Origin of the sequence: Natronococcus amylolyticus DSM 10524, assembly GCF_000337675.1 — an archaeon.
Taxonomy (GTDB): Archaea; Halobacteriota; Halobacteria; order Halobacteriales; family Natrialbaceae; genus Natronococcus; species Natronococcus amylolyticus.
On the sequence record NZ_AOIB01000014.1, the window covers coordinates 151030 to 207167 of the forward strand.

50 protein-coding genes, 6 tRNA genes, 1 other RNA gene and 2 pseudogenes (1 of these 59 running past the window's edge) are annotated in these 56138 nt (G+C 65.5%); 25 read left to right on the forward strand and 34 right to left on the reverse strand.

The features are described 5' to 3' along the window. Positions 1-58: 58 nt before the first annotated feature. Positions 59-1054, reverse strand: coding sequence for a VOC family protein (locus tag C491_RS05500; protein ID WP_005554397.1), 996 nt, complete (start codon positions 1052-1054; stop codon positions 59-61). Between the two features lie 134 nt (positions 1055-1188). Between C491_RS05500 and C491_RS05505 the strand changes: the two genes are divergently transcribed. Next, complete coding sequence (locus tag C491_RS05505; RefSeq protein ID WP_005554399.1) at positions 1189-1590, forward strand: ribbon-helix-helix protein, CopG family; 402 nt, start codon at positions 1189-1191, stop codon at positions 1588-1590. Between the two features lie 80 nt (positions 1591-1670). On the opposite strand, the gene C491_RS05510 is transcribed toward C491_RS05505, so the two are convergent. Beyond that, complete coding sequence (locus tag C491_RS05510) at positions 1671-2126, reverse strand: DUF5814 domain-containing protein (protein WP_005554401.1); 456 nt, start codon at positions 2124-2126, stop codon at positions 1671-1673. A 287-nt stretch (positions 2127-2413) separates the two neighbouring features. On the opposite strand from C491_RS05510, the gene C491_RS05515 reads away from it, so the two are divergent. After that, a tRNA-His gene (locus tag C491_RS05515) sits at positions 2414-2485 on the forward strand. Positions 2486-2930: 445 nt separating this feature from the next. Here C491_RS05515 and C491_RS05520 read toward each other — a convergent pair. The 5 genes from C491_RS05520 to C491_RS05540 form a co-directional block, all read right to left on the reverse strand. Then, entirely contained in the window at positions 2931-3269 is a 339-nt protein-coding gene (locus tag C491_RS05520) for a cupin domain-containing protein (RefSeq protein ID WP_005554402.1), read from the reverse strand. A gap of 42 nt (positions 3270-3311) precedes the next feature. Continuing rightward, the gene (locus C491_RS05525) at positions 3312-4160 is read right to left on the reverse strand and encodes an aldo/keto reductase (RefSeq protein ID WP_005554403.1); all 849 of its coding nucleotides are present in this window, start codon (positions 4158-4160) and stop codon (positions 3312-3314) included. Positions 4161-4231: 71 nt separating this feature from the next. Further along, positions 4232-5131 (reverse strand): hypothetical protein, encoded by a 900-nt coding sequence (locus tag C491_RS05530; RefSeq protein ID WP_005554404.1) that lies wholly within the window; start codon positions 5129-5131, stop codon positions 4232-4234. Between the two features lie 269 nt (positions 5132-5400). Beyond that, entirely contained in the window at positions 5401-5793 is a 393-nt protein-coding gene (locus C491_RS05535; RefSeq protein ID WP_005554405.1) for a cupin domain-containing protein, read from the reverse strand. A 171-nt stretch (positions 5794-5964) separates the two neighbouring features. After that, positions 5965-6354, reverse strand: a complete 390-nt coding sequence (locus C491_RS05540) for a hypothetical protein (RefSeq protein WP_049891517.1) — start codon at positions 6352-6354, stop codon at positions 5965-5967. Between the two features lie 121 nt (positions 6355-6475). Here C491_RS05540 and C491_RS23145 point away from each other — a divergent pair, with 121 nt between their 5' ends. The 3 genes from C491_RS23145 (at position 6476) to nthA (ending at position 8557) form a co-directional block, all read left to right on the forward strand. Next, the gene (locus tag C491_RS23145; RefSeq protein WP_005554407.1) at positions 6476-6643 is read left to right on the forward strand and encodes an SIR2 family protein; all 168 of its coding nucleotides are present in this window, start codon (positions 6476-6478) and stop codon (positions 6641-6643) included. Between the two features lie 209 nt (positions 6644-6852). Then, positions 6853-7548 (forward strand): nitrile hydratase subunit beta, encoded by a 696-nt coding sequence (gene nthB / locus C491_RS05545; RefSeq protein ID WP_049891494.1) that lies wholly within the window; start codon positions 6853-6855, stop codon positions 7546-7548. Continuing rightward, positions 7541-8557, forward strand: coding sequence for a nitrile hydratase subunit alpha (gene nthA / locus C491_RS23480; protein WP_005554409.1), 1017 nt, complete (start codon positions 7541-7543; stop codon positions 8555-8557). The genes nthB and nthA overlap by 8 nt, the downstream gene beginning before the upstream one ends. Positions 8558-8699: 142 nt before the next feature. On the opposite strand, the gene C491_RS05555 is transcribed toward nthA, so the two are convergent. Both C491_RS05555 and C491_RS05560 read right to left on the reverse strand, forming a co-directional pair. Continuing rightward, positions 8700-9803: a baeRF10 domain-containing protein gene (locus tag C491_RS05555; RefSeq protein WP_005554410.1), complete on the reverse strand. Its 1104-nt coding sequence runs from the start codon at positions 9801-9803 to the stop codon at positions 8700-8702. Positions 9804-10108: 305 nt separating this feature from the next. After that, positions 10109-10182, reverse strand: a tRNA-Phe gene (locus C491_RS05560). 211 nt (positions 10183-10393) lie between these two features. Between C491_RS05560 and C491_RS05565 the strand changes: the two genes are divergently transcribed. Beyond that, the gene (locus C491_RS05565; RefSeq protein ID WP_005554411.1) at positions 10394-10840 is read left to right on the forward strand and encodes a DUF7344 domain-containing protein; all 447 of its coding nucleotides are present in this window, start codon (positions 10394-10396) and stop codon (positions 10838-10840) included. A 379-nt stretch (positions 10841-11219) separates the two neighbouring features. Here C491_RS05565 and C491_RS05570 read toward each other — a convergent pair. Next, positions 11220-11293, reverse strand: a tRNA-Val gene (locus C491_RS05570). A gap of 60 nt (positions 11294-11353) precedes the next feature. Between C491_RS05570 and C491_RS05575 the strand changes: the two genes are divergently transcribed. Both C491_RS05575 and C491_RS05580 read left to right on the forward strand, forming a co-directional pair. Next, a complete protein-coding gene (locus tag C491_RS05575; RefSeq protein WP_005554412.1) occupies positions 11354-11848 on the forward strand; it encodes a DUF192 domain-containing protein in 495 nt (164 codons plus the stop codon). A 57-nt stretch (positions 11849-11905) separates the two neighbouring features. After that, positions 11906-13852 (forward strand): ABC transporter ATP-binding protein, encoded by a 1947-nt coding sequence (locus C491_RS05580; RefSeq protein ID WP_005554413.1) that lies wholly within the window; start codon positions 11906-11908, stop codon positions 13850-13852. Here C491_RS05580 and C491_RS05585 read toward each other — a convergent pair. After that, the gene (locus C491_RS05585) at positions 13849-14193 is read right to left on the reverse strand and encodes a DUF5789 family protein (protein WP_005554414.1); all 345 of its coding nucleotides are present in this window, start codon (positions 14191-14193) and stop codon (positions 13849-13851) included. The two genes, C491_RS05580 and C491_RS05585, sit on opposite strands and share 4 nt — an antisense overlap. A gap of 140 nt (positions 14194-14333) precedes the next feature. On the opposite strand from C491_RS05585, the gene C491_RS05590 reads away from it, so the two are divergent. Further along, positions 14334-15071 carry a creatininase family protein gene (locus C491_RS05590; RefSeq protein ID WP_005554415.1) on the forward strand — a complete coding sequence of 246 codons (738 nt, stop codon included), beginning with the start codon at positions 14334-14336 and terminating at the stop codon, positions 15069-15071. Positions 15072-15092: 21 nt separating this feature from the next. Here the strand turns inward: C491_RS05590 and C491_RS05595 are convergent, their stop codons facing one another. Beyond that, the gene (locus C491_RS05595) at positions 15093-15590 is read right to left on the reverse strand and encodes a DUF5790 family protein (RefSeq protein WP_049891496.1); all 498 of its coding nucleotides are present in this window, start codon (positions 15588-15590) and stop codon (positions 15093-15095) included. A gap of 129 nt (positions 15591-15719) precedes the next feature. Continuing rightward, positions 15720-16082, reverse strand: a complete 363-nt coding sequence (locus C491_RS05600) for a dihydroneopterin aldolase family protein (protein WP_005554418.1) — start codon at positions 16080-16082, stop codon at positions 15720-15722. Positions 16083-16183: 101 nt separating this feature from the next. Here C491_RS05600 and azf point away from each other — a divergent pair, with 101 nt between their 5' ends. Further along, positions 16184-16942, forward strand: coding sequence for an NAD-dependent glucose-6-phosphate dehydrogenase Azf (azf, locus tag C491_RS05605; RefSeq protein WP_005554420.1), 759 nt, complete (start codon positions 16184-16186; stop codon positions 16940-16942). On the opposite strand, the gene C491_RS05610 is transcribed toward azf, so the two are convergent. The 3 genes from C491_RS05610 to C491_RS05620 form a co-directional block, all read right to left on the reverse strand. Then, entirely contained in the window at positions 16943-17560 is a 618-nt protein-coding gene (locus C491_RS05610; protein ID WP_005554421.1) for a DUF309 domain-containing protein, read from the reverse strand. Between the two features lie 282 nt (positions 17561-17842). Further along, the gene (locus C491_RS05615) at positions 17843-18934 is read right to left on the reverse strand and encodes an aminopeptidase (RefSeq protein ID WP_005554424.1); all 1092 of its coding nucleotides are present in this window, start codon (positions 18932-18934) and stop codon (positions 17843-17845) included. A 47-nt stretch (positions 18935-18981) separates the two neighbouring features. Continuing rightward, positions 18982-19701, reverse strand: a complete 720-nt coding sequence (locus C491_RS05620; protein WP_005554425.1) for a queuosine precursor transporter — start codon at positions 19699-19701, stop codon at positions 18982-18984. Between the two features lie 408 nt (positions 19702-20109). Here C491_RS05620 and C491_RS05625 point away from each other — a divergent pair, with 408 nt between their 5' ends. Continuing rightward, positions 20110-20385 (forward strand): PadR family transcriptional regulator, encoded by a 276-nt coding sequence (locus C491_RS05625; RefSeq protein ID WP_005554427.1) that lies wholly within the window; start codon positions 20110-20112, stop codon positions 20383-20385. A gap of 506 nt (positions 20386-20891) precedes the next feature. On the opposite strand, the gene C491_RS05630 is transcribed toward C491_RS05625, so the two are convergent. From C491_RS05630 to C491_RS05650, 6 genes are all read right to left on the reverse strand, one after another. Then, positions 20892-21329: a type IV pilin gene (locus C491_RS05630; protein WP_005554429.1), complete on the reverse strand. Its 438-nt coding sequence runs from the start codon at positions 21327-21329 to the stop codon at positions 20892-20894. A gap of 330 nt (positions 21330-21659) precedes the next feature. Next, positions 21660-21734: transfer RNA gene (locus tag C491_RS05635), tRNA-Ile, on the reverse strand. Between the two features lie 72 nt (positions 21735-21806). After that, positions 21807-21935, reverse strand: a complete 129-nt coding sequence (locus tag C491_RS23955; RefSeq protein WP_275040006.1) for a hypothetical protein — start codon at positions 21933-21935, stop codon at positions 21807-21809. A gap of 100 nt (positions 21936-22035) precedes the next feature. Continuing rightward, on the reverse strand, positions 22036-22623 hold the full coding sequence (locus C491_RS05640) for a MogA/MoaB family molybdenum cofactor biosynthesis protein (protein ID WP_005554432.1): 588 nt from the start codon (positions 22621-22623) through the stop codon (positions 22036-22038). 52 nt (positions 22624-22675) lie between these two features. Beyond that, positions 22676-23971, reverse strand: coding sequence for a CobW family GTP-binding protein (locus C491_RS05645; RefSeq protein ID WP_005554434.1), 1296 nt, complete (start codon positions 23969-23971; stop codon positions 22676-22678). Beyond that, a complete protein-coding gene (locus tag C491_RS05650; RefSeq protein ID WP_005554435.1) occupies positions 23971-25176 on the reverse strand; it encodes a GTP-binding protein in 1206 nt (401 codons plus the stop codon). The genes C491_RS05645 and C491_RS05650 overlap by 1 nt, the downstream gene beginning before the upstream one ends. A 104-nt stretch (positions 25177-25280) precedes the next feature. Here C491_RS05650 and C491_RS05655 point away from each other — a divergent pair, with 104 nt between their 5' ends. Together C491_RS05655 and C491_RS22895 are read left to right on the forward strand one after the other, a co-directional pair. Continuing rightward, on the forward strand, positions 25281-25703 hold the full coding sequence (locus C491_RS05655) for a CopG family ribbon-helix-helix protein (protein ID WP_005554436.1): 423 nt from the start codon (positions 25281-25283) through the stop codon (positions 25701-25703). Positions 25704-25840: 137 nt separating this feature from the next. Further along, on the forward strand, positions 25841-26011 hold the full coding sequence (locus C491_RS22895; RefSeq protein WP_160167142.1) for a DUF7331 family protein: 171 nt from the start codon (positions 25841-25843) through the stop codon (positions 26009-26011). Between the two features lie 80 nt (positions 26012-26091). On the opposite strand, the gene C491_RS05660 is transcribed toward C491_RS22895, so the two are convergent. The 4 genes from C491_RS05660 to C491_RS05675 all read right to left on the reverse strand — a co-directional run bounded on the left by C491_RS05660 (position 26092) and on the right by C491_RS05675 (position 32193). Further along, positions 26092-26421, reverse strand: coding sequence for a hypothetical protein (locus C491_RS05660; protein WP_005554437.1), 330 nt, complete (start codon positions 26419-26421; stop codon positions 26092-26094). 174 nt (positions 26422-26595) lie between these two features. Beyond that, positions 26596-29007, reverse strand: a complete 2412-nt coding sequence (locus tag C491_RS05665; RefSeq protein ID WP_005554438.1) for a S8 family serine peptidase — start codon at positions 29005-29007, stop codon at positions 26596-26598. Positions 29008-29643: 636 nt separating this feature from the next. Next, positions 29644-30993, reverse strand: a complete 1350-nt coding sequence (locus C491_RS05670; protein ID WP_005554441.1) for a Cdc6/Cdc18 family protein — start codon at positions 30991-30993, stop codon at positions 29644-29646. Positions 30994-31722: 729 nt separating this feature from the next. Then, the gene (locus C491_RS05675; protein WP_005554442.1) at positions 31723-32193 is read right to left on the reverse strand and encodes a hypothetical protein; all 471 of its coding nucleotides are present in this window, start codon (positions 32191-32193) and stop codon (positions 31723-31725) included. 465 nt (positions 32194-32658) lie between these two features. On the opposite strand from C491_RS05675, the gene C491_RS05680 reads away from it, so the two are divergent. Together C491_RS05680 and C491_RS05685 are read left to right on the forward strand one after the other, a co-directional pair. Then, on the forward strand, positions 32659-35619 hold the full coding sequence (locus C491_RS05680; RefSeq protein WP_241431291.1) for a bacterio-opsin activator domain-containing protein: 2961 nt from the start codon (positions 32659-32661) through the stop codon (positions 35617-35619). A gap of 263 nt (positions 35620-35882) precedes the next feature. Further along, a complete protein-coding gene (locus C491_RS05685) occupies positions 35883-36065 on the forward strand; it encodes a hypothetical protein (protein ID WP_005554448.1) in 183 nt (60 codons plus the stop codon). 41 nt (positions 36066-36106) lie between these two features. Here C491_RS05685 and C491_RS05690 read toward each other — a convergent pair whose 3' ends face one another. After that, positions 36107-37225, reverse strand: a complete 1119-nt coding sequence (locus C491_RS05690; protein ID WP_005554449.1) for a DUF4352 domain-containing protein — start codon at positions 37223-37225, stop codon at positions 36107-36109. Positions 37226-37403: 178 nt separating this feature from the next. Beyond that, the gene (locus tag C491_RS05695; protein WP_005554450.1) at positions 37404-39215 is read right to left on the reverse strand and encodes a hypothetical protein; all 1812 of its coding nucleotides are present in this window, start codon (positions 39213-39215) and stop codon (positions 37404-37406) included. Between the two features lie 341 nt (positions 39216-39556). On the opposite strand from C491_RS05695, the gene C491_RS05700 reads away from it, so the two are divergent. The 4 genes and pseudogenes from C491_RS05700 (at position 39557) to C491_RS23625 (ending at position 41646) form a co-directional block, all read left to right on the forward strand. Continuing rightward, positions 39557-40243, forward strand: coding sequence for an FxLYD domain-containing protein (locus C491_RS05700; RefSeq protein ID WP_005554451.1), 687 nt, complete (start codon positions 39557-39559; stop codon positions 40241-40243). A 327-nt stretch (positions 40244-40570) separates the two neighbouring features. Continuing rightward, positions 40571-40906 (forward strand): annotated as a pseudogene (locus C491_RS23960) (NAD-dependent epimerase/dehydratase family protein); the annotation flags it as partial. A gap of 62 nt (positions 40907-40968) precedes the next feature. Beyond that, a pseudogene (locus C491_RS23965) lies at positions 40969-41247 on the forward strand (SDR family oxidoreductase); the annotation flags it as partial. A gap of 24 nt (positions 41248-41271) precedes the next feature. Beyond that, the gene (locus tag C491_RS23625) at positions 41272-41646 is read left to right on the forward strand and encodes a hypothetical protein (RefSeq protein ID WP_241431294.1); all 375 of its coding nucleotides are present in this window, start codon (positions 41272-41274) and stop codon (positions 41644-41646) included. Positions 41647-41703: 57 nt separating this feature from the next. Here the strand turns inward: C491_RS23625 and C491_RS05710 are convergent, their stop codons facing one another. Beyond that, the gene (locus tag C491_RS05710; protein ID WP_005554458.1) at positions 41704-43584 is read right to left on the reverse strand and encodes a midas domain-containing protein; all 1881 of its coding nucleotides are present in this window, start codon (positions 43582-43584) and stop codon (positions 41704-41706) included. A 258-nt stretch (positions 43585-43842) separates the two neighbouring features. Between C491_RS05710 and C491_RS05715 the strand changes: the two genes are divergently transcribed. Together C491_RS05715 and C491_RS05720 are read left to right on the forward strand one after the other, a co-directional pair. Beyond that, positions 43843-44457: a hypothetical protein gene (locus C491_RS05715; protein WP_005554460.1), complete on the forward strand. Its 615-nt coding sequence runs from the start codon at positions 43843-43845 to the stop codon at positions 44455-44457. A gap of 139 nt (positions 44458-44596) precedes the next feature. Beyond that, complete coding sequence (locus C491_RS05720; protein WP_005554462.1) at positions 44597-47632, forward strand: bacterio-opsin activator domain-containing protein; 3036 nt, start codon at positions 44597-44599, stop codon at positions 47630-47632. Between the two features lie 261 nt (positions 47633-47893). Here C491_RS05720 and C491_RS05725 read toward each other — a convergent pair. Then, positions 47894-47966 (reverse strand) — tRNA-Asn (locus C491_RS05725). A gap of 95 nt (positions 47967-48061) precedes the next feature. On the opposite strand from C491_RS05725, the gene cca reads away from it, so the two are divergent. Beyond that, complete coding sequence (gene cca, locus C491_RS05730; RefSeq protein WP_005554466.1) at positions 48062-49459, forward strand: CCA tRNA nucleotidyltransferase; 1398 nt, start codon at positions 48062-48064, stop codon at positions 49457-49459. Positions 49460-49480: 21 nt separating this feature from the next. Here cca and C491_RS05735 read toward each other — a convergent pair whose 3' ends face one another. The 3 genes from C491_RS05735 to C491_RS05745 form a co-directional block, all read right to left on the reverse strand. Next, positions 49481-50500 (reverse strand): histone deacetylase family protein, encoded by a 1020-nt coding sequence (locus C491_RS05735; RefSeq protein WP_005554467.1) that lies wholly within the window; start codon positions 50498-50500, stop codon positions 49481-49483. Between the two features lies 1 nt (position 50501). Next, positions 50502-50933 carry a histone gene (locus tag C491_RS05740; protein ID WP_005554468.1) on the reverse strand — a complete coding sequence of 144 codons (432 nt, stop codon included), beginning with the start codon at positions 50931-50933 and terminating at the stop codon, positions 50502-50504. 63 nt (positions 50934-50996) lie between these two features. Next, positions 50997-52427 carry a single-stranded DNA binding protein gene (locus tag C491_RS05745; protein WP_005554472.1) on the reverse strand — a complete coding sequence of 477 codons (1431 nt, stop codon included), beginning with the start codon at positions 52425-52427 and terminating at the stop codon, positions 50997-50999. 254 nt (positions 52428-52681) lie between these two features. Here C491_RS05745 and C491_RS05750 point away from each other — a divergent pair. The 3 genes from C491_RS05750 to C491_RS05760 all read left to right on the forward strand — a co-directional run bounded on the left by C491_RS05750 (position 52682) and on the right by C491_RS05760 (position 55401). Beyond that, positions 52682-52754, forward strand: a tRNA-Arg gene (locus tag C491_RS05750). A gap of 481 nt (positions 52755-53235) precedes the next feature. Further along, positions 53236-54435 carry an outer membrane protein assembly factor BamB family protein gene (locus C491_RS05755; protein WP_005554473.1) on the forward strand — a complete coding sequence of 400 codons (1200 nt, stop codon included), beginning with the start codon at positions 53236-53238 and terminating at the stop codon, positions 54433-54435. A 90-nt stretch (positions 54436-54525) separates the two neighbouring features. Beyond that, a complete protein-coding gene (locus C491_RS05760; protein ID WP_005554474.1) occupies positions 54526-55401 on the forward strand; it encodes an esterase/lipase family protein in 876 nt (291 codons plus the stop codon). Positions 55402-55646: 245 nt separating this feature from the next. Here the strand turns inward: C491_RS05760 and rnpB are convergent. After that, positions 55647-56138, reverse strand: an RNA gene (gene rnpB / locus C491_RS05960) — RNase P RNA component (it continues 115 nt past the right edge of the window).

Sequence of the window (56138 nt, forward strand, 5' to 3'; positions counted from 1 at the left end):
CAGCCCGCTCAGAGATGTGTATAAGAGACAGGATCTGATCCGGCGGAGTTCGGGTCCGTCATCGCTCGCTCGAGTCGCGCACGGTCGGTTCCGGTTGGGGCCCTGTCAGCGCCGGCAGCTGGCTCTCGATCAGCTCACGGTCCGGCTCGAACCAGTCGGGCAGGTACAGCGACGGCTCCGGGAGGGAGTCCTCGACGGCGACGCCGTCGGTCTCCGTCGCCAGCTCGAACAGGATCCCGCCCGGCTCGCGGACGTACAGCGAGTGAAAGAGGTGTCTGTCCTTCACCCGGGAGACGTCGTGGTTCCGGTCGGCGAAGAGCTNGAAGAGCTCGCGCCACTCGTGGAGCTGTTCCTCGTCGGGAACTCGAACCGCGACGTGGTGGATCGTTCCCGGTCCCTCGCGGCCGAACGGAGCGTCTCGAGCGAGCACGTCGACGACGGTCGCCCGCGACCCCGACGCGCGATAGCGCACGCGGTCGCCCTCCTCGCCGACGGCGTCGAAGCCGAGCGTCTCGAGCGTGCCCGCCGTCGCGTACGGGTTGACCGACAGGAGCGAGACGCCGTGGAGTTCCCGGATCGAGGCAGCGCGAGGAATCGTCGCCTCGGGTCGCGAGCGCTCGTCGGTCAACGCTATCGCTTCCCGACCGTCGCCGTCGGAGGTGACGGCCAGCTCGAGGCGCGTTCCCGACGGATCCCGAAACTCGAGCGCCCGCTCGCCGAATCGTTCGGACGGCCCCTCGACCGCGACGTCGTAGCTCTCGAGTCGCGCTCGCCAGTACTCGAGGCTACCCTCGGGAACGGCGAACGCGACCGAGGCGACCTGGGGCGTCCCGATCCGTCCCGGGTCGGCGTGGGGGTCGGGGAAGCAGGTGAACACCGTCCCCGGGGAGCCCCGCTCGTCGCCGAAGTAGAGGTGGTGCTGGAGGATATCCTCGAAGTTCACCGTCAGTGCGGAAAGGTCGAGTCCGAGTACCCCGGCGTAGAAGTCGATCGCCGCCTGTCCGTCGCCGACGATTCCGGTCACGTGGTGGAGCCCGGGCGTGTCGGTGAGCATCGCTCGAGGGTTCGGGGGCGGCGCTGATAGCCCTCCCGGTCGTTCGCCCCTGCGTGGCGGTGCGTCGGCAGCACCGGCGAACCGATCGCTCGTCTGACGAATCGTTAAGTATCGCGGCCGACGAGTATGGAGCGATGGGCAACAAGAACAAAACGATCTCGTTTCGCGTGAGCGAGGACGCCTTCGAGTCGCTCCAGGAGATCGCCGAAGAGCGCGACATCTCGTTGTCCGCCGTCTTCCGGGACTACGTCGACCAGCTCGTCGACCACGACGGCCAGGTCGCGGTCGTCCCCGAGGCCGACCTCGAGGCCCGCGCCGAGGGAGACGAGGACCTCGCCTTTCCCCCGACCGTCGAGGTGCCCAAGAGTTTCATCCGCGAACACGAACGCCTCGAGCTCGAGGCCGACCACCTCCGCGAACAGCTAGACGAGTACAAATCCTACGTCACCGAGCTCCAGGACCGCCTCGAAGGCGAGGATGAGGTGCTCCTGCTAGACGATCTGGACGACACCGACGAACCCTCGCAGCTGCGCTAGTACGGCCTACTGTAACTCATGCCGTGCAACCGCGACCGCCCTGCGGTTACATCGGTACAGTGGTACAGCAGACCGTCTGACTACCTCGCGAGATCCCGCTTCGATCGCCGGATCTTCTCCTGGGTTTCCTGCGTTCCCTCGACCTCAGCGAGCCCTTCCGCGGCCTCGAGGGTACGGATACCGCTGTCCAGAAATGAGAGGACGTCGCCGGAGTACGCATAGACCATGTAGTCGTCGGTCATCACGTCGACGATGGCGTCGGGGCCCAGCCCCTGGGCGCGAAGCTCGAGTAGGTAACGGACGAACTTCCGCTCGGGACAGCCACAGTAGGGGTTGTTGTCGCAGCCGCAGTCGAGGAAATCACTCGAGAAGTCGAGCACCCGCTCCTGGGTGGCCTCGTCGAGTTTCTCGAGACCCTCACCCTGAAAGAGGATGTCCAGCGTCGCGCCCTTGAACGCCCCCTTCGGGATGTTCGTCTCGAGCTGGGAGGCGAGCTGGCGGTGGTTCTTGACGTAGATCTTGTCGGTGATAGCCACGGCGTTGCTCGGGGTAGGGGCGGTCGGCCAAAAAGCGTCTCGGTTGCGCAGTTTGAAGCGAGCGTAGCGAGCGAGAACTGCGTACGGCGAGCGGGGAACGAAGTGACCCGCGAGCGTGCGCGGAGAACTGAGAAGACGAAGCCGAACAGGACGAAACCGAACAGGGCGAAGCCGAACCGCAATCGGAGACGTGGCGGTCGAAAACGCACGACATGGAGTCGCACGCTCCCGTCCTCGAGTCGTAACGTATTTCAGGCCAACCGCGTGTAGGAATAGGTGTAAGCGTGTCCGGGTTGGGGTAGTGGTTATCCTTCAGCCTTGTGGAGGCTGAGACGCGGGTTCGATTCTCGCACCCGGACTTTTTTACGACGACCGAAGGGAGGAGTGGAAAAGCCGGAAGGCGAGATCGAACTAGACGAGTCGCGCGCAGCGTAGCGAGCACGTCTCGGCGGAGTTCGATTCTCGCACCCAAATCTTCTGGCAACGAACCGAGCGAGAATCAGACAGGTCCTTGGAGAATCGATCGAAGCTGGTGTCCTCCGTCGAGAGCAGCGGAAAACCACTACAGGCCTCGTGCTTCCGGAAGAATATCGTTCGCTCTCTCCCTCGAGCCGAACACACGGGATCGCCACCCCCTCCCCAGCCGACTCGTTCGTTCGCGGTCTTCAACCGCTCGCTCACTCGCCCCTCACGTGGTTTCGAACCGCAGTTCGCCGTCGGCTCACTGCAGTTCAGCACGCGCCACCGCAATCACCAGCAAAACGGAACTCGTTCAGGGATCGGCCAGGCGGCCGTCTCACGACGTTACAGCGGTGCGCCGGCCAGCACAAGCGTCGCTCGCTTGTCCCCAGCATTGCGGATCTGGCGCGACTCCTCGGGGTCGAGTCGGATCGCGTCCCCGCCCTCGAGCGGGACCGACTCCTCGCCGACGCTCACCTCGACGCTGCCCTCGACGACGTAGTACACTTCCTCCTGGCCAGTCTCGGTCTCGTCGTGTTCCTTGCCCTCGACGCCGGACTCGAGCTCGAGCACCGAGAGGCCGAGTTCCTCGGTTTCGAGCCCCTCTTTCAGAAACCACATTCCGCCGGCGTCCTCGGGGATAATCGACTCGACGTCACTTCGCGAGGCAGTGTCGTAGCCCATAGCTGAACCGTCTCGAGAAGCGACCAAAAGGGTGCCGACGACTCAGTTCTCGAGGTCCGTAATCCGAGCGACCTCGTCGTCGGACAACGAGAGCTGCGACGCCGCGAGGTTCGACTCGAGGTGGTCGGGATCGGAGGTCCCTGGAATCGGGAGGATCACGTCGGATCGCTCGAGCAGCCACGCCAGCGCGACCTGGCGCCGGGTCGCGTCGTGGTCCTCGGCGATCCCGTCGAGGGCCTCGCCGTGACTCCCGAGGTCGTCGCCGTTGATCGGCGCCCACGGAATGAAGCCGATGCCGTACTCCTCGCAGGCCTCGAGGACGTCGACTTCTTCGCGGTCGCCGACGTTGAATCGGTTCTGGACCGTCGCGACGTCGACGTGCTCGCGGGCCGTCTCGAGCTGGTCGACGGAGACGTTGCTCAGTCCGACCTGCTCGACGAGTCCCTCGTCTTTCAGCTCGGCGAACGCCCGTACCGAGTCCTCGAAGGGCGTGTCGGGGTCGGGGCTGTGGAACTGGTAGAGATCGATCGTGTCGGCCCGGAGCCGATCGAGCGAACAGAGGACCTGGTTGCGGATGTAATCGGGGTTGCCGTGGCTGAGCCACTCACCCTCGCGGTTGCGCAGCAGTCCTGCCTTCGAGGCCACGAGGACGTCGTCGGGATCGTCGAGCGCTTCACCGATGAGCCGTTCGCTGACGCCCGGGCCGTAGGAGTCTGCGGTGTCGATGAAGTCGACCCCTTGCTCGACGGCGGTCCGAACCAGCTCGCGGGCGGCATCCTCGTCGTCGGGCGGGCCGATGATCTCCTCGCCGCAGAGGCGCATCGCGCCGAATCCGAGTCGGTGGACGGTTTTCGAGCCGATCTCGAAGGTGTCGCTTTCATTCCGGGTCACGGTAGCAGTACCGGAACGAGGGGGGTTAACAGTTGACCGCTCGCTTGCCGGCTGCGGCCGCACGGGGGTCGTTATCCAGTTTCTTCGACGTCCCCGTCGACCTCGGTTCGAGGACCGAGGGTTACCGTTCGGCCGACGACATCGTCGTCGACGTAGCTTCGGGTGCCGATCTCGACGCTGTCGGTAGCCTCGACGCTGTCGTCGACGTACCCGTCGGCGCCGATCGAGACGTCGCCGCTACCCTCCACGTCGTCGTCGAAGTACGCGTTGTCGCCGACCTCGACGTTTCCGATAACGTCGACGCTGTCCTCGAACGAGACGTCGTCGTCGGCCAGCAACCCCCCAGTCGCTTCGACGCCGCCGACCGTCGATCCCGACCCGATCGAAACGGTCTCGACGGCGTCGACCTCGCCGCCGACCTCGACGACGTCGGCGAGGTCGATGCCGCGGGTCGTCTCCAGGTCACCGTCGACGGCGGTCCCGCGCTCGAGTCGTATCTCGCCGTCGCTCTCGAGGCTATCGTCGACGTATCCGTTGGTTCCGATCTCGAGATCGCCGCCAGCAGCGGCGGAGTCGTCGAAGTAGACGCCGTCGCCGACGGATAGCGCTCCGCCCGCGGAGACATCGTCGTCGAAGGATGCCTCGTCGCCAACGGTCAGATCGCCGTCGACGGAGACGCTGTCGTCGAACGTGACGCTCGAACCGGCGGTTACCGAGTCGGCGGTCAGTTCGCCGTCGATCACGACCGCGGACTCGAGCTCGACCGCACCGGTCGCCTCGAGGTCGCCGTCGACCTCGACACCCCCGCGAACGACGACGTCACCGACGTGGTCGACGTCGTCGTCGGTATCGGTAGCGATCTCGAGCGCGCTCGGATCGTCCGCTGCGACGGAACCAGCGGCAGTTCCGATTCCGACGATGCTCGCTCCGAGTGCCGCCAGCGACTGTCGGCGGGACAGGTCTTGTTCCATAGGATACAACCATTTCTATACATAATCAAAATAGATCGTCCGGAGAGTGCAAGTCGGCCATACGTTGCAATTCGTACGGGTCGAGGGGCCCGGCCGGGGACACTGTTCGGCAGCTGCTCGCCGCGAGAAACGCGTCGAAAAAGCAACGACGTTGTACGAAAGTCGTGCCGAATGTCCGACCCGATTCTGCGCGCTCCGATCACTTCGACTCGTTGCAAAACTGGAGGCCGTTCGATTGCGCGATTGCGCGGATCCGCCGAGGCTCTACGTCACAGTTCGGGAAACTCCCGCTGATACTCCGTACCGTCGAGTCGGTCCTCCCGCAGCGGCCAGAAGGCGAGCAGCGTCGCCGTCTCTCCCTCGAGCGCCCGCGAGGTGTGGGGAATCTCGGGCGGGATCGCCAGCGTGTCGTAGGGCTCGAGTTCGACCCGTTCGCCGTCGACGAGGAAGTCGAGCCGGCCCTCGACGAGCATGTTCATCTGCTCGTAGGGATGGGTGTGTGGCTCGCCGTCGGGCTTCTCGGGGCCGATCTGCGAGAAGCCGATCAGCTGGTCGATGCCGCGAAAGACCACCTGCTGGAAGCCGGGCTCGTCGCGGTAGGGTTCGACGCTCTCGAGGTTGTACACCGACGGAATCTCCGATCGGTCGTAGTCGCGTGGCATGCGAAGGAATCTCGTTCATCCGGAGATAAGCGTATATGTTTCCGATCGAGACGGGCGGTGTCAGATCCCCGAGAAGCTCCGAATACCGTCGCGGTCCGGAGCCCGGAAGTGGCGAGCGCAGACGAAGTCAGATTCCACCGAATCGCGGCGGGCTCGGATCGACGTTTCGGGTCAGAACTCCTCGGCGGTGTCGATACCGACGACGACGCCGCGGTCGTCGTCCGCGAAGCGCTCGTCGACGTCGACGGCGTCGGCGAAGACGAGCTGGGCCTGTTCGGTGTGAGCGGATTCGAGCGCCGTCGCGACCTCGTCGGCGAACTCGAACTCCGCGAGTAGTTCGTCCCAGACGGCCGCCGGAACGCGGTACGCTCGCGTTCCGTCGACGGTAGCATAGTCGTGTTCTCGCTCGAGTTCGGCGTGGCGGCCGATCAGCGTCGAGTGGAGAACGACGAGTCCGTCGGCGATCGCGGTCTCGTCGGCGTCCGAACGGTCCGCGACCCGCTCGAGTACGTCGTCGTCGATGGCCGATTCGCCGGCTTCGGGCGACTGATCGTTGGACACGGGTGCGTCGACGTCCGCAGCGGCCACCAGTGTTGGGCTTGCAACCGTGTCGGTGCTCGGGCACGAACGAGTTAGTCAACGGAAGCAACACCTACCTGAGAGTGGCGCATAGTCGATGTCGATGCCCGGTTCCGACGACAGCCTCGAGTGTTCGAGCTGTACCACCGCGATCGACCGCGAGGACGCGATCCGAACGGAGACGATGGGCGGTCTCGATCCGATGCGGTGGCAGACGCTCTGCTGTCCGAACTGCGGGACTCGTCTGAAGACGGTGTTCGTCGGGGAGTAGCCAGCTACGCCACGGTCGGAGCTCGAACCAGAGTCTACGCGGGACGGTTCTCGAATCGCCGACGTGGGCGATTCATGCGCGTTGCACGTCGATCGCGCAGGCACGGGAACCGCCGGTGGATATGAACCCACTCGTTTGCGTCGAACGATCCTCGAACGGAGAGTCAGCGGGGCAAAGCTACTTGCACGAGTGTTGCTAACACGACTGTCGTGAACGGTATCCACGACATGGGTGGGATGCACGGCTTCGGCCGCGTCCCCGTCGAGGACGACGCCCGGTTTCATGCGGAGTGGGAACGGATCGTCTTCGGGCTGGTTCGGACGGTACGCCCACAAGGTGTGTATAACATCGACGAGAGTCGATACGGGATCGAACGAATGCCTCCGGCGGAGTATCTATCGGCCTCGTACTTCGAGCGGTGGCTGGCCAGTCTCGAGCGCAATCTCGTCGAAGCGGAGGTCCTCACCGAGGCGGAGATCGAAGCTGCTTACGAGCGTGCCCGTGACCTCGAGAAGCCGGGCGACCTCGTCCCCGAGCGCGAGGACCCCAAACTCGCCGCCCGCATCCGCGACGCGTTCGCGCAGCCGGCGTCGTTCGACCGGTCGGGAGGGGAGCCATCGTTTGCCGCGGGAGACCGCGTCCGGGTCCGGAACGCTCACCCGGAGGGGCACACGCGCTGTCCGCGGTACGTTCGGCGTACGTCCGGCGTGGTGCGGGAGGTCCACGGTCGACACGTCTTCCCCGATGCGAGGGTCGAAGGAGAGGACCGCGCCGAACCGCTGTACACCGTCGCGTTCGAGGCGACCGAGCTGTGGGGCCCCGACGCCGAGAACCCCGATGACACGGTCCACGTCGACCTCTGGGAACCGTACCTGCGACCCGTCGGGGGTGGCGTCGATGAGTGACGGTCACGATCACGGCCACGACGACGAAACGGCCACGGACCCGCGTCCTCGTGTCCGGGCCATCCAGTCACTGCTCGTCGAGAAGGGGATCGTCTCGACGGACGCGGTCGACGAAGCCATCTCCGCGTACGAGCGTGATATCGGCCCGCAAAACGGTGCACGCGTCGTCGCCCGGGCCTGGACCGATCCCGAGTTCAAGCGTCGCTTGCTCGCCGATGCGGAGGCCGCACTCGACTCGTTCGACTTCGACGTCGGCATGCAACACATCCAGGTGAAGGAAAACACCGACGACGTACACAATGCGGTCGTCTGTACGCTCTGTTCCTGTTATCCGTGGTCGCTGCTCGGCCTGCCGCCGACGTGGTACAAGACGCCGTCGTACCGATCGCGGATGGTCCGGGAGCCGCGGTCCGTCCTTGACGAGTTCGGGCTCGAGCTCGAGGAGGACGTCACCGTCGACGTCTGGGACTCGAGTTCGGAGATCCGGTACATGGTGCTCCCGCAACGTCCCGACGGGACGGCAGGGTACGACGAGGACGAGCTCACGGACCTCGTCACTCGCGACGCGATGATCGGCGTCGAGCGACTCGACGCGTCCTCGTCGGCGTCCACGGAGCGGGTGACCGACGGCGGCAGCGACGAGAGCGAGGAGCCGTTCGCGGAGCTGCTCGGCCTCGAGACGGAGCCGACGTTCGCCGCTCCGTGGCAGGCACGCGCGTTCGGGGTGACGGTCGCACTGTACGAGAACGGCTCGGGGTTCGACTGGTCGGCGTTCCAGGAGCGATTGATCGACGAGGTCGAGGCGACGCCCGCCGATGCCGACGGCGTCGACTACGGGGACGCCGACGCGACCGAACGGACGTACTACGAGCAGTGGCAGGCAGCACTGGAGCGGCTACTCGTCACCCAGACCGACCTCGACACGGAAACGGTCGACGCGCGAGCGACCGAGTTCGCGTCCGGCGAGCGCACCGCCGAGGAGTTCGTCGGCGGTAGCCGCGTGCACTGAGCGGAAATGAACCGATCGGCCCTTGCTCGCGGCAAAGAGTCTCTCTGGTCTGTGAAACGAAGAAAGCGGTCGTCTCGCTCCGGTTACGGATCGGGGATCGCTCGGTCGTCAGTCGAGGGCACTCGAGCCAGCCGATGGGACGTCACTCGACCGGGAATCGAAGGAGTGCACCGACGCCATCGAAGGCCTCCTGAAGCTGCTCGGCGCGATCGAGTCCCGTCGGGACGATGATCGTACTTGCTCCCTCTTCTTCGGCCCGAGCCTCGAGGGTCTGGGCTTCCTCCGCGGAGAGTGACTCCGCGAGCAACAGCGTTTCGACGGCGCCGTACTCGAGCGCTTCCTCGACGTCTTCGACCCCGCCCGCCGCGGGCTCGTCCTCCTCGTCGAGCGCGTCGAAGAATCGGTCGAGCGCCTCGCGTGCGTCGGTGGCCTCGAGCGCACCCGCCGCCTCGGCCGCGTCCACGAGCTGACGAAGTCCCGTCTCGGCGGCGTACTCTACGTTGAACGGACCGAGAACCTCGTCAGCGAGGGTCTCAGGCAGGTGATCGCCGTCGTGGAACCGTTCGGCGGTGACCTCGCTCCCGCCGAGCAACAGCCCTTCGAGGTCGTGACTGGCAGGCTCTTCCCCTTCGGGAGGGGAGTCGAGGAACACCCGTTCGACCGCGTCGCCGACCGAGTCGAAGAACTCCGTTCGGCGCTCTTCGCTCCGGCCCTGGAACCGATCCTCGTCGCGGCCCGTGGCGTCCTGTTTGCTCGGAACGTCGCTTTCGACCGACTCGACCTGTTCGATCGTCTCCCCGTCGTAGCGACCGAGCGTCGCGCTCTCGCGTGCGACGATCAACAGCCCGTGAGTCGCCGTGCCGCTCGCACTGGGCTCGAGCGGCGTCGTATCGAACTCGTTAGCGTAGCCGTAGGTTCGATCACCGATCGGAGCCGGCGGGTCGTCGAAGACGACCTCGACGAGGTCGTCGCCGACAGTACCGACGTAGACTGCGAGGCCGTTCTCGGGCGTCTCGTCGTACTCGTGGAGAATTCGCCGTGTCTCTTCGAGTGCCTGTTTGAGGGGCTTTCGGACCTCTTCGCGGTCGTTCAGGTACTCCGCCTCGGCGTGGTCCTCCTCGACTCGCTGGCGCATTTCGTCGACCGGTTCCGTCGGCGGAACCGAAACCGAAACGAGCTGTTCGCCATCGGCATCCGCATTGGATATCGTTTCGAACCGCTCAGAAAACGTGGTATCGTCGGACATCAAGGGACCCGATCCTATCCGTGGCCGGAGTAAGTATCTTGGCCATGAACGGACTCACGAGGCCACAGCCCTACGGTTTGGTAGCAACGGACAGTCTCGATCGGATCGGTGGTTGGATGGCTCAGTTGTTGTTGGAGTCGCGGCTGTAGTAACGGTTGCTCGAGCAAGAAGCACGTAAAATCGGGATACCGCCTCCCGGATTTGAACTACGCCTGAGAACCTGCTCGCGTTGCTCGCAGAACCTCAGTCTAGTTCAAATCCGTTCGGATAGATTTCTCTCGCTCACGAGTTGTTCGCGAGAGAAATGCCGCCTCCCGGATTTGAACCGGGGACAGCTCGATCTTCAGTCGAGTGCTCTCCCAGTCTGAGCTAAGGCGGCTTACCCCTATCTCCGCCCATGATATAAAAAAGGATTTCGAATCGACTCGAGCGAGTTCGATCGTCGATCTCGTCTACCCGATTCCATCCGAGAGAAAAGAACAAGCAATAATGGAGAGAATAATACCGAGTATACCATCCGTTTACCACTGTGTATTGGTTTTTCAGATATTCAAGACACCCTTTTCCGCTCGGGCGGGTAACAGTGTGTTATGGAAGCGCTTGGCTCGGATCGGGACGCTCAAGAACTGTCAGCAGACACGATTCTCGAGTTGCTGGCAAACCGTCGGCGACGGTACCTCCTGTACGCGCTCCGCGGTCGGGAGGGACCGATCGAGCTCTCGAGGGTCGCCGAGCAGGTCGCCGGCTGGGAGCACGACGTTCCCCCGGATGAGGTCGCCAAAAACGAGTACAAGAGCGTGTACGTCTCCTCGGTACAGTGTCACGTGCCGAAGCTGGCCGACTCGGGTGTCGTCGATCACGACGAGGATAACCACACCGTCGTCCTCTCGGATAACTTCGAACAGCTCGAGCCGTACCTCCGGGTCGTTGTCAAGGACGAACCGGAGGATTCGACGCTCTACGCGGCCCTCGATGCCGACTCCGGAGAGGGAATCCTGAATCAGATCCGGGAGAACGTCGCCCGGCTCAAGCACTGACTTCTCGATCCTATGCTCGCGCTACTCCGGCCAACCCTCGGCTACGGGCACCGGAGATCCAGTTCCGATCCCGCAGTCTGACTGATTTCCCCGTTTCGGATCCGGCGTTCCCGCTCGAGTTTCGAGGATGGGAGAGTCGGTTTCGACGCTCTCTCGACAGCCGACAGTCGTTCGAGACGCTGGCTCGGGACGAGCAAATCCAGTGTGTGCGACAACCCATTGCGGAAACGGCACATCGAAAACGGTCCTCGAGCAACAGGCGTGGGCTCGAGCGGGTTCGAACTACGCCAAGACGTGCTCGCTTCGCTGCGCGCGTCTTGTCTCATTCGAACCGCCCTCGTATACATTTCTCTGGCTCACCGATTGTTCGCCAGAGAAATGGGCTCGGGCGGGTTCGAACCACCGACCTCGGCCTTGTAAAGGCCGCGTCATAACCAGCTAGACCACGAGCCCGTATCCGAAATCAGTGGCCCTGTCCGAATAACCTTTACTTTCTCGAGTCGGATCCCCAGTATGGCTCTCGAGCGAGTCTGGAAGGGGCTGCTCGTCGTTGCAGCAGTGGGCGTCGTCGCGCTGTTGCTCGTCCAGCTCGGCGTAGTCGGGGCGCCCTGGAGCGACGACCGGACCGAAGTCCGGGTGCTCGACGACGACGGGGAGCCGAAGGCAACGATCGACGCCGAGATCGCGGATACGCCGGGCGAGCGCTACACCGGCCTGAGCGATCACGACTCGCTCGAGCCAGACGAGGGGATGCTGTTCGTCCACGACAGCGAGGGCGAGCGCACGTACGTGATGCGGGACATGGACTTCGGCATCGACATCGTCTTCATCGGCGCCGATCGCGAGATCACGACGATCCACAGCGCCCCCGAGCCCGGTCCCGACGAGGACGGCGAGGATCAGGAGTACACCGGCGATGCACAGTGGGTCCTCGAGGTCCCGATCGGGTACGCCGACGAGAACGGGATCGAACCCGGCGACGAGGTCGAGATCGGGTCCGAAGACTGAGCGATGTATTTCGATTCGTAGGGAACGCTTATTGGCGACGGTCCCGGAGACGAAGCAATGAGTAGCGTCGACTGGGAGAAAGACGACCCCTTCGAGGAACAACGGGAGCAAGTCGAGAGCCCGATGCGCCGGTTGATCTTCGATTTCGGTCGTCCCTACTGGTTCTCCGTGACGATCGGTCTCATCTCGAGCGTCTTCGCCCGGGCGCTGGATCTGCTGCCCGCCCTAATGCTGGCGGTCGCGATCGACGCGATCTTCAACGACGCCGTCTTCTCCGAGCAGGTTCCGCTGTCGGTGCTCCCGGACGCGTGGCTCCCCACGTCGCCCGAGGAGCAGTTCTGGTTCGTCGTCGCCGTCATCGCGGGCTCGTTCGCGCTGGGGGCGCTGTTTCACTGGCTGCGAAACTGGGGGTTCAACGCCTTCTCCCAGCACGTCCAACACGACGTCCGGACCGCGACCTACGACAAGATGCAGCGCCTGGACATGGAGTTCTTCGCGAACAAGCAGACCGGCGAGATGATGTCGGTGCTGAGCAACGACGTCAACCAGCTCGAGCGGTTTCTCAACGAAGGGATGAACTCGGCGACCCGGCTGATCGTGATGGTCGTTGGAATCACGTTCCTGCTGTTCTGGCTCAACCCGCAGCTGGCGCTGGTCTCGCTGACCCCAGTTCCGCTAATCGCGATCTTCACCTACGTGTTCGTCAAGAAGATCCAGCCGAAGTACGCCGCGGTGCGATCGTCGGTCGGCAAGGTCAACTCCCGCCTGGAGAACAACCTCGGCGGAATCGGGGTCATCAAGTCCTCGAACACCGAGGAGTTCGAGTCCGACCGCGTCGAGGACGTCTCCGAAAAGTACTACGACACGAACTGGGAGGCGATCGATCTGCGGATCAAGTTCTTCCCCAGCCTGCAGCTGATCTCGGGGATCGGCTTCGTCCTTACCTTCCTCATCGGCGGCTACTGGGTCTTTACCGGAACTGGGCCCGGGCCGCTTACGGGGACGCTCCAGACTGGAACCTTCGTCGCCTTCATCCTCTACACCCAGCAGCTGGTCTGGCCGATGGCGCAGTTCGGCCAGGTGATCAACATGTACCAGCGCGCCGAGGCCTCGAGCGAGCGCATCTTCGGGCTGATGGACGAGGAGGGACGCATCGAGCGCGACGAGGACGCCGACGAGCTCGAGGTACGGGAGGGCAGCGTCGAGTACGACGACGTCGTCTTTGGGTACGACGACAGCGAGCGCATCATCGACGAGATCAGCATCGATGTCGAGGGTGGCGAGACCGTCGCGCTGGTCGGACCGACGGGGGCCGGAAAGTCGACCGTCCTCAAACTGCTGCTCCGGCTGTACGACGTCGACGAGGGCTCGATCCGGATCGACGATCAGGATGTCAAGGACGTCTCCCTGGCGAGTCTGCGCCGATCGATGGGGTACGTCGGCCAGGACTCGTTCCTGTTCTACGGGAGCGTCGAGGAGAACATCACCTACGGCACGTTCGAGGCCGACCGCGAGGAGATCGTCGCAGCCGCGAAGGCCGCCGAGGCACACGAGTTCATTCAGAACCTCCCGGACGGCTACGACACGATGGTCGGCGAACGGGGCGTCAAGCTCTCGGGGGGCCAGCGCCAGCGGGTCGCCATCGCTCGATCGATCCTGAAGGATCCGGAGATCCTGATCCTCGACGAAGCGACCAGCGACGTCGACACGGAGACCGAGATGCTCATCCAGCGCTCGCTCGACGAGTTAACGAAAGAACGGACCACGTTCGCCATCGCCCACCGCCTGTCGACGATCAAGGACGCCGACCAGATCGTCGTCCTGGAGGACGGCCAGATCGTCGAGCGCGGCACGCACGAGGAGCTGCTGGCGAGCGACGGTCTGTACGCACACCTCTGGGGCGTACAGGCCGGCGAGATAGACGAACTACCGCAAGAATTTATCGAACGGGCCCAGCGTCGGCAGGCCCGTACCGAGGTCGACGTTGACGCGGACGACGACTAGAACGACTCCTGTTCGCTCTGCCCGTCCTGATCGGGGCCACCTTCCTCCTGGCGCTGCTCGCCCGCCGCCGGAGGCGTTCGGTCGCTGTAGTTCTTCCGGCCGATCGCGTCGTCGCCGACCATGTTCATGATCGCCTGCTCAACCTCGTCGTAGGAGCCGTACTCGTCCTCGTTGAGCGGCTCGAGCAACTCCTCGAGCGTCGCGGATTCCTCGCCCATGTCGACCTCCTCCTCGCCGTACTCCTCGAGGAGCTCGTCCTGTTCGATCGGGTAGTCGAGGTTCTCGAGATCCTCTTCGACGTCGCTCAGGTCGACTCCGAGTTCGCGGCTTTCATCGGTCATACTCGAACAGTACGCCACGCGCTGCAAACAAGTTGACCCTGCGTACGCCACGGCAGTTTGCCGGGCGTCACTGCGCTTGAGACCGATTCTGCGCTTCCGTCACCGGGAGTTTCATGGCCGCACGCTCGGTTCGGTTCGGTATGGATCTCTCGGAGGCGACGTGGACGGAGGTACGGGAGCTCGAGACCGATCTCGCGGTCGTTCCCGTCGGCAGCACCGAACAGCACGGCCCGCACGCTCCGCTCGGAACCGACGTACTGACCGCCGAAGCGGTCGCCGACGCAGCGCTCGAGCGAAGCGACCGCGAAGTGGTTCGGGCACCTGCGATCCCCGTCGGGATCGCCGAGGAACACCGGCAGTTTCCGGGAACGATGTGGGTTTCCGAGGATACCTTTCGAAGCTACGTCCGGGAGTCAGTCGAAAGCCTCGCACACCACGGCTTCGATCGCGTCGTCCTCGTCAACGGACACGGCGGAAACATCGACGCACTTCGGGAAGTCGGCGGTCGGCTAACGCGAAGCGGCGACGCCTACGCCGTTCCGTTCACCTGGTTCGGGGCCGTCGGCGACCACTCAAGCGACATGGGTCACGGCGGTCCCCTCGAGACGGCCCTGGTTCGTCACGTCGACCCGGATCTCGTTCACGAGGACCGACTCGAGGACGCCCGCGACGGTGGCGCCGATGGCTGGGGGGAGTGGACCAGCTACGCGAATCTGGCGTACGACTCGGCGGAGTTTACGGACAACGGCGTCGTCGGTGATCCGACCGACGGCGACGAACGGCGGGGCGAAGAACTGCTCGAGCTAGCTGCCGACGCCCTGGATCGGCTCCTCGAGGCCGTCGCCGAGCGGGACGTCTCGCGACCGGAGCGACGATAGGGCAGCGACCGACGATATCGATTACTCCTCGCTTTCGTCGTCGTCCGCAGCCGTCTCGTCGGCATCGTCCTCACCGTCCTCGTCGTCCGTCTCGTCGCTCGCCTCGTCCACCTCCGCTTCGGACTCGGTTTCGGCCTCCTGGAGCGCGCCGCGAAGCGCCGGGATCGTCGAGGCGAGATCACCGACCTGTTCGCCGGCCGCGGAGACGTCGGCGATCGTCTCCTCGAGATCCTCGATCTCGGCCTCGAGATCGTCGGCGTCCTCGAAGGCGTCGGCGCGCTGGCCCATCGTGTACCACTTCTTCGCGTCCCGGAGGTGGGCCTCGGCGTCGCCGGCGTCGAGTGCGGACTTGAGCCCGTTGAGAACGCCGAGCGCGTTGTCGGCGTCGGTTTCCCAGACGTCGTCGGCCGCCGGCAGCTCGCTCCAGGCCTGCTCGAGCGAAGACTCGACGTCCTCGCGCATCTCGCTGGCCGCTTCGCCGAACAGTTCCTCGTCGTCACCGAGCGTCGCTTGACTCATGTCGTCCACTTCACCGGCGCTGCGTTTAAAAGGTAGCCCGAAAGTGAAAGTGAAAACGGGGGCTGGTAGGCCGGTACCGACGAAACGGCGGCCGAATTTCGAAAGGAAGGTCCTCCGAACGTGGCGGGATCAGGTGGTGTCGCGAACCGACTCGAGTTTCATCAGCGGATAGCCGTCTTCCATCGCCATCCGGGTGACGACCTCGCGACCCTCGTAGTCGACGACGATCTCGACCTCGAGGAATCGTCCCGTCAGCTCCGTGTAGTCGGCAGACGATTCGGCGAGCTCGGCCTCGAGCTCCTCGCGCTGGATCTCGACGGTCACGCCCGCGCAGTGCGGTTGGTTCTCGATCGACTCCTCGATAGCCGTCTCGAGGCTGGCTGCGCTCTCGAGCGACAGCGGCGTCCCCGCGAACTGGTGGTACAGCGAGCCGAACTTGATGCCGGCCTCGAAACACGCGGCCTCCGCCTCCGTCGGCGTCGAGTCTGCCATACGGGACGGGTCGAGCGCGGGCGAGAAGGGGGTTGCGATCGATCCGTCGGTGCGGTGTGAACCGCACGTTACTTATCGACGCTTTCCCTCACACCGAACGAATGGCACAGTCGGTCCTGCTGACGGGGGCTGCGGGGCGAGTCGGACAGGCCGTCCTGGGAGACCTCGCCGACGAGCACGAGTGGCGGCTGATGGATCGTGATCCGCCGACGGACGACCACCCCGGCGAGTTCGTCGTCGGCGACGTCACCGACGAGGAGACGGTCCGAGAGGCGATGGAGGGGATCGACGTCGTGATCCACCTCGCGGGCGACCCACGCCCGGAGGCGCCGTGGGACAGCGTCCTGACGAACAACATCGACGGCACCCAGACCGTACTCGAGGCCGCGGCGAACGCGGGCGTCGAGAAGGTCGCGTTCGCCTCGTCGAACCACGCCGTCGGGGCGTACGAAACCGAGGAGCGCACGCCCGAGATGTACCAACCCCACGACGACTACCTGCTCGACGGCACCGAGCTGCCGCGGCCGGGTAACCTCTACGGCGTTTCGAAGGCCGCCGGCGAATCCCTCGGCCGATACTACCACGACGAGCACGGGCTCTCGGTCGTCTGCGTTCGGATCGGAAACCTCACGCAGGGTCACCCGCCGATCGACTACGAGCGCGGCCAGGCGATGTGGCTCTCCTACCGCGACTGTGCGCACCTGTTCGATCGCTGTATCCGGGCCGAGTACGACTACGAGATCGTCTACGGTATCTCCGACAACGACCGCAAGTACTACTCGATCGACCGCGCCCGCGAGGTCCTCGGCTACGAGCCACGGGACAACTCCGCACACCACGACGACGATTCGTCGGCGTAGCTACTCGAACAGTCCCTCGACGTCCGCCTCTCGAGCCTGCCGTCGCTCGGCGTGTTGAGACAACCGTCGATAGACGAGTCCACGGTGATCGTCCTCGCGCACGAAGTCGAACAGCAGCGAAATAAATCGGCTGTCGTCGTCGCCGGCCTCGAGGTCCCGTCGTGCGTACGTCCGGGCCCGGTCGACCGGTTCCGGATCGAAGCCGAGTTCTTCGGCGAGGACGACTGCCGCGACCGCCGTCGCGTCGAGATCCAACGCAGCGAGTTGCGGCGCGCTCCCCTCGTGTTCGATCGGCGGCGGCGACCGACGCTCGAGGACGGACGGATCGTCGGCGAGCATCTCCAGGGCGCGGCGAATCGGCTCGAGGCGAACGTCCCGGTAGTCGGCCGGCAGTCCGGACAGGTACTCGAGGGCGCTCTCGGCGAGTCCGACCGCACCCTCCCAGTTGCGGTTGCGGGCGTGGTAGACGGCGGCGGTGTACTGGATCAGCCCGTGAAGGAGCAACTCGTCGTCGGTTCCATCCTCGAGGTCGAGCCAGTGTTCCTCCCAGGCGTCGTGTGCCGCGTGGTAGTAGCCGTCGTTGTAGATCGCGACGCCGGCTCGGAGCCGATCGCGCATAGCTCCAGTAGGGACTCGAGGGGTGTCAACGTCACGAAAGCGGTGAGTGGCCGGATACGTTCCGCCTCCGGCGGGGCGGGCAGACAACTGTGACAAGCGGAGATCGGGACGTGCAGCGGTCGCCCCAACCGGTTACTGCCGCCACCGGTTATGGCGGTACTCGAATCGAACGACAGCGGAGGTATTTATTATGCAGTTGCTTCTGGCCCGATCTGACGGAAGTAACGATGCTAATGGACCCCTAACGGCCGATAACAGGGAGTTATACCCGCACTACCGACGCTACTCGAATCCGTCCTCCCAGCGGAAGCTGCCGTTCCGCTGGACGACCTCGCCGTCGATCTCGAGTCGGGACTCCTCGCCGACGTCGGTGATCAGATCGACGTGGACGGCCGAGTCGTTGCCCGACTCGCCGTCGGGAAGACAGGCGTCGTAAGCCCGCCCAACGGCGAGGTGGACCGTCTCGCCCATCTTCTCGTCGAAGAGGATGTTGTCCGTGTAGCGGTCGATGCCGCGGTTCATCCCGACGCCGAGTTCGCCCAGTCGCCGAGCGCCGTCGTCGGTCTCGAGGACTTCCTCGATAACCGATGCACCCTGCTCGGCGTCGTGGTCGACGACCTCCCCATCGGCGAACTCGAGGCGGACGTTTCTGACCGGTTCCCCGCGGATCGTCATCGGAACGTCGAACGTGACCTCGCCTTCGGTGCCGTACGGTGCGGTGAAGACCTCGCCGCTGGGAAGGTTGTGGGAGTCGTAGGCGACGGATGCAGCGCTGTTGACGGCGGTTCGGCCGTCGATCCGCATCGTGAGGTCGGTTCCCGACGAGACCAGCCGGACCTTCGAGCCCTCGTCCAGCAACTCCTTCAGTCGATCCATCTCCTCGGCCAGCGACTCCCAGTCCCGGAGGATCGCGTCGTAGGCGAATTCGCGGTACTCCTCGTAGCTCATGTTGGCTTGCTGGGCGAGCGATCGGGTCGGATGTACGGTCGACACCCAGCGTGTGTCGTATCGCGCCTCGCGAACGGCCGTCCGCGCGCTGCGATAGGCCTGACGGGTCTCGCCAGGAACGTCCGCCGTCGCGCTCGTGTTGCGTCCGCCACCCAGCGAGAGGTAGACGTCGGTTTCCTCGAGCAGCGCCCGCTCGTGGTCCGGTGCCTCGAACTCGTCGTCGTGAGCCCGAAGGTACGCCCGCGTCACCTCGCCGGAATCGTACGTCGCGAGCAGGTTCGCGCCGCGTTCGCCCAGCTCTTCGGCGACCGCGACCGCCAGCTCGTGGGCGTCCGGGCCGACCGAGAGTACGACGTCGTCGCCGGCCTCGACACGGGCGCTCCACTCGACCAGCACCGCGGCGTGTTCGCGGGTGCGTTCGTCCATACCCCGAGGCTGGATTGCGAGCTACTAAATCCCCCCGTTCGGGGCGATCAGGCTACGTGTGAGTCTTCGGCCTCGTGGGACTCCCGTGAACGAACGAGCGCGACGACGGCGTAGACGATCGGCGTATCGAGCACCGCGATCGCGAGCTTGAGCAGGTACTGACCGACCGCAAGTGCGGCCAACACCTCGAGCGGGAGCACCTCGCCGACGCCGAGTGCGGCGGGTGCGATCGCGAAGGCGATCGAGACGAAGATGACGGTGTCGATGGCCTGGCTGGTTCCGGTCGAGACGAGGTTGCGCAGCCAGAGCTTCTCGCGGCCCGTCCGCTCCCGAATCCGGTGGAAGAGCCAGACGTCCCAGTTCTGGCTGACGAGGTAGGCGAGCAGGCTGCCGAGCACGACGTTGGTCGAGGCGCCGAGGGCCGTCGCGAACGCGTCGGGGTCGACGCTCGTTTCGGCCGCCGGCGCCGCGATGGTCGACCAGACCAGCGCCAGCACGACGAAGTTGAGCGCGAACGCGACGTTGACGACGATCTGAGCCGCGCGGCGACCGTACAGCTCGGTGTAGCAGTCGCTCGCGAGAAAGGTGAGCGCGTAGGCGAGAGCCGCACCGGGGAGGACGAGTTCCGCACCCGTCACGGGAAGGGCGACGGGAAGGTCGAACGCGAGCACCTTCGACGCCGTCAGCTGAGCGGTAACGAGTGCTGCGACGAACAGCCCGATCAGCGAAACCTGGGCGATCGACGGCGCTCCACGACGGTCGTCCATACGTGATACCTCTCGAGTCGGAACGCTAAACGGTACCGTCTCGTCGTCCGCGTTCCGCAGTTCGATCCCCGCCGGAGCCGAACTTCCTCGATATACCAAATATATTCGGTATCGTTCGATTTACGCAAACAGTCTCGAGTGTCGAACCATCTGCAACGGCGATAAAACATTGCTAAGTGACTGTTTCGAAGTCCAAGGTGCCGTATTTGGGTGTGCTGATGGGTATATAGCATAATTCGTCAAGAGAGGGGACGTGACGGAAACGATCGGTGTATCGTCCGATTACGGAGCGTATAGCCACCATCACGCCAGTTGCAAACGGCCTAGTGCATCACCAACCGCTGCAACGGACGTAATACGTGATTGATAACAAATAGAGTGTTTCTGGTAGGGGTTGATAGGTAACCTATGGACGATTTGACCGGCTTCCAGCGTGATCTCCTGTACGTCATCGCAGGGGCGGACCAGCCATCCGGCCAGGACATCAAAGAAGAGATCGAGACCTACTACAGTAGCGACATCAACCACGGGCGATTGTATCCAAACCTCGACACCCTCGTCAACAAGGAACTCGTCGAGAAGGGAGAACTCGATCGCCGAACGAACTACTACGCGATCAGCGACGAGGGCCACGAAGCGATCGAGAACCGACGCGATTGGGAATCACAGTACGTCGATACCTGATCCGATCGGTACCGGCGACTTCGGAGGACACAGAGGGATCACTCTCTCGTCAACTGATAGCCGACCTCGAGCAGGCCCAGCGGTTGTAACGGCCGACGCTTGTAGCGTTCGCATCCTCGCTACGTCCGGAGAAGGACTCTACTGATCCCCGACGGGCCGAGGTCGAAATCTTTCGTCACCGGAAGGCAGCGAAGGACGAGTTCGTCGAACCGCCGCCACCGATGCAGCGGGACGGTCGAGCAACTCGACTCGGACTTCGAGCGGTTCTGCGAGACAGTTCTCGAGAAACTCTCGGAGGGAAAGCGACTCACTCGAGACGAGATCCGAGTAGCGATTCGGACGGATCCCTTGGCGAGCCGGGCTCGGCCCAGCAGTGTGTTCGTGAATTCCAGTGATACTCGTCAGCTATCACACCGACTACCGATGTGGTATCCGATCGCGTTCTCATTCACGATCCCAATGGGTGGTCTCGAGATAGGACGGGATCGGGGTATCGAACGAGACTACTAGTCGTTGGCGTCGCTACAGTCGTACTCTCCGCTCCCGATTACGGTAGAGCTACCGCCGTCGATCGAAGCCGTGACGCTGACCGTCCCAGCTCCATCTAGATTACCGTCGCCACACGTGAGCGTAACAACGTCGCCGGCGCCATCTACTTCGATCGGTTCGTCCTCAATATCACCGACAACCTCCCACTCGTCCGCGTTCCCTTCGGAGACGATCGCAACCGTCATCGCATCCTCGTCAGCGTCGAAATCGAACGACGCCGCACCGGTGGCCTCCAGCGAGTCCTCCATTCCGTCGCCCATCTCCATCACAAATCCCGCGATCACTGCCGAGAGGACGACCGTCACCGCGACCATGAGCACGACCCCGATGACCGGCGAGACCGCTCGTTCGTATTCGATACCCCGTTCGCTCCGTGTAGATGCGTTCGAATCCATAGCTGTATCCCGCGCCGGCGACCGCGGCGCGAGCAAACGCGGTGGAAGCGTTCCCACCCGTCGTCACACCGTTGGCCATCGAACGCGGTCTCGCCGACATTACTGCCGTTATGAGTTATATAGTTCAGCGGTAGTGGATACAGCAACGGCTTGCTTCGCTCGTCGTTGTCCGATTCGAACCGCTAGTGGTCCCGTACTCGCGGCTCATGGATTGTTCCCGCGAACTACATGGACCCTGACGGATTCGAACCTCGGTCGGAGCAAAGCTCCTCCCTACTTCGAATCCGCAGGGATCATCTCACGCCGTTCGCATCGCTCACGGCGTTCGAATGGGCCCTGACGGATTCGAACCATCGACCACTCGGTTATGAGCCGAGCGCTCTAACCAGACTGAGCTAAGGGCCCTCGAGTCGAACGAACCCGGTCACAATAGTTAACGCTTGCTGTCTGTTTTGCCCGCGAAAAGCGGCGGTTCGACTACGCGGTTAGTGACTCGAGTTCGTCCTCGCTCAGCTCCGCTTCGAGCTCCGCGTCGCTGTGGGACTCGAGGACGTCCGCCCGTTCCTCGGCGTCGAGTTCGTCGACGGATTCGAAGTGGTGGCACATAGCAACAGATACTGGAGTCCGAGCGCCAATAAGGGCTATTCAGGCGTTCCGACGGCTGCTAGCGAGCGCGTTCGAAATAGCAACATCGGGATGGGAATCGCTACTCCTCGTAGTCGTCGAGCGTCTGCTCGGTTGTGCCCGCGCGGTGGCGCGTCGCCAGCCCTGCAAGGTGGGGTGTCTCAGGGACGATCAGCTCCTCGCAGGCCGTACTACAGGCGCCCGTGCTCCCGGGGAGACAGAAGACGGGCGTGTCGACGGCGATCCCCGCGGTCGCCCGCGAGGCCATCGCTCGAGTGCCGACCTCGTCCCAGGACAGCGAGCGGAACAGCTCGCCGAAGCCGGGTAGCTCGCGCTCGAACAGCGACGACGTCGCCTCGGGAGAGACGTCGTCGGCGGTGACGCCGGTGCCGCCGGTCGTGCAGACGACGTCGATGTCCTGGCGGGCAACGAGGCCCCGAACCGCGGTGCGGATCGCGGAGTAGTCGTCGCGGACTAGCACGCGCTCTTGGACCTCGTGGCCCTCGTTCTCGAAACACTCCTGGATCGTGTCGCCGCCCGGGTCGTCGGGGTCGGCGTCGGCCTCCGCAGCGCGCGAACTCGAGACCGTGACGATCCCGACGTACAGGGGATCGATGACGTCGTGGCCGTGGTCGTCGGTGCTCCGTCGGTCTGCGCGGTCGGTCGTCATACGCGTACCTCCATACCGGAGGGCGATAATTCCTGCCCCCGAAGCGGTGCGGTCATCGGGACGATCCCTCCGGGTCGTCGGTGCTCGAGATCGTCACTGTCTCGCCCATTCCCGTCGGGGCGGGGTTCTCGTAGTCGCTCCAGTCGGCGTCCATCTCCTCGTCGGTCAGCAGACAGTTGTCGAGCCGAGACTCGAGGGCGTCCCAGTCGACGTCGCGGCCGATGAGCGCCAGCCGGATCTCCCGGTCGCCGTGCTCGTCGTCCCACGCGAGGTCGGGCTGGCCCTGGCGGTACGTCTCCTGGCGTTCCTCGGAGAAGCTGGCGATCCAGCGCCCGGTCACCTCGAGCGTGGTCTCGGCGCCGGCGGTGCTCGTCGTGATCGCCTGCTTCTCGCGGCCGGCGATCCACGTGAGTCCCTTCGCGCGAACCAGTCCGTCGGGCAGCGACCGCAGTAGCTCGGCGAACCGCTCGGGGTGGAACGGCCGACGGCAGTGGTAGCCTTCGACCTCGATCCCGTACCGTTCTGGGGGGTGGGCGTGGTCGTGAGCGTCTGCGTCACCGTGCCCGTGTTCGTCTGCTCCGTCGTGATCGTGAACGTGCTTCTCTCCACGATCATCGTGGTCTTGCTCGTCCACCTCCGCGTCGGCCTCGATCTGGCGCTTCCAGCCCGCCGAATCCCGGACCGTCTCGAGCTCGAAGCGTTCGCTGCCGAGCAACGTTTCGGGCTCGAGGTCGCCGTACTCGCTCGTCACGATCTCGGCACGCGGCTGAAGCGTCTCGAGCAGGGCGACGACCCGCTCGCGTTCCTCGTCGTCGACGAGGTCGCACTTGTTCACCACGAGCAGGTCACAGAACTCCACCTGCTCGAGGATGAGATCCGAGAGGGGACGCGTTCCCTCCTCGTCGGCCCCCTGCTGGACCGGTACGTCGTCGCCGTCGGCGAACCGGTCGTGGAACCGCCTGGCGTCGACGACGGTGACGACGGCCTCGAGATCGTACGGTCCGCCCGCGGGACCGCGAACGAACTGTCGGGCGATCGGTTCGGGCTCACCGACGCCCGACGCCTCGACGACGAGGTGGTCGAACTCGTGTTCCTTCCAGAGCCGGATCACGGCCCGCGAGAGTTCGCCGCCGAGGCTACAGCAGATACAACCGTTCTCGAGGGCGACGACCTCGTCGCCGGTTTCGAGATCGGTGCGCGCTTCCACGAGATCGGCGTCGACGTTGACCTCGCCGACGTCGTTGACCAGGACGGCGATCTCGCTATTCGCGGTCTCGAGCAGCCTCGAGAGCAGCGTCGTCTTCCCGGCGCCGAGCTCGCCACAGAGGATGGTAACCGGAACGGCCATTACTCGTTCGCGAGCGCGAGTTCACGTCGTTCTTCCGGTTCGAACGGATCGGCGTACGTCGACCAGTCGTCGTCCAGCTCCCTATCGGTAAGCACGCAGTCGTCGAGTCGCTCGATCAACGCTTCCTCGTCGAACTCCCGGCCGATGAACACGAGGCGAGTCATGCGATCGCCCCACTCCTCGTCCCAGTCCTCCTCGAGGCCGGGTCGAGCGGCGAAGTACTGTTCGCGTTCGGCCTCGGGGAGATTCGCGAGCCACTGGCCCGACGGGCCCGCGCGGACGGAGGTGCCCGCCTTGTCGACGCCCATCGCCACGTCCTCTCGGCCGGCGCTCCAGAAGAACCCCTTTGCGCGGATCAGCTCGTCGGGCAGCTCCGAGAGCAGCTGTGCGATCCGCTCGGGGTGGAACGGCCGATTACGCTCGTAGACGAAGGAGGTGACGCCGTGTTCCTCCTGCGGATCGTGGTGGTGGTCGTGCTGGAGCTCGTGTTTCCAGCCCGCCGAGTTCGAGGCGTCCTGAAAGTCGAACCGCTCGGTGCCGAGAATCTCGTCGGGATCGACGTTCCCGAACTCGGTACGGACGATCTTCGCGCGCGGCTGCAGCCGTTCGAGGACCGCCTCGATCTCCTCGAGCGCGTCGTCGGGGACGAGGTCGCACTTGTTCAACAGGAGGACGTCACAGAACTCGATCTGATCGAGGAGCACGGTCTCCGGAACCCGGCCCGACTCGCCGGTAGGGACCTCCGCCGCCAGCGCCTCTCCGGCGTCGAACGACTCCCAGAAGCTGTGAGCGTTCGCGACCGTTACCATCGTGTCGAGTTCGTAGGTGTCGGTCGGATCGAACGACGCGTCCTCGAAGCCCATCGCGAACGTCTGGGCGACCGGGATCGGCTCGGAGATGCCCGAGGACTCGACCAGCAGGTAGTCGAACTCCCGTCGATCCGCGAGTCGCCCGACCTCGTCGAGCATGTCCCCGCGAAGCCGACAGCAGATGCAGCCGTTGGACATCTCGATGATCTCCTCCTCGCCCCCCAGGTCAGACTGTTGGGTGACGTGCTCGGCGTCGACGTTGACGTCACCCATATCGTTGACGACGACGGCGACCTCGAGGCCGTGATCCGCGGTTAGCACGTGGTTGAGTACGGTCGTCTTGCCGGCCCCGAGGCTGCCGCTCAGCACGGTCACCGGGATGCGTTCGTTGCTCATAGACGCGTTGTGAATACATCCCGGAGTCTTGTTAATGTTAGTTATTATATCTCGCTCCGACTCTGAATAACAAATTCTATTAAGTCAATCCTGTATTTTAGTATATGGCCGTCGTCAGCCTCTCGATGCCCGAGGAACTGCTCGAGCGACTCGACGACCACGCGTCGGCTCACGAGTACTCGGGTCGAAGCGAGGTCGTCCGGGAGGGGACGCGGTCGTTACTCGAGGCGTTCGAGGACGACCGGTCAGAGGAGGGACCCCTCGCGGGAACCGTCACCGTACGCTACGACTTCGGAACGCAGCGTATCGAGCGCCGCGTCGCGGCGCTTCGCCACGAGTTCGACGACGTGATCGCGGCCAACGATCACAGCCACGTTGCCGACTACTGTCTCGATCTGTTCGTACTCGAGGCCGAGATCGACGCGATCGCCTCGTTCGTCGAGAAGCTACGGGCGATCGGGGGCGTCGAACACGTCAACCACTCGCTCGTCCCACTGGGCGGACACGATCGCTCGGGCGGTGGGTGAGATCGAACCGGGAGAAACGCGGGTTCGGCAAGCGCGAGCAGTCAACGTGGCTCGGTCGCCGACGGAGAGGTGTCTCGGCTCCGGTTTCTTTCCCCGCCGACGCGTGGGTTCATGTAGGAAACCGAGGAATCGAACCTATGTCAACGTCCACTCCCCCATCCGCCGACGCCGATCCGGAGCTTCCCGGCCCTTCCTCCGCGATCGGGACCTACAATACGCAGGATGACGAGACCGTCATCTACGACGAGAACCGCTCCGAGGCGTGGATCAGTTCGACGTACGCCCTCTCGCTCGGCGAGGTCGAGTGACGATCCGGACCTCGGATACCGGCTTCGGCGGTACGGCTACGTCCTCGAGCCTCGCTCGATACTTGGCATATCGGACGGACTCAGAGCCGTACTTCGTCCATCGCGAACGTGACCATCCTGCCCTCGACGTAGTATGTACAGCTTCGACAGTACCCCTCGAGGAGGAGCCGAGCGCTCAGCTCGTCGTCGTAGCGAACCTTGAGTCGACTCTCGAGTCGGTCCCGACAGCGAGGACAGCGTCCCCCGAGGTTCCTCGAGCCCGTCGGCGGCTCGCTCGCGTCCTCGGTTCGACCCCGGGAGAGCGACGGATCCGTCGCGTCGGCCGCGGATCGACGGAATCGAGCCGACGTACCGGAATCCGGCTCACCAACTCGACGACTCTCGGTTCCGGCTCGACCGTCAGCGCTCACGTCAGCCCACCCCCGTGATCGTGTCGTCGAATCGGATCATCTACGCTTCCTACTCGCTCCGGCCGCTTTAGCCCCCCACCGACGTCGTTCGATCGGCCGAACCGACGGACGTCGGTCATAGTCGACCGGGACCGATCTAGTCCGGTACCGAGACGGTACCATCTTTGTCAGCGTCTAAACGTCGAGCGTCACCCGCTTGGTCTCGGTCGTGGTCTGCTCGAAGTAGTCGGTGACCGTGATCGTGACCTCGTGCTCCCGGCCCGCACCGTCGTCAGCTCCGGTGAGACGGTGGTCTCCGGCGTCTTCGTCCCCCCTGGCCATCGAACTCGCGTCGTCGAGCACGTCGTCGTCGTCCGCGAGGCGCAACTCGAGCTCGAGGTCCCAGAGCTCGCCGCCCTCGTCAGAGACTTCCCATTCGACATCGGCGGCGGGCGTCCCGAGGAAGTCCGTCGCCTCGACCTCGAAGGAGTCGATCGAGGGCGCCGGGGACCGCTCGTCGAGCGTGACCTCCTCGCTCGCGTCGACCGCGTTGTCCTCGTGATCCGTCGCCCTGATCGTGATCTCGTACTCCTCGCCGGCCCCCTTGATCCGATCGGTGTTTCTGAGGGTGTGTGTTCCGCTCTCCTCGCCGCCCTCGAGCTCCGAGGTCGCGCTGTGGAGCACCTCCTCGTCGTCGGCGTACCGGAGCTCGGAGGTGATCTCCGCCAGGTCACTATCCCGGTCGGTGACAGTCCACTGGACCGACGCGCCGACGGAATTTTGCGAGCTGTTGTCCGACACCTCGAACGCCTCGAATTCGGGGACGCCGGGCTCGGGATCGGTCTCGACGGAGACGGCGTCGCCCGTCGCGGTCTCGTCGCCGTCCGTCACGACGGCGCGAACCTCGTAGGCGGTCTCGGGCTCGAGTCCCGACAGCTCCTCCTCGAACTCGCCGATGCCGGACCGTTCGGATCCCTCAGTATCGGTCCAGGAGTCGTCGTCGCCGTCGGCCGCCCGCCACTGGAACCCCGCCTCGACGGCGTCGGCATTAGCGACCCCCTCGAGATCGCCGACGCAGTGTATCGAGCCGTGATCGACGGGACTCGCGTCGTCGGTTTCGACCGTCAGCGAGTCGGCGCCAGTGGTAAACGCCGTGGCTTCTCCGGTTTCGTTTCCGGAGTCCGACTCGACGACGGCCCGGAACTCGTACTCGGTCTCGGGCTCGAGGTCCTCGACGGTCGCCTCGAACGTCTCGTCCTCTTCGACAGCCTGCGAGTCGGTCTCGGACCAGTCGTCTCCGTCCGCCGGCCGCCACTCGAAGAACCCGTCGGCGGTCCCGTCGTCCTCGAGCGATCGGACCGCTCCGGTGAGCGTCGCCCTCGAGGCCCGCACCGCAGTCGCCTCCTCCGTGGCGACGGCCTCGATTGCCTCGGCTGCGCTCTCAGCGTCGATCAGTCCGTACCCCTGTTCGGTCTCGTCGACACCGATGTCCTCAGCGGTCTCCCGAAGGATGCCGCGGACGCCGCCCGGATCGTCCGGATCGTCGGTATCCTCGGCGTGGGGAACGCCAGCCTCGAGCAGTCGCACCGCGAGCCCCGCGACGTGGGGCACGGCCATCGACGTTCCGTCCATCGTCTCGTAGTCGTCGCCCGGTGTCGTCGACACGACGTCGACGCCGGGGGCGACCAGCTCGAGACCCGCCCCGCGCGCGGAGAAGTCCGCGATCTCGTCGCGGGAGTCGGTCGCCCCGACGGCGATGCAAGCGTCGTACGCGGCGGGGTAGTCGACGGTGCCCTCGTCGGGCCCGGCGTTGCCCGCGGCCGCGAAAACGAGGGTGCCGTTCTCGTAGGCGTATTCGATGGCGTCCTCGAGGATCGGCCCCGGCTCGGGCCCGCCCAGACTCAGCGTGAGGACCTCGAGCCCCTCGTCGGCACACCACTCGATGGCCGCGGCGATTTCGGAGTCACGGCCCCCACCGTCGCCGTCGAGCACCTTGACGGCGCACAGTTCGGCGTCGGGCGTGACCCCGACGACGCCGACGTCGTTGTCCGCGGCCGCCGCCGTCCCGGCGATGTGTGTGCCGTGGGTGCCGTCGTCCTCCCAGTCGTCGTCGCAGCCGTCCTCACAGTCGACGAACGAGGCGCCGTCGTCGACCTCGAGGCTCTCGTGGTCCGGGTCGATCCCGGTGTCGAGGACGGCGATGGTCGCCTCGCGACTCGAGTCGGTCTTCGACGGCAGCGAGTCGACGCCGAGCCGTTCGATCCCCCAGGGAACGACCTGGTCGTCGCCCGGATCGGGCTCGAGTGCGGTACTCGTTCGCCCGCTCGAGACGGCGGCGGGACCGATCGCGTGTCTGCGGTGGTCGGGAACGACGTACCGCACGTCGCTTCGCGTCTCGTACTCGGCGGCCACGTCGTCGGTGCACGTACAGACCGTCGCACCGCCGGCCGAACCGAACGAGAGCGTTCGGTGGACCGCGACGGCGTCGCTCGAGATCGATCTGGTCGAGGCGTCCGGCGACGTTCCGACGACGTACCGGTGGCAGTCGTCGGAGTCGTCTCCCGCGGCCGCTCCGATACCGGAGCCGGCGACGGGGGTGCTTGCCATCGTCTTGAGTACGTCTCGACGCGAAAAGTTGGTGGGGATCATCGTTCAGTGTGAAGTGGAGTGGAAACGGAGCCGGTCCCGAGACGCCCCGGAACCGCGACGATACAGACGGCCGCGGTCAGGACCGCGTCGCTCGAGGCCGTCCGCGCTGATGCGATCGTGGCGAGCGGGGGCTCGAGCGCCGGGGGTAGCCATCACTCGGTGGTCGTGAGGCCGACGCGTCGCTTGGTTCGATAGTCTCATTGGCGCTGGTCTCCGTCGATCGCTCCCGACGGTCGAACCGTCGGCCGATCCGACTGGTCCGCCCGCACGGGGCGATCGTCGTCGTTTCTTCGACATCCGACCCGGTTCGTCGCTATTCGGTGCATTTGGAGCGACCCACAAAGCGGTGGTAGCTGTTTGGATAGCCCCTGCTCGAGGGCAGGGCTATCCGTATCGGCCCCGGGCTCGAGCAACTGAGGGTTATCGAACGGAAACGCTCCGTTTCGATCGATTTGGGCGGTGAGATAGCGGTTGTCGGTTGCGCTCGATCGGAGTGAGTGGAGGCGTATCCAGAGTTGCGCTGACCGTACGCGAGAAGAGAGGCGTCCTCGGTTCGTTAGAGTCGGGTTTCGCTGGAGGTTGACTCCAAGCGAATCACGTGTCGCGGAGAGACTGGCGGGCGATCGACCGAGCGGTGGCTAGTTCGATCTCGTCGAATACGTCGTCGGCCTCGAGCGTCTCGATGACCGCGTCGACCGGTTCGGTAAACGCGAACACGAGATGAACGCCGCTCTTGAAGCCGTCGCTCGTTCGCTCGCTCTCGAGAACGCCGTACGTTCCCGCTTTGTTGATATGGCTGTTGACGGTTTCCTGCGTGTAGACGTCGCGGTCGGTGCGCTGACAGATCTCTCGGTACAGCGTATAGACCGCCGGACTCGGTGCCGTCCCGTCGCTTACGTCCGCGACGACGGCCGCGGCGTACAGCGAGAGTTTCTTCTGGAGGGACATTCCGCCGACGATCTCCAGCACGCGGTTCTTGACGACCGAGTCGTTGGCCGCGTGTACGTGTTGCTCCGTGACGACCGTCTCTCCGCCCCTGTTCGCGATCTCTCCCGCGTCGCGAAGCAGGTCGATCGCTCGTCGTGCATCACCCTCGTTTTTCGCCCCGTACGCAGCGACGAGTTCGATAACGCCCTCCTCGAGGGCGTCGTCTTTGAACGCATCACGTCGGCGGTTGAGAATCTCGATGAGCTCGTTTGCATCGTAGTCGGAGAAGTGGATACCGGTCGGGTTGTACGAGCTGTCGGTCCGACTATCCAGGTTCTCACGGAATTTGGGGTGGTTCGTAATAACGACCGTCGAGACGAGCGTATCGACGTGTTGCTCGGCCATGACTCGACTCAAACTGTACAGCAACCGGGAGTACGCAGGTTCGTCGTCACCGGCGTGACCGGTGAGGGTATCGATCTCGTCGAGGACGAACACGAGTGCGTCGAAGTGTCGATCGACGATCTCGTACAGTCGGACGTACTTCGCGTCGGTAGAGACGCCTTTTCGAGGGATGTCCCACGCGATTCCGGCTTTTTTCGCGGTTTGATGGCCGAGCTTCCAGACGGCGCGGTCAAGCGAGTGTGACTCCATCGTTTTGAAGTTGACTGCGACGAAGTCGAACTCGATACTGTTCTGGACGGCGCGATCTTTGACCTTCTCGGCGACCGCTTTCACAGTGAGGCTCTTTCCGGTGCCGCTCGGACCGTAAAGCAGGAGATCCGGGGGACGTTCGCCGTCGAGCGTGTCACGAAACGCGCGGGCCTCGGCCGCAAGTTGTTCGTCTCGACCGTAGATCCGATTGTGATCGACGATCGTATTCGAGTCGACGAGCTGTTTGTTCTCGAAAACCGTCTTCTGCTCCCCGTCCAGGATGTCGTCGACGATAGAGGGCTCGGAAGCGGGATCTGATCCATCATCGTCCCCGTCGCACGTCTCTGATGGATTGTGATTCACGGCTCGTGATGCACACTGGTCCGTAATACCTATTTCGAAATGAAGGGGCCGTGGTCGAATTGAAACGGGCATCTCCGAAATGAGGACACCGATTTCGAAATGACCTGTACTCGGACCGGTGTCGAAGTGAGGGGGTCATCATCGAGATGAGAACACCACAATCGAAATGAAAAGTCGGTATCGAACCTTCGTCGAAATGAGGGGGCCAGCATCGAAATGAAATACGTGGACTGACTCACACACACCGTTGTCGAAATGAAATGGGGGAATGGAAGGGGAGGAAGTCGTTTCGTCGCCGCTCGAGGGACCGATGGCTGGCCGAAACCGGTCGAGCGAGACACCGGAATCGAAATGATCTCCGAAGACAGACACACAGCGGCGAGGTCTTCGGCTCCACCGCCGGTGAACCGCTGCATCTGTATTCGGCCGGAAGATTTCATTTCGAGAACGGTGTGTGAGGGAAATCAGTCTAGACCTTCCAAAGTAGATTTCATTTCGACAATGGTGTGTGAGAGAACCCTACTCTAGATGGTAGCTAGTCCTTTTAGCAGTGTACTTTGTTAGTACAATTATCCGTACATCTATCTAGATTGCTTCATCAGTGAACCTACCGACGTAGTTCAAGAGTGAATACGAGATGGACCGGGAGTCGTACTGGTTCTCCTGTCTGCGTTGGCTGTTTGTACCGGCGACAGCGTGAAATCCTACGGCTTCAGTTGTAGGAGGAAGTCACTCGCGGGTAGCTGACGACGAGTCGTCGCTCCGGACCGGCTTCTCGACCTCGAGGACCTCGAGTTCGAAGTCGGGAAACGTTTCCTCGGTGCGAAGCGACCAGCTCCCGCGGACGTCGACGCCGTTCCGACACGCCTCGGAGACGAGTCGCTGGGCCGACGTGGCGAACGCCGATCGCGAGTGCACCGCCGACCCGCTTCGGGAGGGGGCCGAGAGCGAGTCCACGGAACAGAGGAGGACGACGCCGGATATGGGCTCCGAGAGCGGAACCGCCTCCTCGAGACGGGGTGCCCGTCCGCCGAGATCCGATAGCTGGTCGGCGGGGTCGACGGGAGCCGGGAGCCCGCTCGAGCCGCCCGGCCCGGCAGCTCGTCCTCCGGCGAACTCCCGGATCGCGTCGGCGATTACGGTCGGGAGTTCGTCCGCTCCCGCGGCCGGGTTCGCGTCGGTATGGCGATCTGTCGTCATCCTCGGGCTCTACTCGGTAGTAGCGCCGCGAACGGGAAAACGGGATAACTGAATGAGTAGCCCCCCGCGTGCGGCGCCATCGACCAGTAGTACGGCACGTACGTCGGTAGCACGTCGGCGGGTAGCGCGTTGGCGACGGTAGCTGCCGTCGCGACTACCGAGTACCCCATCCAGCCCAACCCTCGCGGGTTCGACAGGGTTGGCGACCGATCCTCGGTATCGGGCGGTGGCGACCGGGCTAGCCACGTCGGTCCCGCCGTTCAACGATCGAAGGCCCTCCTTTCTCGAGCCTGCCGGTGAAATCCACGTCTAGTACAGACTCCGTTCCGACGGAGTTCGGACGGTTCCGGCTCGAGCCAGCGCTCGCGGATCGTCGTTCGCGGGGAACGGCGGTCCCGTTCTCGCGAAACGGCCGATCGCGCCGAGAGTCCTCGAGCGAGGAGCGCCCGCACCACGAAAGAAACAATGGTACCGCACACGAGCCCGCAGTCGACTCGCCCCGTTCGGTTGCTCTACGTCGATCCGGACCGCGAGGCGGCCGCCACGACGACGAGCGCGCTCGAGGCGAGCGGGGCGATAGACGTGACGATGGCGACAGGGGCGGGCGACGCGCTCGAGCGACTCACCGACGGCGGGTTCGACTGTCTCGTGACCGACACCGACCTCCCCGGACGGGACGGCGTCGACCTGCTCGAGGCCGTCCGCGAGCGTCAGTCCGACCTCCCCGTCGTCTTGCTCGTCCGAACGGCTGACGACGCGACCGTCGACCGGGCGCGGGCGGCGGGCGCGACCGACGTCCTGCGAAAGGAGGACGCGACGCGGGGACGATGGCTCGCATCGCGTATCGCGTCCCTGGTCGACGAGCGGGATCTCGGGATCGCGCCCGGCGACGACAGTGCGGACGAAGGGTCCCTTCCGGCGGCGGGCGGGAGCTGCCTGTTCGACGACCGGCTTCGCGTGATCGAGGTCAGCGAGCTGTTTGCGAACCTGTACGGCTACGAGCCGGACGCGCTGCTCGGCGAACCCTGGACCGTGCTGTTTCCGGACGATCGAGGCCCGCGGACGGCCGAGACCGTCCGCGGGACGATCGATCGCCGGGGGTCGACGATCGACGACACGCTCGGCGTACGGACGGACGGCCGCGCGATTCCCGTACAGCGGTCGGTGACGGCGACCGACTCGGAAACGTACCTGTGTAGCGTGCTGGATCTCAGCGGAACCGACAGGGGGAGCGTTCCGATCGAACGGAACGCGCGCCGAGAGCGCGCGCTCGCGGCGCTCTCGAGGGAACTCCGCGAGGAGTCCGATTCGGACGCGTTCTTCGAGCGTGTCGCGACCGCGGTCGCTGACGCGGTCGGCGCCGACTGCTGTGGGCTGTTCGAGTCGCGCCCGGACGCGGTCGTCCTCCGGGCTGTCGCGGGCTGGCGGGACGGTGTCGGCCGACTCGTCGGTCGGCCGACGACCCCATCCCATCCAAACCGAAAGGCTCGACCCGGCGACTTCGTGACGTTCCTCGATCGGGAAGCCGACGACCGCTCCGCGCTGTCCTCGCTGTTGCGCGAGCACAGGATCGAGGACGGTTTCGAGGCTCCCATCGGAACCACCGCCGACCGACCGTGGGGGTTCCTCGGGGTCTACACGGCGGTGCGCCGGGACTTCTCGGCAGCCGAAATCGCGTTCGTCCGGGGCGTAACGTCGCTGCTCGGCGCCCGCCTCGAGCGCGATCGGGCGGACGCGGCGTGGACGACTGTCGTCGCGCTCCCAACCGAGGTTCGTCGCGGCGAGTCGCCCCGCGACGTCATCCGCCGAACCGTCGACGCACTGGCCGAGATCCCCGGCGTCTCGGCCGTGACGGGCTACCTGTACGACGAGCGCGAGGACGCGCTCGAGCGCTCCGCCCGCGCCGGAACGTTCACCGAGGCCGACGGTCAGCCAGCGTCGACGCTCGAGGGAGAAACGGCCTGGCAAGCGTTCGTCGACCGCGATCGGACGCTCGTCCGCGAAGTCGCGCCGGAGCCCGACGAGGTGGTCTCGGAGCCGGGACTCGCTCGCGGCGTCGTCCTCCCGCTCGGGGAACACGGGGTCCTCGTCGCGGCGGTCGACGGCGTCGACGAGCTTCTCGAGCCGCTCGCAACCGCCACCTCGATCGCACGGGCGGCGCTGGAACGGCGCGAAGGCGAGCGGTTGCTGGCGGCTCGTGAGGAGACGATCGGCGCTCAGGCGAAACGCCTCGAGCGGCTCGGGGCGAGCGCCGCCCTCGGGCGCCGGATCGACGGGGCGATCGCCACCGCTGCCTCGAGAGCGGAGCTCGAGGCGGCAGCGTGCGATCGACTGGTCGACCACGAGCGGGTCGCGTTCGCCTGGATCGGCGCGTACGACGTCGTCGGCGAAGTAATCGAACCTCGGGCGTGGGCCGGCGCCGAGCGAAGCTACCTCAACACCGTCTCGATCGACACGACCGCTCCGCCGGACGAACAGGATCCGACTGGTGCCGCAGTTCGGACGGGGAAATCGCAGTGCCGCAAGCGGCTCCTGGCCGGCGACCGTCAGGAACGCTGGCGACGCGAGGCAGCCAGACGGGGCTACCGGTCGGCTCTGAGCGTGCCGATCGGCTACGCGGAGCTCCGGTACGGCGGGCTGACGGTTTACGCCGACCGTCATGACGCGTTCGCCGACGAGGAGCGATGCGCGCTCGAGGCGATCGGCGAGCGGCTCGGCCACGCGGTTCACGCCCTCGAAGTCACCCGTTCGTTACTGGAGACGACCGACGTCGTCGAGCTGGAGTTCCAACTGCGGGACGCCGATCTCGCCTTCGTTCGGTGGGCTGTCGAGGCGGACGCCCGGATCGAACTCGAGAGCGTCGTCGCCCGGAGCGACGGCTCGATCCGCGGGCTGTTCACGGTCGAGGGGACGTCGGTCGAGCGCGTTCTCGAACTCGCGGGCCGGGCACCGGAAGTAACCGAGACGTCGTTCGTCACCGAGCGCGACGATACGCGACTGTTCGCGTGTCTGTTTACCCGGGACAGCATCGTCTCTCGACTGCTCGAGTACGGCGCCGTCGTCCGGTCACTGGAAAGCGCTCCGGACGGCGCGACGGTCGTCGCCGAGCTGCCGGGCGATGCCGACGTCCGACGGGTCGTCGACGCGGTTTCGGCGTCGTTTCCTGGCGCGAAGCTCGTCCGTCGTCGTCACGAGGATCGCCGCTCACGGACGCGGTTCGAGTTCCTGGCGGAGGTCGAGCGCCGGCTCACGGACAGACAGTACGAAGTGCTGCGAACCGCGTACGCCAGCGGCTACTACGAGACGCCCCGCGAGAGCAGCGGCGCGGAGGTCGCCGCGCTGCTGGACATCGCCCAGCCGACGTTCAACCATCACCTCCACGCTGCACAGCGGAAGCTCCTGACGGTGCTGTTCGCCGACGACTGACCGGCGCTCCGGGTGGTTACAGATACCGATGACGTGTAGAGGGTGACGGCCGACGACGGATGGGAACGCCGACCGACAACAGTACCGAAGGGCGTCGGTTGGGGAACGTCCGACTACATAGGCCGCCCGTTCTTTGCCATTCGGGGCGTTCGAGTACTCGGTGATCGGACGAGCGGGGACTCCCGACCGCCCCGTTCCGCGCCACCGACCGAGGCGGCTCGGCGATCAGTCGACCCACCGATCGAACGCGAAAGGAGAGACCGATGACATCACACATCAAACTGTACGGATCGAAGAGCGACCGATTCGAGGAGATCAAACACCGAATGGAAGAACAGCTCGGCTACGAGCCATCGAACCCGGAGGTCGTCGGGCTAATGATGGCAACGTACGAGTCCGATGGCACCGACGGACTGCAGGTGAACAGGCACAGTCCCCGGATGTAGCGAGCAGGTTTTTCGGTCGCGGTTCGATCGAGGAGTTCCGGCTAGCGCAGCCGCCAGAACTCCTTCTCACCCTCCCACTCCGGCGGCTCGAGCAGCCAGTAGAGCTCCTCCCGGTCGCGCTCGAGGTGGTAGGCCATCGACCCGTCGTACTGCTCGCCGTCGGTGAGGGAGACCGTCTCGTCGAAGCGCTTGAGCGACGACAGCGCGTCGGGCTCGGCCGGGTAGCTCCAGCCCGTTTCGTCCTTGAGCCGCGTCCGGTCGCCGAGTTCGAACTCCCGATCCCGGCCGGAGTCGTTCGTCACGGTGACGCCGACGACGACGTACTCGTGGTCCGCCTCGGGATCGAAGAACGGGCCGAGATCGTTCCCGGAGCCCAGTCGATCGACGCTGATCTCGAGCCCGTCGCGTTCGACCCCGGTTCCGAACTCGGCGATCGGAACCCGAAGCTCCTGCTCGAGGGTCGCGACCTCGTCGGCCTCGGTCTCGAGGTCGACGACGACGCCGTCGGCTTCGAACGCCTCCGGAGCCTCGCCGTCGATCGCCAGCGACGAGACGGCCCGGCCGCGCGGGAGTTCGTAGGCGAACTCGCCACGTTCGACCTCGCCGGGCGCCAGCGAGCCGTCCGCGAGTGCGGTCTCGCTCACCGACCGAGCCTGCGAGTACGTCCGCTCCCGCGCGTCCTCGAGCACCAGCTCGAACGCGTCGCCCGTGGAGACGAACTCGTCGCCCGCGTTCTTGAGGGCGAACTCGACGACGAGGAACTCCTCGTCTGCGCTCGCCTGCCGTCGCTCGTCGTCGTCCAGGAGCGGTCGATCCGCCTCGTCGACGACGAGCCCGTCGAAGGAGCGCCGACGGCTGACGTCGCTGACGACGAACTCCAGGTCCTCGCCCTCGACGAGTTCGCCGACCGCGGCCGTCCGCTCGCCCGTTTCGTCGTCACCGTCCCCGTCGTCATCGTCGTCGCCCGTGTCATCATCGTCATCACTCGTGTCGTCCGACCCCGAGCCGTCGCGTTCGTCCGTCGGTGCCGCCGAGTCGGTCGTCCGACTCGAGTCGTCGCTTCCGTCGGCATCCGAACCCGTCTCCGTGCGGGTCCCCGTACAGCCCGCGAACGCGAGGAGGCTTCCTCCGGCGAGGCCGACGAACGTTCGTCGTTTCATTGGCCGTACGGACGGCTGCGAGGAGCCTATAGGGTCGGTGAAAGATGGGGTCGAATCGGGGTTTGCCGAGCCGAGACGGTGGCGAACTTGCTCGCCGACCCGGGCGCCCGCTGGTAGGGTGGTCAGCTCGAAGAAAGAAAGAAACGAGTGGTCGGTTCGCGTCCGTTACGGGACGGTGTCAGTTCGCCGCTGCAGCCGCGAGTGCTGCGGTGGCCATCGCGGGCATCATCGAGGCGTTGAGATCCGAGTCGAAGTAGTCGCAGTCGTCCTCGGAGCCCGAGGAGGAACTCGAGTCCTCGCTCGTCGACTGGGAGCTCTTCCGGTCGCTGTCGACGTCGCTGCTGCTTCTGGTCGTCTCGCTCTCGTCGCGGTCGGCGTCGCTCTCGCTCTCGTCGAGTTCGCTCTCGGCGTCGCTCGAGTCGTCGCTCTCGCTTTCGGTCCGGTCGCTGGCGCTCGAGTCGCTCTCGCTGTCCGAGCTGCTCTCACTGTCCGAGCTGGAGCGTTCGATCTCGTCGACGCCGGTGTCGCTCTCGCTGTCGGTGTCGAGTTCGGACTCGGAGCTCTCGCTGCGGTCGCTCTCGGTCGTGTCGTTGTCGATCGTGTGGGTGCTGCCGTCGCGCTCGGTGGTGAGACTGGAGCTGCTGCGCTCGCTCTCGTCGGACTCGCTCGAGTCGCGCTCGGCGTCGCTGTCCGACGTCTCGAGTTCGCTCTCGGCGTTGTCGTTGTTCGTCTCGCTCACGCTGCGATCGCTCTCGTCGCTGCTGCTCGCGGCGCTGTCGCGCTCGTTGTCGCTCTCGCTGGCGTCGCGCTCGCTCTCGTCCGATTCGCTCTCGGAGCCCTGATCGCTGGACTCGCTGACGTCGCGCTCGCTCTCGTCGCTGGAGCTGCTGTCGCGCTCGCTGTCGCTCTCGCGGTCGTCGAGTTCGCTCTCCTCGCGTTCGCTCTCGTCGCTCGCGACGTCGCTCTCGTCGCTGTCACTGGAGCTGCTGTCGCTGGCGCTCTCCGTGCGGTCGCTCGAGCTGGACTCGCTCTCCTCGCTTTCGCTCTCGCTGTCGATGACGTCGAAGCTGTCGCGGTCGGCGTCGTTGCGCTCGACGAGGTCGCGCTCGTCGTGCTCGGAGTCGCTCTCGCTTTCCTCGCGGTCGCTCTCGTCGCTCTCGGTCAGCTCGGAGTCACTCTCGTCGCTCTCCGAGTCGCTCGTCGTGGACTCGCTGTCGCTGGCGTCGCGCTCGCTCTCCTCGCGGTCGAGGGAGCTCGAGGCGGCGTCACGCTCGGAGTCGCTCTCGTCGCTGGCGTCGCGCTCGCTCTCCTCGCGGTCGAGGCTGTCGTTGTCGACGTCGCGGTCGGAGCTGTCGCGCTCGCTCTCGCTCGAGTCGCGGTCGCTCGAGCTCGCGCTTTCGTCGCTGTCGCTCGCCGTGACCTCCGTCTCGTCGAGGCTGCTGTCGTTGTTGGAGCTGTCGCGCTCGCTGTGCGTGCTGTCGCTCTCGCTCTCGCTGTCGGAGGCGTCGCTAGCATCGCGCTCGCTATCGCGGTCGTCCTGGACGTTCTCGACGTCGCTCTCGTCGCTCTCGCTCTCGCTCGAGTCGCGGTCGCTCTCGTCGCTCTCGCTGACGTCACGCTCGCTCGAGCTGTCGCGCTGTTCGTCGCGGTCGTTCAGCTCGGAGTCGGTCTCCTCGCTGTCGCTGTCGCTCGAACTGTCGCTCGCGCTGTCGCTCTCGTCGCTCTCGCTGACCTCGCGGTCGCTCGAACTGTCACTCGAGCTGTCGCGCTCGGAGACGTCTCGCGTACTATCGCTCTCGCTGACGTCGCTACTGGAGCGATCTGACTCGCTCTCGCTGTCGCTCTCGCTCTCGTCCGATTCGTCGGCGGAGCTGCTCTCTTCGTCGTCGTGTTCGCTCGAATCACATCGGTCGGTGTCCTGTGCGCTGAGTGCGGCCGGGCTGGCGTCGCCGCCGAGGACGCCTCCCGCTCCGACTGCACCGGCTAACACGAGAAGACCGACGAATGTGATAACAATGATTTTTCGACTCATCTGTGCGGTCTCTGTACCTAGCTGTCCATCTCGACTGATCGGCCGCTAGGCTACTCGAACATCCGCGCAACGGCTACAAAAACCGGCGACGAAGGGCGACGAAGGATCGGCCCGATCGACGCCGTATGGGTTCGCTCCGACACCGACGGAGCCGCCGGCCCGGTGGCCGGAACGGCCACAACGATCCGAGGTCCTCTCCGGTGACCCGTGGCGTTTCGCCGACGACCGACCCGATTCCGCGCCGTTGGCGGTCAGGATCCACCCACGGCTCAAGGGTGCGCTCCGCCTTCGGTCGCTCGATGAACCGGCGCGAGTTTCTCGGGGCGACAGGAGCGCTCGGAATAGCAGGGCTCTCGGGCGGCGCGCTCTCGACGGCGGCGAGCCAGGATCGGGACCAACGTTCGGACTCGGACCCGGACGACGAGGCGATTCTCGAGGTCACCGACCACGAGCTCGTCGCCGCGGACGATGCAACCTATCTCGCGGCGACCGTCGAGAACGGCGGCGACGTCGCCGCGGGCTGGATCACCCTCGAGGTCGACTGGATCGACGCCCGCGACGAGCGCCTCGAGACCGACCTCGCCCACCTCGGTACCCTCGGTCCGGGGCAGAGCTGGCAGGCGCGCGCGTACTACAGCGGGTCTGAACCGGAACTGATCGCGGACTACACCCTCGAGGGTCGGGCCGATCTCGAGCCCCTGCCCGTCCCCTCCGGGCTCGAGGTGCTCGAAAGCGACGTCGCCCTCGAGGGCGAGGAGGTCGTCGTGACGGGCCGCTTCGGGAACGGAACGGGCGAGGCACAGCCGAACGTCGACGTGATCGCGCTGCTGTCCGACGACGCCGGAACCGTCTTGGGCGACGTCTGGACAAACGAAGCGGACGTTCCGAGCGGGGAGTCGCGCTCGTTCGAGGGGCGCTGCAACGGACGCGACCGGGCGGACGACGTAGTCGATCACGAGGCTATCGTGACGAGTTCGGCGTTCTGAGACGGAAACGTGAGTCCGAGAATCCGATCCGAACTCCGCTTCGACCGCGCCCCTTCTTCCACGGACGTTTCCGCGCGAACCGCGGCGTAAACGCGGTTTGCTCGACCCTCTCGAGGATCAGTGCTACGTTCCACGCAGGAAGGCGATGGATCGCAATAGCGTATGACGATACATCAGCCGAAAGGCAGCCTGCAGCGGTCAGAGGCAGTGTGTAGCACGACACTGGAAGTGGAAAACAGCGCCAGCATATTTTGCGAGATTTCGATAGAAATTGGCCGTCCGACGGTTCGAGAAACCTATTTGGTATTTGGTGGCATATAGCATTCGATGAAGTATTTTGTCACCGGTTCGACCGGATTGATCGGATCGCGCGTAACGACGGAGCTTCTCGCAGCCGGTCACGATGTAGTTGGGCTGACCCGTTCGCGATCGAACGCCGATCACCTGCCCGAGTCGGTCACGGTGGTCGAAGGCGACATCACCGACAAAGAGAGTCTGCGGGATGCGATGACCGGTGTGGACGGCGTGTTTCACATCGCTGCATGGTTTTATCTCGGCCCGGGCCCCCGTAACGCCGAAAAAGCCGAACGGATCAACGTGGAGGGGACCCGGAACGTTCTCGAGTTGATGAACGAACTGGAAATTCCAAAGGGCGTATACACCAGCACGCTCGGCGTGTATCCACCCCGAGGGTTCGATTATATCGACGAAACGGTTGAGCCGGCGTGTATCCACCCCGAGGGTTCGATTATATCGACGAAACGGTTGAGCCGGCGTGCCCGAAGTCGGCCGTGTACTATCGGACGAAATGGGAGGCCCACTACGAAGTCGCCAGACCGCTGCTCGACGATGGACTCCCACTCGTCATCGTTCAACCGGGTGTCGTCTACGGACCTGGAGACAAGTCCTACGGATCGATTCGAGGGATGTTTCGGAACTACCTTCGGGGCGACCTTCCGATGATCCCACGCAACCACTACGTACCCTGGGACCACGTCGGAGATATCGCTGCCGGGCACCTTCGCGCCATGGAACGGGAAGCGCCCGGAGAGACGTACATCATCTCGGGGAAGCCCCGCGACGCCGTCGACGTGCTCGAGTGTGCCGAGGAGATAACGGGCGTTTCGGTCCCTCGAGTCGTCTCCCCGAAGGTATTCGCAGGGCTCGCCAGCATAATGGGGATAACAGAGCGGATCGTTCCGCTACCGGAAGGATTCGAAGCCGAGGCGCTTCGGTTTTTCACCGATGTGCGATGGCCGGTGGATAACAGCAAGGCGTCGGAGGAACTAGGAATTACACATCGGCCGCTCGAGGAAGGCCTCCGGGATTATTTGGAGTGGGAGCTGGCTCAGTTGGACATGCGGGGCGACGCGAAAGGCGAGCCCCGGGAAGTCGCTCCCTAGCAACGCCGACATTCAGCAGGACGACAGAAAGGAAAACGACCGCAAAAGAGGCGACGCTCAGAGCTTGGAGACGTCGACGTCGAACGTTCCGTCGTCGTTCTCCTCGATAGCGCCCTTCTCCCGCAGCTCGTCGTAGCTGTCGTCGGTCACGAGCAGGCGCTCGGAGACCGTCTCGCAGTCCTCGTCGGACTGCTGTTCGCGGGTCGTGTCCTCCGTTTCGCTCTGTGAGGTGCGCGTGTCGCTGTCGCGGTCGCTGTCGTTCCGGGTCGTCTCGCGCGTGTCGAGGTCGCTGTCGGCCTCGCTGAGGTCGCGCTCGCTCTCCTCGGTGCTGTCGCGCTCGCTCTCGCTGAGATCGCGGTCGCTCGAGTCGTGGGCGCTGTCCCGGTCGCTCGCCTCGTCGCTCGCGGACTCGGACTGGTAGCGCTCGTCGGTGCCGGTGTCGCTCTCGCTGTCGGCCTCGCGTTCGGAGGCGGTCTCCTCGCTGCGGTCGCGGTCGCTCTCATCGAGCTCGTCGGTAGCGGTGCTGCCGTCGCGCTCGGACTCGCTGCTCGAGCTGGCGCGCTCGTGCTCGTCGGACTCGCTGGCGTCGCGCTCGGCCTCGCTGTCGGCCGTGTCGAGGTCGTACTCGGCGGAGTCGTTGTCGGTCTCGCTCACGCTGCGATCGCTCTCGTCGCTGCCGGAGGCGGCGCGCTCACGCTCGGACTCGCCCTCGCTGGCGTCGCGTTCGCTCACGTCGCGGTCGCTCTCGGCACCCTGGTCGCTGGACTCGCTGCGCTCGGCGTCCCGTTCGGTGCCCGCCTCGGCCTCCCGATCGGACTCGGTCTCGCTGGCGTCGCTCGCGGTTTCGTCGCGCTCGCTCTCGTCGGACGCGCGTTCCGCCGAGTCGCGCTCGCTCTCGCTGAGGGCCGACTCGGCCTCCTCGCGGTCGATCTCGTCGCGGACCGTGCGGTCGCCGACGTCCTCGCTCTCGACGCTGTCGAAGCGCTCGCGGTCGCCGTCGTCGATCCGATCGCGCTCGTCGGTTTCGGCGCTGCTCTCGCTTGCGTCGCGCTCCTGGGATTCGCTCTCACTCGAGTCGCGCTCACTGGCGTCGCGCTCGGCGTCGCTCTCGGCCGATTCGGTCTCGGCGGCGTCACGCTCGCTCTCCGCGCGGTCGCTCGAGTCCGACGCCCGCTCGGCCTCGCTCTCGCTCGAGTCGCTCCGCTCGGACTCGCTCTCCTCGAGATCGGCCCGGTCGGCGTCGACCTCGCTCTCACTTGCGTCGCGTTCGGACTCGGACGACTCGCTGTCGCTCGCACCCTCGCGTTCGTCGTGATCGCTCCGGGTCGTCTCGTCCTCGTCGTACGTGCTGTCCCCGTCGCGGCTGTCGTGTTCGCTGTGGGTGCTGTCGCTCTCGCGCTCGCCCTCGCTGGCGTCGCTCGCGTCGCGTTCGTGCTCACGGTCGTCCCGCTCGTTCTCGACGTCGGTGTCGTCGACCGTCCGCTCGGAGCGGTCACTGTCGCTCTCGTCGACGGCACTGGCGTCACGCTCGCTTGCACTGTCGCGCTGTTCGTCGCGGTCGTTCAGCTCGGAATCGATCCGTTCGTCCTCGCTGGCGCTGTCACTGGCGCTGGCGCGGTCGCTGCGCTCGCTCTCGGAGAGATCCCTGTCGCTGGCGCTGTCACTGGCGCTGTCGCGTTCGCTCAAGTCGCGCTCGCTGTCGCTCTCACTGTGGTCGAGATTGCCACGCTCCCGGTCGCTCTGGCTCTCGCTCTCCCGTTCGTCGAGGTCCGTCTCGGTGGCGATTTGCTCGTCCGTCTGTTCGCTCACGTCGCATCGTTCGTCGTCCAGTGTGTAGACGACGACGTGGTCGTCGGGACCGACGACGCTGCCGGCGCCGATGGCGCCGGCGAGCACGATGAGTCCGATGGCCGTGAGCACGCTGAGTTCCTGAATCATGTTCCTGTTCGTCGCCTCGTCTGATAGGCTGCGCTGCCGAGCAGCTCACCACCATCTCCGCACGGCACGCTCAAGAACGGGCGGCGAAGCTTCGGGAAGAACGGCGGCGATCTGCGGTTCTTGACCCCGATCGGCGCCGTCGATACCGGATAACGACCGCCCCGTTCCGAACGAACGTGACCGCTGTCGAAGGATCCGCCCGGATCTTCCTCTCCAGTTCATGTCGGTTCGAGGAGTGACCGTTCGTATCGAACGGCGATGACGAAACGATGCCCCTACTGCGACGAGTCGGTTGCCGACGAGAAGTACGTCTCACACCTCGAGCGAGCCCACGACGGCGAGCTCGAGGGTCTGGACCGCCGGCTCGTTGACGAACACGGCCGCACCATATCCAGAAACGTCAAGCCGTACGTTCTCGGCGTCGCCGTCCTCGTCCTGTTCGTCGTCGCGTACCTGGCGATCTTCCTGATGCCTGCACCGGTCGAAACCGCAGCGGTCCAGCAACCCGATGCGGACAGCCCGACCCACCTCCACGGCGATATCCTCCTCGAGTACGACGGGACGGTCGTCGACTTCGACGATCCGCAGTACATCGAGCAGGACGGCTGCTTCCACTTCCACGACTACGACAACGCCGAGGTCTGGCACGTCCACTGCGAGGGCGTCACCCTCGAGTACGCCATGGCGACGCTCGGGATGGAGCTCACCGAGGACTCCCTCGTCGTCGGCGGCGAGGCGTACGACGAGGACGACGCCGGAACCACCGTCTCGGTGACCGTAAACGGCGATCCCGTCGATCCGGAGCGGTACGTCCTCGAGGACGGCGACGACGTTCGCATCGTCGCCGAAACGGATCGGGGGGCGGATTCGTGACGACAGCGCAAACTCCTCACGAGCGGAGAACGTCTCACAAGCGGAGAACGTCCACTGAAGTTACCCAGCAGCATCGGAGTGTGCGGAAAACATGTCTATTGGTGTACGGTTATGCGCCATGGCGACCTTCTAGAGACACATGACAACACATTTTCCCTCGTCCGTCGACGATCCCCTGTTCAGGGACGTAGCGGAGACCGGTGCCGACGGGCTGGTCGTCCTCGATACCGACGGCACGATCGTCTTTACGAGTTCGCACGTCCCTGACCTCCTCGGTTACGACGCCGAGGAACTCCTCGAGGGGCCGGTCGATCGTCTGCTTCCGGACGGCGGCACGAACCCGCTCGATCCCGTTCTCGATCGGGCGCCGGCGGCCGACGCCAACCGAACGCGCGACCGGATCGACTGCGAACTCGTCCACCGCACCGGGCGTTCGATCCCCGTAGAGCTGGCCGCGGCGACGGTCGACATCGACGGTGAGCGCTACCTCACGGTCGTCGTTCGGATGGACCCCGAACCAACCTCAAACCGGCGACCGAGCCGCGATCGTCCGCCGACGAGAATCGAGATCGACGGCCGCCGTTCGGACTCCGGACCCCAAGCGCGAACGGAACGCGACGTCGACGAGAGCCGGCTCGAGGCGCTCTACGACGCGAGCCGGAAGCTCCACGCGGCCGAGACGAGAGGTGACGTCGGACGGATCGCCGTCGAGCTCATCCAGACGGTACTCGGTCGATCCTACGCCGCGGTGTGGCGGTTCGACGCCGACGGCGAGGTGCTCGAGCCCCTGGCCGCCAGCAGATCGGTTCGCTCGTCCGCCGTCGACGACGGCGCCGCGACCGACATCGCGCCGATCCCGTCGGGGACGGTCGAGATGGAGGTCTTCCGCGAGGGAGACGCCAGACTCGTCGAGACGTACCACGCCGTCGACCGATCGGCACATCCGGAGATCGGGCTCGAAGAGCGACTCGTCGTGCCGCTGGGCGAGACCGGGCTCCTGACCGTCGGCTCGACCGACGGCGAGACGATCGACGACTCGCTGCGCAACCTGATCGGAATCCTGGCGTCGACGATCCAGGCCGCGTTCGACCGCCTCGACGCCGAGGACGCGATCCGACACCGGTCGGCGGCGATGGAGTCGGCGATGGATGGGATGGCGATCTCCGACGAGTCTGGCGAGCTTCGATACGTGAACCGCGCGCTCGCCGACCTGCACGACTACGACGTCGACGAACTCGTCGGCTCGTCGTGGCAGATCCTCTTTCCGAGCGAAGAGGTCGAACGAATCGAGCGGGACGCCATTCCCGCCGTACTGGAGGCAGGCTACTGGCGCGGGGAGGCGGTGGGACGGCAGTCGGACGGCACCCGTTTCTACCAGGAACACTCCCTCACCGCGCTCGAGGACGGGATCGTCTGCGTCGTGCGCGACGTCACCGACCGGAAATCCTGGGAGCAGCGACTCGAGGCGCTCAACGTCGTCGCCCGCGAGCTGATGTGCGCCGAGACCGCAGCGGACATCGCTCGAACCGGTGCCGAGGCCGTCGAGACCGTCCTCGAGTTCGAGATCGCCTGCGTCCGACTGTTCGAGCCGGAGACGAACCAACTCGAGTGCGTCGCGATGACCGACGGGGCCAGGGAGCTCCTGGAGATGCGAACCGCCTACGACCTCGAGGCGACGCTGGCCGGGCGCGCGTTCAGAAACCGGGAGCCGGTACGGAACGCAATCGTCGAGCAGGAACGGACCGATCCGGAGCTGTTCGAACACTCGAGCATCCACGTTCCGATCGGAGCCCACGGCGTTCTTACGGTGCTCGCACGGGAGGACGAGAGCCTCGACGGCAGCGACCTGCATCTCACGGAGATGCTGGCGATGGGCATCGGCGCGGCGCTGACCCGGGCCGAGCGAACCCAGCTCCTGCGCACCCAGGAGCGAGAGCTCCGCCAGCAGCGCGATCAGCTCGAGACGCTGAACCGGATCAACGCCGTCAACAACGACCTCGTCACCGGACTGGTGGCAGCGACGACTCGCGAGGAACTCGACCGAATGATCTGCGAGCAGCTGGTCGCGTCGGACCTCTACCGAAGCGCCTGGATCGGCCGCGTCGAGGGAGTCGACGATCGGATCGGATCGCCCGTCGCTGCCGGCGTCGAGGACGGCTACCTCGAGACCGTGACGAAAACCCGACTGGGTTCGATCGCCGGCGGCACCGTCGAACGGGCGGTCGAAACCGGTGGCGTTCACGTCGTCCGGCAGTACCAGATCACGGAGAGCCACGAGGCCGACGACGAGCCCATCAGGGACGTCGAAGCGATCGCCGCGGTCCCGCTACTGTACGGCGACCAGACCGTCGGCGTGCTCGTCCTCAACAGCGTTCGCGACGACGTCTTCACTGAGGACGCCATCGCGGGGTTCGAGTCGCTCGGCAGGATCGTCGGCTTCGCCAAGAACGCCCTCAAGAGCCGGGAGCTGCTGCTGGCCGATTCCATCGTCGAACTCGAGTTCTCGCTTCGCGACCGGGCCGTCTTCTACGTCCGGCTCACGGCCGAGTACGACTGTCGCTGCGAGTTCCGGCGTGCGATCCCCCTCGAGAACGGTCGCGTGATGCTCTACCACCGGGTTTCGGGCGTGGAACCGGCGACCGTCCTCGAGGCCGCCGAGGCGGCCTCGGAGATCGAAAGCGCCCGCGCGGTCTCGGAGCGCCACGACGGGTTCGTCCTCCAGACGGTCACCGAGAACTCGATGATCCAGCTCGCCCTCGAGTCCGGAACCGCGGTCCGCTCGGCGGTCGCCGAGGGCGGCGAGGGAACGGTCGTCATCGAGGCCCCCCAGAGCGCCGACGTCCGCGACGTCGTCGCGACGTTCGACGGCGAGTTCGACGGCCTCGAGCTCGTCGCCAAACGCGAGCGCGAGCGCTCGGTGACGACCGCCGACACCTTCCGGGAATCCGTCGGCGATCAGCTGACCGACAAGCAACGCGCGGCCCTCGAGTCGGCGTACTTCGCCGGCTACTACGACTGGCCCCGGAAGATCACGGCCGAGGAGCTGGCCGACTCGATCGGGATCTCCTCCTCGACGCTCCACCAGCACCTCCGCCGCGGGAACTGGTGTCTGCTGTCGGCGTTTTTCGCCACCGGCGAGGACGACTCGGATGTGGAGGCGCCTCACTCGAGGTGACCGTTCGCTCGGAGCGACCGCTCCTCGCGAGTGGTTGGTTTCGCAAAAGCCCGACTGGAACGCTCGACGTCCCAGTCAGCCCGAAAAATTTCGCAGAAATTTGTCGGACGCCGAAGCCAGGACTCGAACGGATGCGAGACGGTCGGCCTCACTCCGTTCGGCCGCGTGCGACTCGCGTGCTCGAGTCCTGTTTGTTTCGCTGTTCTTCTCACCGAATTCGTTCGGAGCTATCGCTCCTCACAAGTAACGTTCGAAGAACAGCGCCGAAGCCAGGACTCGAACCTGGGACAACCTCGTTAACAGCGAGGTGCTCTACCATCTGAGCTACTTCGGCTCATCATCTGGTAATCGGGTAGGTTTGATAGGGCTTTCGTTTTTCCCTCCCCGAGTTCGACACGCTTTCACGCGGCGCTGCAGTACTCCGACGCAATGAGCGAGGACGAGGCCGACCGCGACGGCGGGCCGGACGGGGCGAACGACGATTTCGAGTCGGTGCTGTCCCGAGTCCGAGATCGGATCGATCCGGACGCCGACGAACGAGCGCGGCTGCGCGCGGTCGCGGAGACGCTCACCGAGCGAGCCGAGGACGCGGCGACCGACCTGGCTCCCGGCGCGGACGTCCTGCAGGTCGGCTCGTCGGCACGGGGGACCTGGATCAGCGGCGACCGAGACATCGACGTCTTCGTCCGCTTTCCGCCGGAGCTCGACCGCGAGACGCTCGAGGAGTACGGCCTCGAGGTCGGCCACGACACGGTGCCCGACGGCCACGAGGAGTACGCCGAACACCCCTACGTCAAGGGCGAGGTCGAGGGGTTCGACGTCGACGTCGTCCCCTGCTTTCGTCTCGGGTCGGCGACCGAAATCCGCTCGGCCGTCGACCGGACCCCGTTTCACAACCGCTACCTCGAGGAGCGCCTCGACGAGGAGCTGGCGGCCGACGTGCGCCTCGCCAAGCAGTTCCTGAAGGGGATCGGCGCCTACGGGAGCGACCTTCGGACCAGCGGGTTCAGTGGCTACCTCACCGAGTTGCTCGTCGCCGAGTACGGCGGGTTCCGACCGCTGCTCGAGGCCGCAGCCGACTGGCAGCCACCGGTCGAACTCGATCCCGAAGATCACGGACGGGCGTCGTTTTCGGATCCGCTAATCGTTATCGACCCGACCGATCCCGAACGCAACGTCGCCGCCGTCTGTGCCGCCGAAAACGTCGCCCGGCTCCAGCACTACGCCCGCGAGTTCCTCGCTTCCCCCTCGGTCGACTTCTTCGAACCCCGCGAGCCCGAGCCGCTGACGGCCGCGGCGCTTCGCGACCGACTTGCGGATCGGGAGGCGACCGCCATGGCGGTCCGATTCGAGGCACCCGACCTCGTCGACGATCAGCTCTACCCGCAGCTCCGAAAGTCACTCGAGGGGATCGTCGGCGGGCTCGACGACCGTGGGTTCGACGTTCTTAGAGCGGACACGTTCGCCGACGAGACGGCCGCGGTCTTCGCCGAACTGGCTGTTGCCGAGCGGCCGGCGATCGAGCGTCACCTCGGGCCGCCGATCCACGTCCGCGACCACGCCGAGGGGTTCTACGACGCCTACGACGACGACCCCGACGTCTACGGTCCGTTCATCGACGGCGACCGCTACGTCGCGGAGCGAAAGCGGGACTGCACGACCGCTCGAGGGTACCTCGAGAGCGACCGCCTGTTCGACGTCGGGCTCGGTGCACACGTCGAGACGGCCCTCGAGGAGGGGTACGACGTACTCGTCGGGGACGAGACGACGGCGCTGCTCCCCGAGTTCGACCGCCAGCTGGGTGCGTACTTCGATCCGCGACCCTGAGAAATCGATCCGCTCGAGCGCTCAGTCCAGTTCCAGCTCGAGGTCGTGTGCGTCGGCGACCTCCTCGAGCAGTTCGACCGCGTCGGGGCTGCAGTCGTCGTCGGGTTCGATCGGCTCCCGTCCGTCGAACGTCTCGTGGACGAGCGCGACGCTGTCGGCGAGCACGTCGAGGCCGTACCCACCCTCGAGGACGAACGCCAGCGCCGCGTCGGTCCGGTCGGCGACGCTCCGGAACCGATCGGTCAGCAGGGCGTAAGCCTCCGTCGAGAGCCTGATCCGCGAGATCGGGTCGTGGCGGTGGGCGTCGAAGCCGGCGCTGATCAACAGGAGGTCCGGATCGTACGCCTCGAGCGCGCTCGAGACGGGACCCTCGACCGCCTCGAGGTAGTCCCGGTCGTCCGTGCCCGCGGGCATCGGGACGTTCATCGTCGCTCCCTCGCCGTCGCCCTCGCCCGTCTCCTCGACCTGTCCGGTACCGGGGTAGAGCCCCTCCTCGTGGATGGACGCGAAGAAGACGTCCTCACGGTCGTAGAAGATGTCCTGCGTGCCGTTGCCGTGGTGGACGTCCCAGTCGACGATCGCGACTCGATCAACGTCCCGGGTGTCGAGGGCGTGCTGGGCGGCGACGGCGACGTTGTTGGCGAAACAGAAGCCCATCGCGTCGTCGTAGACGGCGTGATGGCCCGGCGGTCGGCCGATCGAAAACGGCGTCTTTCTGCCGTCGGCGCCGTCCAGCGCCGCCTCCGCGGCCCAGCAGGCCTGCCCGGCGCTGTACTTGACCGCCTCCCAGGTCTCCTCGACGGCGGTGGTGTCGGGGTCCCAGTTCCCCCCGCCGTCGGCGCAGAACTCCCTGACCGACTCGAGGTAGTCGCGGTCGTGGACCCCCTCCATGACGTCGACGCCGACGGGGTCGGCCTCGACGTACTCGACGCCGTGCTTTCGCTTCAGCCGTTCGCGGATCGCGCGCAGTCGGTCCGGCGACTCGGGGTGGCGCGCGCCGGGATCGTGTGCGAGACAGACCTCGCTGTAACCAAACTGCATCTCACTCGAACAGCGAGAAGTACGTCTCGATGTCGTCGTCGGTGATCGTTCGCCGGTCGGCGTGGCGAGCGAGAACCGCCGCGGCCTGGGCGACGTTGTCGGCGTAGTCCTCGAGGATGTCCGCCAGCGCGATCCGGGCGTCCATCGAGACCCGGTATCGGGAGTCGATCTCGAGGCGAGCGATGCGGTCGACGGGTGCGACCGGCAGCTCGAGGTCGTCCTTGTTAACGACGGTTTCGACCTCGAAATCCTGGGCCATCAGCGTCTTGCGCCCCTCGGCGTTCGCCCGCTCGGCGGCCTCGGTCGCGAGTTCGCTCCCGCGCTCCTGGATGCGCTTTGCGAGCTCCTCCGATGCGTCGGCGCTCACCCGAAGTTCACCCGCGTTCCGCCGGATGATCGTATCGACCGGCGCGAACGGGAGTTCGACGTTCATATCATGATAGCCGGAGTTAACTCCCTTAACGCTTTTCCTCACGATTCGGCGTTTTTCGCCGTCTCAGAACACGTCACTCGCCTCGAGCCGACCGTCACGGACGACACCGCGGGCGGTGATCTCCTCGCCGAGCCCGACGGTGGCCTCGGTGGTGACGCTCATCGTCGTCTCGCCGTCGTCGAGCACGACCGGATCCCCCGCTTGGACGACGACGCCGGTGAACTCGATCTCCTCGCCGGGTTCGGGCTCGTCCGGGCCCGCGTCGTCACCGTCGTCGGCCGTCGATGCCGCCTCGTTCGTCGACGCTCCGTCGTCACCCTCCGCGAACGACGACAGGCCCGCGTTCCCGTCGCTGTCCGCCCCGTCGTCCGCGTCTGCGCTCGAGCCGGCCTCCGAGTCCAGCACCGTCACCGTCGACTGCCAGCCCGCGCTCGCCTCGAGGTCGTCCTGCCAGCCGTCCTGGATCTCGACGTCGGCCAGCGCGACCTCGTCGCCCGGTCCGAGATCGGTGTCGGCCTTCGAGCCCCAGAGCGCGACCCGGATGTCGCCGGTCGCGTCCTGTACCCGAATGTTCCGGACCTGCCCCTCAGAGCCGTCGTCGCGGTCGAACGTCCGCTTGGGGTCGGCCGATCGAACGACGCCCGCAATGTCGACCGTCTGGCCGATCTCGACGTCCTCGATCGGTACGCTCTCGGGAACGTACTCGACGTCGGCGTCGACGGCCTCGAGCGCACCTCGGTTGCCGACATGAAGCTCGAGCGAGCCGTCTCGCTCGCGGACGTAGCCGTCGACGACCTCGAGGGTGTCGCCGGCCTCGAACTCGGTCACCTGTTCCGCGCGTTCGTCCCACATCGTCACCCGGATACGCCCCGTCGAGTCGCCGACGACGAGGTTCGCGACCTTCCCCTCGGAGCCGTCGTCGCGGTCGAACGTTCGAATGGTATCGGTGTCGAGGACGACGCCGACGAGGTTCACGCTCGAGAGCCCGAGCGACAGCGCCTCGACGGTGTGAACGTCGGAAACCTGGACGTCGATCTCGGTGTCGGGGTCGGGTTCGACCTCGTCGACGCTGACCTCGACGCCCGAAAATCCCTCCTTCGGCCGTCCCTTGATCCGTAACACCTGGCCCTCCTCGAGCTCCTCGAGGGTCGCCGCGGCGTGGTCATCCCAGAACGCCGCCCGGATCGAGCCCGTCTCGTCGGCGACCTCGACGTTGACGACGCGGCCGTCTTCGTCCTCGCCGTCGCGCTCGAAGGTCCGCATCTCGCCGATGTCGATCACCTTCGCGACGAACTTGGCCTCCTCCATTCCGGGTTCGACGTCGGCGACGCCGCCGACCTCGCTCTCGCCGATCTCGTGGGCGATGAGCATCGCCGCCGTCTCCTCGTCGGCGAGCCCGCCCATCTGGTCGACTTTCTCCTCGACGGCCTCGCGAAACTCCTCGAGAGAAACGTCCGCCTCGAGGTCCTCGTACACGCCCTCGATGTCGCTCATTCTATGTTCGTTCATGAGTAGCCCGCGCATAAGAATTGCTCATTCGACGGCTCCGGGAGCGAATGACGAACACGGCAGGGCGAGACGACGGCGGTAACTCGAGGCTGTGTCGACGGTCCGAGTGCATACGATCGTTGGCCGCCCCTTCCGGGATAAACGTACGCGGTTCGCGTGACACTCCCTCCCGAAATCGGCGTCCAGCGGCCGAATGCTTTCGAAAGGGCTTTAATGTCGACGGCGGTACGTAGAGATGAGTCCTGATAGGGTAGTGGACTATCCTCTTGGCTTGCGGAGCCAGGGACCGGAGTTCAAATCTCCGTCAGGACGCTCACTTATCGCGAGTGCTTCACGTTGTTCAGCACTCGCTCTTGTGTTCGGTCCTGACGTGCCTCACGCTCACTTCGCTCGCGTGAGACTCCGTCAGGACGTTTCTGTCGACACCAAACCGCGAGCAAAGCGAGCGACTGGTGTCGGCGAAACTCCGATACGGAGATTTGAGCAGGAAAGTCGCAGCGGCTGAGCGAAACGAGGCCGAACGTCTTTCCGAGTTCAAATCTCCGGAGCGTCTCCGACGCTCCGTGCCCAACGCTCATTTCGTCACCGGCGGCGAAGCCGCCGGTTTCCAGCGGGACCGAAGGTCCCGCCCGGTTCGTGTGAGACTCCGTCAGAACGCTTTCTGTCAAGTATCCTCGAGCGCTCGCTCCGGTTACCGACGGTACGAGAAACGGCTCGAGCCTACTCCGCAGTGATCCGCCGACACCCCGCCCGGGCACAAAGCTCATTCCGGAACGGTGGCGAGTCGAACCGAATGCGATCCAGACGCGACGTCCTTCTGGGGACCGGAGCTGCCGGTACTGCGGCGCTTGCGGGCTGTCTCGGGAGCACCGACGCCGAGCCCGGTAGCGACGACGACTACACGTGGTCGACGCCCGGCGCCGACATCGGGAACTCGAGGGCCGTCGCCGACGGCGCGGCGCCCCGCGAGGAGCCCTCGCTCAAGTGGCGCCTCGAGTTCGACTCGGCGTTCATCACGGCCGAGCCGATCGTAACCGACGACACCGTGCTGGTCACGACGGGGACCGATGTCGTCGCCGTCGACCGGGAGACAGGCGAGCGACGGTGGTCGATCGATCCCGACAACGACGCCTACACGTACAACGGTGCGCCGACCGTCGTCGGCGATACGGCCTACCTCCAGGAGGTGGACACGCTGACCGCCCGCGACCTCGAGACGGGCGAGGTAGAATGGAGCCACGAGTTCGAGTCCACGATCGGCACCGGGTCGGTGACGGTGTCGGAGACGGACGACGGCCGAATCTACGCCGCCGCCGGCGACGCCGTCCACGCCCTCGAGGCCGAAACGGGCGACCACCTATGGGAGCAGAAGCTGCTCGGCGTCCCGCGGTACGCCCTCTCGAAGTACGCCGACTCCCTGTACGTGGCGACGCGAGGCGGCGAGTTGTACGACGTCAAGCGGTGGGGTGCCGTCGAGTGGCGGCGAACGATCGAGGCCGGAATCGCGAGCGCACCAGTTGTGCTGACCTCGGAGGACCGCCGCACCGGACACGGTGTCGCCGTCGCCGCCAACGACGGTACGATCACGTACTTCGACATCGGCGGGAACCGGGAGTGGGAGACCGAACTCGGCGGCTTCGGGACCGACGGGCTCGCGATCGGTCACCGAACGCTGCTGGCGCGGTCGGGGTCGACGCTGTACGCGCTCGACGCGAACGAGGGCGGCGAGCGGTGGCGCGTTTCCCTCGAACGGGGCGACTCCGGCCCGCCGATCGTCGTCGGCGACACGGTCTACGTCGGGGACGACCGCCTCCGCGCGATCGATATCGACGGCGGAGTCGGGATTCGCTCGTTCCGAGTCGGCGAACGGCGGTTCGAACGCGAGACCGACGGCAACGTCGGGTTCGTCACCGCGGCCGACGGGAAGCTGTTCGCGACCACCGACGCCGGCTGGGAGGAGGACGGCTCGACGGAGCTGCTGGTCCTCTCGTGAGAGCGAGCGTCCCGGAGCGTGCCTGCACGGAACGTACCCGCGCTCGCCACAAAACCTGCCTCGAGTCGCGATTCGAACGACGAGGTATCCATGAACGACCGACACTCGAGAGCCGACGACAGCAGGGGAGACGAAGAAGAGTCGGCGCCCGTCAGCCGACGGCAGCTTCTCGGCGCCACGGCGGGCGCGGCTGCGGGAGCAACGGGCCTTGGCGCCGCGTCGAGGTCGGCTTCGGCGAGCGAACTTACGGGCTGTGACGACTGGCTCGAGGCGCCCGCCGACTACCCGGAGATCGACCTCACCGACGCGGAGCCGGCCGCCGAGAACCTCGAGGACGTCGGCGAGGAATTCGTCGTCTTCGTCCATGGCTGGCTTGGCCTCGAGAGCAGCACGGACCAAGCCAACACCCTCCGGGAGGCCCTCGAGCAAAACGGCTCCGACCAACCCGTCGTCGCGGCGTCGTGGGAGGCCGACAGCCACAACTACTGGCGCGCCGAGAACACCACCGAGACGGCCGGCGAGCGCCTCGCCGCCTGGCTCGAGGACGAGGCCGACGACGCGACGGTCCACCTGGTCGGCCACTCGCTGGGCGGTCGCGCGTGTCTCGAGGCGCTGGCCGCCCTCGAGAGCCCCGTCGAGACCGTCTCGCTGCTCGGCACCGCGGCCGACGACGATGCGGTCTGTACGGCCGGCGCGTACGGCCCCGGGATCGAACATGGGGCCGACGCGGTGTACAACTACCACTCCGGGAACGACGCCAGCGTCTGTTACGGCTACGACGTCCAGTCGTTCTCGAGCGGGCTGGGCTGTGCCGGCAGCGACTGCGGCGGCGGCTGGTTCCGCAGCGGGAGCTCATGTCCCGAGAACTATGTCGACGTAGACGTCACCGACGGCGTCGGCGACCACTGCGCCTACGCGAAACCCGACGTCGGCTGTGCGAACCTGATCGCCGACACGCTCGAGTGAGGGCTCGAAGAAATCGGAGCGAGACTCGCTCGGTTCGAATCAGCGGTACAGACCAGAAAATCAACGAGTTCGATACGACATGAATCCTGCAACATGGCGTCCGCGAACTGATCGCTCGAGAGTGGGATTCCCTCGAGGAGTACGGACAACAGACGTAGTTGACGCGTTCCTGGAGCCGATCGCACGTCGCCCGGAGAACCGCTCGAGAGAGATTTGAACGGCGTCGCCACTCGAGGACGAAAACTGGGTGAGAGGAGTAAGCCCCCTTCTGTTCGATCCGGCATTCGGCTGAGCGTCCGCGCCGTCCGCGAAATCGCGGAGCGTTCGGGCTACCACGGCGCGGACTTGCACCGGTGAGGATTCGCCGTTCCATCGATCCTCGGCCGTCTGTGTGTGGTCGACCGCGCCAGTCGACGTGAATCGCGCGGTCCATGGATTCGAACCACGTGTGTACGACCACACTCGACTCGGCGGTTTGCACCGCCTCGTCTTCGACGACTCGTGCGCCGGAGGCGCTCCGAGTCGCCTGTTCGACGGCTCGCGCCGTCTCACGTTTCGCGGTCCGTCGGACCGCGCATCCCTCGGCGGGTCAGCTCCCCTTCCTCGCGGTCGGGTTCGCGCGCCTCATCGGTCGGGCCGAGACGTGTCGTTTCTGTTCCAGAGCCGGCGGTCTCCCGCCCCGGACTTGCGTCCGGTCACCCGCCCGAACGGGTGGGGGGACTTTCCTCGCGAGCGTT

What these genes read in the sequence shown, in the direction of transcription:
- C491_RS05505 (WP_005554399.1), top strand. Translation starts at nt 1,189, where the DNA reads ATGGGCAACAAGAACAAAACGATCTCGTTTCGCGTGAGCGAGGACGCC.
- C491_RS05520 (WP_005554402.1), bottom strand. Translation starts at nt 3,269, where the DNA reads ATGGGCTACGACACTGCCTCGCGAAGTGACGTCGAGTCGATTATCCCC.
- C491_RS05530 (WP_005554404.1), bottom strand. Translation starts at nt 5,131, where the DNA reads ATGGAACAAGACCTGTCCCGCCGACAGTCGCTGGCGGCACTCGGAGCG.
- C491_RS05535 (WP_005554405.1), bottom strand. Translation starts at nt 5,793, where the DNA reads ATGCCACGCGACTACGACCGATCGGAGATTCCGTCGGTGTACAACCTC.
- C491_RS23145 (WP_005554407.1), top strand. Translation starts at nt 6,476, where the DNA reads ATGCCCGGTTCCGACGACAGCCTCGAGTGTTCGAGCTGTACCACCGCG.
- nthA (WP_005554409.1), top strand. Translation starts at nt 7,541, where the DNA reads ATGAGTGACGGTCACGATCACGGCCACGACGACGAAACGGCCACGGAC.
- C491_RS05555 (WP_005554410.1), bottom strand. Translation starts at nt 9,803, where the DNA reads ATGTCCGACGATACCACGTTTTCTGAGCGGTTCGAAACGATATCCAAT.
- C491_RS05565 (WP_005554411.1), top strand. Translation starts at nt 10,394, where the DNA reads ATGGAAGCGCTTGGCTCGGATCGGGACGCTCAAGAACTGTCAGCAGAC.
- C491_RS05575 (WP_005554412.1), top strand. Translation starts at nt 11,354, where the DNA reads ATGGCTCTCGAGCGAGTCTGGAAGGGGCTGCTCGTCGTTGCAGCAGTG.
- C491_RS05580 (WP_005554413.1), top strand. Translation starts at nt 11,906, where the DNA reads ATGAGTAGCGTCGACTGGGAGAAAGACGACCCCTTCGAGGAACAACGG.
- C491_RS05585 (WP_005554414.1), bottom strand. Translation starts at nt 14,193, where the DNA reads ATGACCGATGAAAGCCGCGAACTCGGAGTCGACCTGAGCGACGTCGAA.
- C491_RS05590 (WP_005554415.1), top strand. Translation starts at nt 14,334, where the DNA reads ATGGATCTCTCGGAGGCGACGTGGACGGAGGTACGGGAGCTCGAGACC.
- C491_RS05595 (WP_049891496.1), bottom strand. Translation starts at nt 15,590, where the DNA reads ATGAGTCAAGCGACGCTCGGTGACGACGAGGAACTGTTCGGCGAAGCG.
- C491_RS05600 (WP_005554418.1), bottom strand. Translation starts at nt 16,082, where the DNA reads ATGGCAGACTCGACGCCGACGGAGGCGGAGGCCGCGTGTTTCGAGGCC.
- azf (WP_005554420.1), top strand. Translation starts at nt 16,184, where the DNA reads ATGGCACAGTCGGTCCTGCTGACGGGGGCTGCGGGGCGAGTCGGACAG.
- C491_RS05610 (WP_005554421.1), bottom strand. Translation starts at nt 17,560, where the DNA reads ATGCGCGATCGGCTCCGAGCCGGCGTCGCGATCTACAACGACGGCTAC.
- C491_RS05615 (WP_005554424.1), bottom strand. Translation starts at nt 18,934, where the DNA reads ATGGACGAACGCACCCGCGAACACGCCGCGGTGCTGGTCGAGTGGAGC.
- C491_RS05620 (WP_005554425.1), bottom strand. Translation starts at nt 19,701, where the DNA reads ATGGACGACCGTCGTGGAGCGCCGTCGATCGCCCAGGTTTCGCTGATC.
- C491_RS05625 (WP_005554427.1), top strand. Translation starts at nt 20,110, where the DNA reads ATGGACGATTTGACCGGCTTCCAGCGTGATCTCCTGTACGTCATCGCA.
- C491_RS05630 (WP_005554429.1), bottom strand. Translation starts at nt 21,329, where the DNA reads ATGGATTCGAACGCATCTACACGGAGCGAACGGGGTATCGAATACGAA.
- C491_RS23955 (WP_275040006.1), bottom strand. Translation starts at nt 21,935, where the DNA reads ATGTGCCACCACTTCGAATCCGTCGACGAACTCGACGCCGAGGAACGG.
- C491_RS05640 (WP_005554432.1), bottom strand. Translation starts at nt 22,623, where the DNA reads ATGACGACCGACCGCGCAGACCGACGGAGCACCGACGACCACGGCCAC.
- C491_RS05645 (WP_005554434.1), bottom strand. Translation starts at nt 23,971, where the DNA reads ATGGCCGTTCCGGTTACCATCCTCTGTGGCGAGCTCGGCGCCGGGAAG.
- C491_RS05650 (WP_005554435.1), bottom strand. Translation starts at nt 25,176, where the DNA reads ATGAGCAACGAACGCATCCCGGTGACCGTGCTGAGCGGCAGCCTCGGG.
- C491_RS05655 (WP_005554436.1), top strand. Translation starts at nt 25,281, where the DNA reads ATGGCCGTCGTCAGCCTCTCGATGCCCGAGGAACTGCTCGAGCGACTC.
- C491_RS22895 (WP_160167142.1), top strand. Translation starts at nt 25,841, where the DNA reads ATGTCAACGTCCACTCCCCCATCCGCCGACGCCGATCCGGAGCTTCCC.
- C491_RS05665 (WP_005554438.1), bottom strand. Translation starts at nt 29,007, where the DNA reads ATGGCAAGCACCCCCGTCGCCGGCTCCGGTATCGGAGCGGCCGCGGGA.
- C491_RS05675 (WP_005554442.1), bottom strand. Translation starts at nt 32,193, where the DNA reads ATGACGACAGATCGCCATACCGACGCGAACCCGGCCGCGGGAGCGGAC.
- C491_RS05680 (WP_241431291.1), top strand. Translation starts at nt 32,659, where the DNA reads ATGGTACCGCACACGAGCCCGCAGTCGACTCGCCCCGTTCGGTTGCTC.
- C491_RS05685 (WP_005554448.1), top strand. Translation starts at nt 35,883, where the DNA reads ATGACATCACACATCAAACTGTACGGATCGAAGAGCGACCGATTCGAG.
- C491_RS05690 (WP_005554449.1), bottom strand. Translation starts at nt 37,225, where the DNA reads ATGAAACGACGAACGTTCGTCGGCCTCGCCGGAGGAAGCCTCCTCGCG.
- C491_RS05700 (WP_005554451.1), top strand. Translation starts at nt 39,557, where the DNA reads ATGAACCGGCGCGAGTTTCTCGGGGCGACAGGAGCGCTCGGAATAGCA.
- C491_RS23625 (WP_241431294.1), top strand. Translation starts at nt 41,272, where the DNA reads ATGGAACGGGAAGCGCCCGGAGAGACGTACATCATCTCGGGGAAGCCC.
- C491_RS05710 (WP_005554458.1), bottom strand. Translation starts at nt 43,584, where the DNA reads ATGATTCAGGAACTCAGCGTGCTCACGGCCATCGGACTCATCGTGCTC.
- C491_RS05715 (WP_005554460.1), top strand. Translation starts at nt 43,843, where the DNA reads ATGACGAAACGATGCCCCTACTGCGACGAGTCGGTTGCCGACGAGAAG.
- C491_RS05720 (WP_005554462.1), top strand. Translation starts at nt 44,597, where the DNA reads ATGACAACACATTTTCCCTCGTCCGTCGACGATCCCCTGTTCAGGGAC.
- cca (WP_005554466.1), top strand. Translation starts at nt 48,062, where the DNA reads ATGAGCGAGGACGAGGCCGACCGCGACGGCGGGCCGGACGGGGCGAAC.
- C491_RS05735 (WP_005554467.1), bottom strand. Translation starts at nt 50,500, where the DNA reads ATGCAGTTTGGTTACAGCGAGGTCTGTCTCGCACACGATCCCGGCGCG.
- C491_RS05740 (WP_005554468.1), bottom strand. Translation starts at nt 50,933, where the DNA reads ATGAACGTCGAACTCCCGTTCGCGCCGGTCGATACGATCATCCGGCGG.
- C491_RS05745 (WP_005554472.1), bottom strand. Translation starts at nt 52,427, where the DNA reads ATGAGCGACATCGAGGGCGTGTACGAGGACCTCGAGGCGGACGTTTCT.
- C491_RS05755 (WP_005554473.1), top strand. Translation starts at nt 53,236, where the DNA reads ATGCGATCCAGACGCGACGTCCTTCTGGGGACCGGAGCTGCCGGTACT.
- C491_RS05760 (WP_005554474.1), top strand. Translation starts at nt 54,526, where the DNA reads ATGAACGACCGACACTCGAGAGCCGACGACAGCAGGGGAGACGAAGAA.